The organism is Flavobacterium enshiense (genome assembly GCF_040750275.1).
Classification (GTDB): Bacteria; Bacteroidota; Bacteroidia; order Flavobacteriales; family Flavobacteriaceae; genus Flavobacterium; species Flavobacterium enshiense_B.
On record NZ_JBDOCV010000004.1, the window covers coordinates 346,027 to 403,697 of the forward strand.

Annotated in this window: 56 protein-coding genes (2 of these 56 only partly in view); 6 read left to right on the forward strand and 50 right to left on the reverse strand. The window is 37.8% G+C overall.

What is annotated here, in order from left to right; translation table 11 throughout:
- The 23 genes from ABGT15_RS08240 to ABGT15_RS08350 form a co-directional block, all read right to left on the reverse strand.
- A protein-coding gene (locus tag ABGT15_RS08240) for a glycosyltransferase (protein WP_367230947.1) crosses the window boundary here: on the reverse strand, positions 1-829 show its 5' portion. 293 nt of this gene lie to the left of the window's left edge; 829 of the gene's 1,122 nt are visible here — the first part of the coding sequence; its start codon is at positions 827-829; the stop codon falls past the left edge of the window.
- Positions 829-1,383, reverse strand: coding sequence for a serine O-acetyltransferase (locus ABGT15_RS08245; protein WP_367230948.1), 555 nt, complete (start codon positions 1,381-1,383; stop codon positions 829-831). Before ABGT15_RS08245 ends, ABGT15_RS08240 begins: the two co-directional genes overlap by 1 nt.
- 19 nt (positions 1,384-1,402) lie before the next feature.
- The gene (locus ABGT15_RS08250; protein WP_367230949.1) at positions 1,403-2,212 is read right to left on the reverse strand and encodes a class I SAM-dependent methyltransferase; all 810 of its coding nucleotides are present in this window, start codon (positions 2,210-2,212) and stop codon (positions 1,403-1,405) included.
- Between the two features lie 24 nt (positions 2,213-2,236).
- Positions 2,237-3,391 carry a glycosyltransferase family 4 protein gene (locus ABGT15_RS08255; protein WP_367230950.1) on the reverse strand — a complete coding sequence of 385 codons (1,155 nt, stop codon included), beginning with the start codon at positions 3,389-3,391 and terminating at the stop codon, positions 2,237-2,239.
- Between the two features lie 5 nt (positions 3,392-3,396).
- A complete protein-coding gene (locus ABGT15_RS08260) occupies positions 3,397-4,773 on the reverse strand; it encodes a CDP-glycerol glycerophosphotransferase family protein (RefSeq protein WP_367230951.1) in 1,377 nt (458 codons plus the stop codon).
- A gap of 25 nt (positions 4,774-4,798) precedes the next feature.
- On the reverse strand, positions 4,799-6,031 hold the full coding sequence (locus ABGT15_RS08265; protein ID WP_367230952.1) for a hypothetical protein: 1,233 nt from the start codon (positions 6,029-6,031) through the stop codon (positions 4,799-4,801).
- Entirely contained in the window at positions 6,028-7,137 is a 1,110-nt protein-coding gene (gene rffA / locus ABGT15_RS08270; protein ID WP_367230953.1) for a dTDP-4-amino-4,6-dideoxygalactose transaminase, read from the reverse strand. Before rffA ends, ABGT15_RS08265 begins: the two co-directional genes overlap by 4 nt.
- Before the next feature lie 184 nt (positions 7,138-7,321).
- Positions 7,322-8,215: a hypothetical protein gene (locus ABGT15_RS08275; RefSeq protein WP_367230954.1), complete on the reverse strand. Its 894-nt coding sequence runs from the start codon at positions 8,213-8,215 to the stop codon at positions 7,322-7,324.
- Complete coding sequence (locus ABGT15_RS08280) at positions 8,215-9,642, reverse strand: MBOAT family O-acyltransferase (RefSeq protein WP_367230955.1); 1,428 nt, start codon at positions 9,640-9,642, stop codon at positions 8,215-8,217. Before ABGT15_RS08280 ends, ABGT15_RS08275 begins: the two co-directional genes overlap by 1 nt.
- 18 nt (positions 9,643-9,660) lie before the next feature.
- Entirely contained in the window at positions 9,661-10,362 is a 702-nt protein-coding gene (locus ABGT15_RS08285) for a cytidylyltransferase domain-containing protein (RefSeq protein WP_367230956.1), read from the reverse strand.
- Between the two features lie 3 nt (positions 10,363-10,365).
- Positions 10,366-11,523 (reverse strand): UDP-N-acetylglucosamine 2-epimerase, encoded by a 1,158-nt coding sequence (gene neuC / locus ABGT15_RS08290; RefSeq protein ID WP_367230957.1) that lies wholly within the window; start codon positions 11,521-11,523, stop codon positions 10,366-10,368.
- Between the two features lie 69 nt (positions 11,524-11,592).
- Positions 11,593-12,603 carry an N-acetylneuraminate synthase family protein gene (locus ABGT15_RS08295; RefSeq protein ID WP_367230958.1) on the reverse strand — a complete coding sequence of 337 codons (1,011 nt, stop codon included), beginning with the start codon at positions 12,601-12,603 and terminating at the stop codon, positions 11,593-11,595.
- Between the two features lie 23 nt (positions 12,604-12,626).
- Positions 12,627-13,643: a glycosyltransferase family 2 protein gene (locus ABGT15_RS08300; protein WP_367230959.1), complete on the reverse strand. Its 1,017-nt coding sequence runs from the start codon at positions 13,641-13,643 to the stop codon at positions 12,627-12,629.
- 2 nt (positions 13,644-13,645) lie between these two features.
- Positions 13,646-14,539 (reverse strand): glycosyltransferase family 2 protein, encoded by an 894-nt coding sequence (locus ABGT15_RS08305; RefSeq protein WP_367230960.1) that lies wholly within the window; start codon positions 14,537-14,539, stop codon positions 13,646-13,648.
- Positions 14,524-15,327 (reverse strand): glycosyltransferase family 2 protein, encoded by an 804-nt coding sequence (locus ABGT15_RS08310; protein WP_367230961.1) that lies wholly within the window; start codon positions 15,325-15,327, stop codon positions 14,524-14,526. The genes ABGT15_RS08305 and ABGT15_RS08310 overlap by 16 nt, the downstream gene beginning before the upstream one ends.
- Positions 15,318-15,851, reverse strand: a complete 534-nt coding sequence (locus ABGT15_RS08315; protein WP_367230962.1) for an acyltransferase — start codon at positions 15,849-15,851, stop codon at positions 15,318-15,320. The genes ABGT15_RS08310 and ABGT15_RS08315 overlap by 10 nt, the downstream gene beginning before the upstream one ends.
- 182 nt (positions 15,852-16,033) lie before the next feature.
- Positions 16,034-17,263, reverse strand: a complete 1,230-nt coding sequence (locus tag ABGT15_RS08320) for a glycosyltransferase (protein WP_367230963.1) — start codon at positions 17,261-17,263, stop codon at positions 16,034-16,036.
- Positions 17,264-17,268: 5 nt separating this feature from the next.
- Positions 17,269-18,015: a glycosyltransferase gene (locus tag ABGT15_RS08325; protein WP_367230964.1), complete on the reverse strand. Its 747-nt coding sequence runs from the start codon at positions 18,013-18,015 to the stop codon at positions 17,269-17,271.
- 10 nt (positions 18,016-18,025) lie between these two features.
- Positions 18,026-18,601, reverse strand: a complete 576-nt coding sequence (locus ABGT15_RS08330) for an acyltransferase (protein WP_367230965.1) — start codon at positions 18,599-18,601, stop codon at positions 18,026-18,028.
- A 6-nt stretch (positions 18,602-18,607) separates the two neighbouring features.
- Positions 18,608-19,417 (reverse strand): glycosyltransferase family 2 protein, encoded by an 810-nt coding sequence (locus tag ABGT15_RS08335; RefSeq protein WP_367230966.1) that lies wholly within the window; start codon positions 19,415-19,417, stop codon positions 18,608-18,610.
- The gene (locus ABGT15_RS08340) at positions 19,417-20,289 is read right to left on the reverse strand and encodes an FkbM family methyltransferase (RefSeq protein ID WP_367230967.1); all 873 of its coding nucleotides are present in this window, start codon (positions 20,287-20,289) and stop codon (positions 19,417-19,419) included. The genes ABGT15_RS08335 and ABGT15_RS08340 overlap by 1 nt, the downstream gene beginning before the upstream one ends.
- 1 nt (position 20,290) lies before the next feature.
- Entirely contained in the window at positions 20,291-21,586 is a 1,296-nt protein-coding gene (locus tag ABGT15_RS08345) for an ABC transporter ATP-binding protein (RefSeq protein ID WP_367230968.1), read from the reverse strand.
- A gap of 14 nt (positions 21,587-21,600) precedes the next feature.
- A complete protein-coding gene (locus ABGT15_RS08350) occupies positions 21,601-22,470 on the reverse strand; it encodes an ABC transporter permease (RefSeq protein ID WP_367230969.1) in 870 nt (289 codons plus the stop codon).
- Positions 22,471-22,713: 243 nt separating this feature from the next.
- Between ABGT15_RS08350 and ABGT15_RS08355 the strand changes: the two genes are divergently transcribed.
- From ABGT15_RS08355 to ABGT15_RS08365, 3 genes are all read left to right on the forward strand, one after another.
- The gene (locus tag ABGT15_RS08355; protein WP_367230970.1) at positions 22,714-23,226 is read left to right on the forward strand and encodes a helix-turn-helix domain-containing protein; all 513 of its coding nucleotides are present in this window, start codon (positions 22,714-22,716) and stop codon (positions 23,224-23,226) included.
- Between the two features lie 155 nt (positions 23,227-23,381).
- Complete coding sequence (locus ABGT15_RS08360; RefSeq protein ID WP_367230971.1) at positions 23,382-23,795, forward strand: hypothetical protein; 414 nt, start codon at positions 23,382-23,384, stop codon at positions 23,793-23,795.
- 66 nt (positions 23,796-23,861) lie between these two features.
- A complete protein-coding gene (locus tag ABGT15_RS08365; protein WP_367230972.1) occupies positions 23,862-24,596 on the forward strand; it encodes a tyrosine-protein phosphatase in 735 nt (244 codons plus the stop codon).
- Between the two features lie 13 nt (positions 24,597-24,609).
- Here the strand turns inward: ABGT15_RS08365 and ABGT15_RS08370 are convergent, their stop codons facing one another.
- From ABGT15_RS08370 to recR, 24 genes are all read right to left on the reverse strand, one after another.
- Complete coding sequence (locus ABGT15_RS08370; protein ID WP_367230973.1) at positions 24,610-27,003, reverse strand: GumC family protein; 2,394 nt, start codon at positions 27,001-27,003, stop codon at positions 24,610-24,612.
- A gap of 3 nt (positions 27,004-27,006) precedes the next feature.
- Positions 27,007-27,771, reverse strand: coding sequence for a polysaccharide biosynthesis/export family protein (locus ABGT15_RS08375; protein WP_367230974.1), 765 nt, complete (start codon positions 27,769-27,771; stop codon positions 27,007-27,009).
- Between the two features lie 32 nt (positions 27,772-27,803).
- Positions 27,804-29,771 carry a polysaccharide biosynthesis protein gene (locus tag ABGT15_RS08380; RefSeq protein ID WP_367230975.1) on the reverse strand — a complete coding sequence of 656 codons (1,968 nt, stop codon included), beginning with the start codon at positions 29,769-29,771 and terminating at the stop codon, positions 27,804-27,806.
- A gap of 1 nt (position 29,772) precedes the next feature.
- A complete protein-coding gene (locus tag ABGT15_RS08385) occupies positions 29,773-30,909 on the reverse strand; it encodes a DegT/DnrJ/EryC1/StrS family aminotransferase (protein ID WP_367230976.1) in 1,137 nt (378 codons plus the stop codon).
- 60 nt (positions 30,910-30,969) lie between these two features.
- Complete coding sequence (locus ABGT15_RS08390; RefSeq protein WP_367230977.1) at positions 30,970-31,515, reverse strand: sugar transferase; 546 nt, start codon at positions 31,513-31,515, stop codon at positions 30,970-30,972.
- Positions 31,515-32,117 (reverse strand): acetyltransferase, encoded by a 603-nt coding sequence (locus tag ABGT15_RS08395; RefSeq protein ID WP_367230978.1) that lies wholly within the window; start codon positions 32,115-32,117, stop codon positions 31,515-31,517. The genes ABGT15_RS08390 and ABGT15_RS08395 overlap by 1 nt, the downstream gene beginning before the upstream one ends.
- On the reverse strand, positions 32,118-32,720 hold the full coding sequence (locus tag ABGT15_RS08400; RefSeq protein ID WP_367230979.1) for a sugar transferase: 603 nt from the start codon (positions 32,718-32,720) through the stop codon (positions 32,118-32,120).
- Positions 32,713-33,861 carry a glycosyltransferase family 4 protein gene (locus tag ABGT15_RS08405; RefSeq protein WP_367230980.1) on the reverse strand — a complete coding sequence of 383 codons (1,149 nt, stop codon included), beginning with the start codon at positions 33,859-33,861 and terminating at the stop codon, positions 32,713-32,715. The genes ABGT15_RS08400 and ABGT15_RS08405 overlap by 8 nt, the downstream gene beginning before the upstream one ends.
- Positions 33,858-34,961 carry a hypothetical protein gene (locus ABGT15_RS08410; protein ID WP_367230981.1) on the reverse strand — a complete coding sequence of 368 codons (1,104 nt, stop codon included), beginning with the start codon at positions 34,959-34,961 and terminating at the stop codon, positions 33,858-33,860. Before ABGT15_RS08410 ends, ABGT15_RS08405 begins: the two co-directional genes overlap by 4 nt.
- A gap of 3 nt (positions 34,962-34,964) precedes the next feature.
- Entirely contained in the window at positions 34,965-35,921 is a 957-nt protein-coding gene (locus ABGT15_RS08415; protein WP_367230982.1) for a polysaccharide deacetylase family protein, read from the reverse strand.
- Positions 35,922-35,930: 9 nt separating this feature from the next.
- The gene (locus tag ABGT15_RS08420) at positions 35,931-37,112 is read right to left on the reverse strand and encodes a hypothetical protein (protein WP_367230983.1); all 1,182 of its coding nucleotides are present in this window, start codon (positions 37,110-37,112) and stop codon (positions 35,931-35,933) included.
- A 3-nt stretch (positions 37,113-37,115) separates the two neighbouring features.
- Entirely contained in the window at positions 37,116-38,051 is a 936-nt protein-coding gene (locus ABGT15_RS08425) for a GNAT family N-acetyltransferase (RefSeq protein WP_367230984.1), read from the reverse strand.
- On the reverse strand, positions 38,048-39,163 hold the full coding sequence (locus tag ABGT15_RS08430) for a glycosyltransferase (RefSeq protein WP_367230985.1): 1,116 nt from the start codon (positions 39,161-39,163) through the stop codon (positions 38,048-38,050). Before ABGT15_RS08430 ends, ABGT15_RS08425 begins: the two co-directional genes overlap by 4 nt.
- Position 39,164: 1 nt before the next feature.
- Positions 39,165-40,259 carry a glycosyltransferase gene (locus ABGT15_RS08435; RefSeq protein ID WP_367230986.1) on the reverse strand — a complete coding sequence of 365 codons (1,095 nt, stop codon included), beginning with the start codon at positions 40,257-40,259 and terminating at the stop codon, positions 39,165-39,167.
- Positions 40,256-41,401, reverse strand: coding sequence for a glycosyltransferase (locus tag ABGT15_RS08440; protein ID WP_367230987.1), 1,146 nt, complete (start codon positions 41,399-41,401; stop codon positions 40,256-40,258). Before ABGT15_RS08440 ends, ABGT15_RS08435 begins: the two co-directional genes overlap by 4 nt.
- Before the next feature lie 23 nt (positions 41,402-41,424).
- Entirely contained in the window at positions 41,425-42,423 is a 999-nt protein-coding gene (locus tag ABGT15_RS08445) for an NAD-dependent epimerase/dehydratase family protein (RefSeq protein WP_367230988.1), read from the reverse strand.
- A 1-nt stretch (position 42,424) separates the two neighbouring features.
- A complete protein-coding gene (locus tag ABGT15_RS08450; protein ID WP_367230989.1) occupies positions 42,425-42,961 on the reverse strand; it encodes a serine O-acetyltransferase in 537 nt (178 codons plus the stop codon).
- Positions 42,962-43,000: 39 nt separating this feature from the next.
- A complete protein-coding gene (locus tag ABGT15_RS08455) occupies positions 43,001-44,293 on the reverse strand; it encodes a flippase (RefSeq protein ID WP_367230990.1) in 1,293 nt (430 codons plus the stop codon).
- 37 nt (positions 44,294-44,330) lie between these two features.
- Entirely contained in the window at positions 44,331-45,608 is a 1,278-nt protein-coding gene (locus ABGT15_RS08460) for a nucleotide sugar dehydrogenase (protein ID WP_367230991.1), read from the reverse strand.
- 15 nt (positions 45,609-45,623) lie between these two features.
- Positions 45,624-47,015 (reverse strand): UDP-glucose 6-dehydrogenase, encoded by a 1,392-nt coding sequence (locus ABGT15_RS08465; protein ID WP_367230992.1) that lies wholly within the window; start codon positions 47,013-47,015, stop codon positions 45,624-45,626.
- Between the two features lie 3 nt (positions 47,016-47,018).
- Positions 47,019-47,999 (reverse strand): SDR family oxidoreductase, encoded by a 981-nt coding sequence (locus ABGT15_RS08470; RefSeq protein ID WP_367230993.1) that lies wholly within the window; start codon positions 47,997-47,999, stop codon positions 47,019-47,021.
- Between the two features lie 159 nt (positions 48,000-48,158).
- Entirely contained in the window at positions 48,159-50,612 is a 2,454-nt protein-coding gene (locus ABGT15_RS08475) for an exopolysaccharide transport family protein (protein ID WP_367230994.1), read from the reverse strand.
- A 9-nt stretch (positions 50,613-50,621) separates the two neighbouring features.
- The gene (locus ABGT15_RS08480; protein WP_367230995.1) at positions 50,622-51,416 is read right to left on the reverse strand and encodes a polysaccharide biosynthesis/export family protein; all 795 of its coding nucleotides are present in this window, start codon (positions 51,414-51,416) and stop codon (positions 50,622-50,624) included.
- Between the two features lie 84 nt (positions 51,417-51,500).
- Positions 51,501-52,121, reverse strand: coding sequence for a recombination mediator RecR (gene recR / locus ABGT15_RS08485; protein WP_367230996.1), 621 nt, complete (start codon positions 52,119-52,121; stop codon positions 51,501-51,503).
- An 84-nt stretch (positions 52,122-52,205) separates the two neighbouring features.
- Between recR and ABGT15_RS08490 the strand changes: the two genes are divergently transcribed.
- Positions 52,206-53,702, forward strand: coding sequence for a sodium:solute symporter (locus ABGT15_RS08490; RefSeq protein ID WP_367231110.1), 1,497 nt, complete (start codon positions 52,206-52,208; stop codon positions 53,700-53,702).
- Here ABGT15_RS08490 and ABGT15_RS08495 read toward each other — a convergent pair.
- Positions 53,699-54,055 (reverse strand): CoA-binding protein, encoded by a 357-nt coding sequence (locus ABGT15_RS08495; RefSeq protein WP_367230997.1) that lies wholly within the window; start codon positions 54,053-54,055, stop codon positions 53,699-53,701. The genes ABGT15_RS08490 and ABGT15_RS08495 overlap by 4 nt on opposite strands.
- 146 nt (positions 54,056-54,201) lie before the next feature.
- Here ABGT15_RS08495 and ABGT15_RS08500 point away from each other — a divergent pair, with 146 nt between their 5' ends.
- Positions 54,202-54,825 (forward strand): MarC family protein, encoded by a 624-nt coding sequence (locus ABGT15_RS08500; protein WP_367230998.1) that lies wholly within the window; start codon positions 54,202-54,204, stop codon positions 54,823-54,825.
- Between the two features lie 39 nt (positions 54,826-54,864).
- A complete protein-coding gene (locus ABGT15_RS08505; protein WP_367230999.1) occupies positions 54,865-56,298 on the forward strand; it encodes an SDR family oxidoreductase in 1,434 nt (477 codons plus the stop codon).
- Positions 56,299-56,317: 19 nt separating this feature from the next.
- On the opposite strand, the gene ctlX is transcribed toward ABGT15_RS08505, so the two are convergent.
- Together ctlX and ABGT15_RS08515 are read right to left on the reverse strand one after the other, a co-directional pair.
- Positions 56,318-57,262, reverse strand: a complete 945-nt coding sequence (gene ctlX, locus ABGT15_RS08510) for a citrulline utilization hydrolase CtlX (RefSeq protein WP_367231000.1) — start codon at positions 57,260-57,262, stop codon at positions 56,318-56,320.
- Between the two features lie 3 nt (positions 57,263-57,265).
- A protein-coding gene (locus tag ABGT15_RS08515; RefSeq protein WP_367231001.1) for an arginase crosses the window boundary here: on the reverse strand, positions 57,266-57,671 show its 3' portion. The gene runs 548 nt beyond the window's last position; 406 of the gene's 954 nt are visible here — the last part of the coding sequence; the start codon falls outside the window, past its right edge — the gene reads right to left on this strand; its stop codon occupies positions 57,266-57,268.

The window sequence follows — 57,671 nt, forward strand, 5'->3', positions numbered from 1 at the left end:
AGTGGCTCTCTTTATAGACTGCTTTTATAGTCTGTGAATTTTGATTTCCTTTTAAGCAAACAACTTTCTCCAGCTGGTGTTTCTTAATGTAATCGCTAAGTACTTCCCGCTCGTTTCCTTCACCATACATATCGAGTTTTACGTTATGGCCTTTTTTCCTTAATTCCTCAACCAATTGAACGGCATACAAAGGTCTTTTTCCTTCCGACAATGTTCCGACAAAAATCATTTTTATTTCCTTATCCAACAACCTTCTCTGTATCAATTCCTTATCCGATTCATGATAGGTAGCTGTAAAAAAAGGCTTTATGTTTCTTGAACTTCCTTCCCACTCACCGTAAACAAGAACCTGCATGTTTTTTGTTAAAAAAGTATTGGACAAGATCCATTTCTGAATGCGGTAACTCGAGGGTTGTTTTGCTTTCGGATCCCAATTGCCCGCATATTTTGCCGTTTTAGGCTTATTCGGAAATAATATTTGAACAATACAACCTAACAGGCCTACATTACCGGGACAACGCAGGTGAATGTGATCCGCTTTTTGCATGGCTTTGATCATTATTACCAAATTAACCACAATAGCAAAAACACTTTTCAAAACCTCTGAAAAAGAAGTCATACTGAACTCTTTCAAACGAATTGGCGCTTGGATATCAAAGGGAACTTCTGAAATCAATAATCCTCGATCCGTTTCCCATATTGGGCAACAAAACTGAACGTCATCGGCATATTTTGCCCATAGAGCCATCTCTTTAACATAAGGGCTATACGCTTTCCATCCTTCTGCCGATGGTATTAAAGGGGCTCCTGATATAACTAACAACTTCATTATATATACCCTTCTGAACCTTTATTCGAAACAACAGCAGCCGGAACTCCTAAAACCACATTGTTTTCTTGTACATCACTGGTAACCAGAGAACAGGCACCAACAACAACGTTGTTCCCTATAGTAATTTTACCGGCAACAACTGCATTAGCTCCAATATAAACGTTATTGCCAATTACAGGCACTCCTCTTCTTTCTCCTAAACCGGACACTCCTATGGTTACTCCTTGTGAAACATTACAATTATCCCCTATATGGGTTTTGGCGTTAAAAATTATACCTCCAAAATGTCCAATATAAAAAGAGCGTCCAATAGTTGCTGACGCAGGAATAGATATCCCGGTTATGGTTTCAATCAATTTCTGCCATATCAGGCACAATAAAAGTAAAAATTGCCGAATTACCGGAATTTTCACCTTTCTGTAAATAAAATTGGCTGTCCTGTATTGAAAAATAGCCCAAAAACCTTGGGTAAAAAAAACGATGGAAATAAAATTCCCTCCGTATTTCTTATATTTTTTATAGTCGGATTGCAACAATTGTAAAGAAGTCATTTTCGATATTGTACCTAAACTATTTTTTTTGCATCACCATAGTCAGCTGCATACAGCTAAACAAATGACTGTCGGAAGTAGTCGATGCTTCCCAGTCTTGTTTATGCCATTTCTTACCAATAGCCTGCTTTTTCTCTTCCGATATAGGCAACAGATTAATCAGGAAATACCACTTAGCCTTTCCTAACACCCCATGACGCTCAATCACATGGAAAGTGTTGTGAAATTTATAATAGGTTTTTTTGGTAAACGGCCATTCCCAGTCTTTATCCGACTGAAACGGACGATAAATGGTTCGTATGATTTTTATCGGCAGACTGGTTTCCAAAGGATCATAACTTACGATGATTCCGCCCGGTGCTAATTTTTCATTTAGTTTGGCAATTAAAACATCCGGATTCTGAAAATGGTGCAACACACCATAAGCATAAATCACATCAAAATCTTTATCCGGAAAATCGGTTTCGGAAAGAAAATCGGCAGCTACGGCTTTTGCTGTTGGAATATGTTTCAAACGTTCATTCAGCTTCGCTATCGCAATATCACTCAAATCCAACCCGATAAACTCCTTACTGTTTTCTGCCAGATACATCGTAAGATTGTTTCCGGAAAAACAACCTAAATCGAGTACTTTTTTGTCTTTCAAATCGCCAAACCATTCTTTATGCAAATCATAAGACTGATTCAAAACGCCAATATCCCGGCGAATTTGTTTTAAGGTTTTCTCCCTTACAAACGACCAGATTCGGGTAGGCAGGTTTTTCTTTTTATGGTTGTAAAACTCTTTTTGTTTTTTATTTATTTCAATGATTTCCGCTTCCGTCTTCATAACTGCTTTTATTTGCTGCTAAAGTTATATTTTTTTATTTATCAGTGATGCATAAAATTCAATATTCCGATGTAATAATTCGGTAATTGAAAATTTTGCTTTTACCTCGCTTTCAGCATTCCTCGCTATTTCAGTTGCTTTCAGCCTATTTTCAAAAACCCAGTTAATTTTTTCGGTAATATCATTCGGATCATAAGGATTACACAACAATCCCGTTTCACCATGTCTAATGATTTCAGGCCCTGGCCCCTCTTTGGTAAAGATCACAGGTTTACCCACAGCCATAGCTTCCGGCGCCACCAGCCCTAAAGTTTCCATATGCGACGGAAAAACACAAACCTCTGCCATAGCATATTTTACAGGAATGGTTTCATAAGCCACTACTCCATGGAAGTGTACCGATGCAGCATACCCATTCAGGTTTGGTAATTCTTTTTCCTTGAGCATTTGTATATAGGAACTGCCGTCCGGAAACAACCAGTCCCTCCCGTAAATTTCGAGACTTGCATCGGGAAACTTTTCCTTTACCTTCGGAAAAGCCTGAATTAATTGTCGAATGCCTTTTTTTTCGCAAACTGTTCCCGCAAACGCAATCTGAAAAGGTACGACGGTTACTTCCTTAGGCGAAAAAAGCACCGTATCGATAGGATTTGAGATATAAGCTATCGGTTTATTATGATACGAAAGATATTTTTCGGTATGGGTTTTCACATAATGGGATACTGCAATAAAAGCATCCGCTTTTTTGAATGACCTTTTCTCCTGAAAACCTTTCCAGAAATTAATGCCTCTGTTTTCGGCCTCTGCAAAAAAATGATGTCCTCCATGAAGTCTGATTACATACTTTATCCCTTTTATTTTGGGAATGAAAGCCAATCCTAATTCTGCGGTTTCAACAATATCTATAGGATTTTGGTCGTGAATTACCCTTATCTTTTCAGCTACTGCTTTGGAATTAAACCACCAGGACAATCCTTTTGTCTTATCTTTCTTTAACCGATAAATAGAAACTCCTGACGCTTCTGTTTCTTCATCCAATGCGGTATAATTAATCCCCACTACACTAACTTTTACGCCTTGACTCACCAATGCAGTAGCCATCGTTTTAACAAAACTGCCAAAACCGCCGTGAGGAAATCCTTGTTTAGGGTATTCGTGTGTGATGAAACAGATGTGCATTATATTTATTCTAATTTCAGTTGTTCTCTAATCTTTTTAGAAGCATTCTTGTAATCGGAGAGAATCACATCCTTCCACTGATTCATTGCTATACTGTTAAATGGTGCGCGTATTCTGTCACATATGTCATCCGGACTATTCAACCAGACAACTGCATCTTTTGATGGCATACTTCTAAAATGCTGATATTGGTATATTGTTTCTACCGACCAGTTTTCCTCTTTTTTGGATTTTTGATCATAATTGATAAAAATACAAGGCTTCTCAAACATTGCAAAATCAAAAGCCATAGTAGAACCTACATTCACTACCACGTCTGAATAAAAAGCAGTACTAACCAAGAGAGCAACGTCTTTCTGCGATGGATAAACCATACTCCAATCTTTGGCGTTTTTAAAAAGCCAGAGTGGTGCAGCTTCCTTTATTATTGTTTTATGTTTCTTGAGAACTTCATCAAATCGTCCAGACAAATCAACGGGGCAGCGACGCAACAGAATCTGATAATCATTCTCAAGCCCTGATGCAATTAATGCTTCGGCGATATCATTAAGATATTTAGGATCATCGGGTGACGTTTTTACATCGTCTCCGGAATAGCAAATGATCTTTTTGTTACTATCCAAACCATAGCTTTGAAAGAACACGTCTTTATCGATAATATACTCTTCAGACTGATAACACTGAAACTGTGGAGTACCTGTTACATGAACTTTAGAAGATGGTATTTCGGGATAATACAACTTCATTTCTTCTTTCATATAATCAGACCAAACCAAATAATTATCAGCCCGTAATGCCAATCTTGCTTTTGGAAGATTGTCCCAAGAATAAATGACTGTAGTGGTTTCTATACCTAATTCCTGAGCAGCGGCAAAAACTGTAGCGCATTGCAATCCGCGTTGATGAGAGCAAAATATTTTTTCCGGTTGCTCCTGCTTCAGAATAGTTTTCACTTCCTCATAAAAAGGGTTTTTACGAATGGCTTTCTGATACTTTTTCTCTAATTTTAAAATAGTGTTGTACTTCTTAAAAAACGGAGCAAGTGCTTCAATGCTGCTGTAAAATGCTTTTTTGGAAAACGTTTTGTGCGCTTTTTTCCAACTCGTTAATATACTTTGATTATTGGTTTGACGCACATTATAATGCAACCGGGACAGCGAAATTAATTCTCTCAAAAATTTTTCCTGCAGCGATTCCTGATATTTGGGAACAGCGATGGCTTTCTGTATCTGAACCATCTCTTTTACGGACGCAACTGTTTCGTTATCAAAATTATGAAACAGCACTAAGTCCTGATGATTGGCATTAAAAACATCTGTATAAAGATAATTTCGTATTCCAACCCCATCCGGAAACAAAAGAAAAATTTTATTTTTTGGCATTACAAAGTTTTTAAAATTTCAACTATTACAAAATGTCAATTATTTTCTTTGAAAGGTTAAAACAACCGTAAAAAGAAAAAACAATCAAAATTACATAGTTCAACAAAAGTATTTTATTCGGAATCCGATTATCTCTTTGCAATGTACTGTAATATAAAATATTCAGGACAAAAACAGGTGCCAGCCATCGTAATTCTACAAATGAAATTATAATTAGTGAAAAAACGGCTATCATAACCCACATTGATAATGGGAGAAGCATGCCTTCAACATCGGCTCTTCGTTTCTTAATAATGGCCTTACCAACAAAAAAAAGCGGAACGATTAAAATCAATCCTAATTGTCTGAAACTATAAAAAACAGTAAACGAAAAATCCTTAAAAAATTCAACCACTGTCAATTTAACATCAAACAGCAAACCTTCTAACGTGCTCTTGGGCAATGAATTATTGCCGTTTTTTTTCAGATATTCATCGGTTTGCTCCCATGTAGGGTGATTATAATTAGGCAACTCTCCTTTGTTCACCATCAACTGCGCTAAATATTGTCGTTGCGCCCAAGTTGCATGAATATGAGCCGGAGGTGATTTCAAATCATATGATAATTTTCCATTAACAGTTAGAGAAGGAAAATTTAAAGCTATAAACAGCAAAAGGACACCAAAAGGATATAAATAATTTACCCCTGAAAAACCACGATTGCGACTTATCAGATAAAAGCAAAACATAAGAACCGGAAAATACACAAACACCAACTCTCTGGTGAAAAAAGCAACAAACAATGCTGAGAAGGCAAGCGTACCGTTCCAGCTTTTGTTATTCTGAAGAGTATTCACTTCATTAACAAAGACAATCAAACTGATGAAGAACAAAGTATCATTTGTGCCTGAAAAAAAATAGCCTACGGTACTTACAAAAAAAAGAAGGTAGAGATGAAACGAAAGCTTCTCTTTCTGCTTATAAAAATAAACAAACATCAAGACTGTAAGAACAACATTAGCTATTCGCAAAGCGACATAATCCGGTAAAAAAAAAGAAAACGGATACGAAAAAAGTAGATAGGGAATCGAAATGTTTTTCTCAATGGCCGCTATCCATCCATGATTTTTCACAAAAGCCAAATCATTTATAAACAACAATTCATCACCGGCACCTCCGTTTTTCCCTAAAAAATAAAATGCAGATATCCCGAAATAAACCAATACGGTAAAAAGAAAAACTCTTTCTACCATCTTAACATCTTGCAACCATTTCATCATAATTCAATAATTTTTGAGGCCACCAAATCCACATCTAATTCATAAAACATGGGCAAGCGCACCAATCGATCGGTAAATGCATCACTGTTTAACAAACTCCTACCATCATGTTTCATTTCATAATAAGGACTGGAATGCAGGCTTATGTAATGAAAAACAGAGAGGATACTATTATCTTTTAAATGCTTAATAAGTCTTGTTCTTTGTTCTAAAGATTCACAAACCAGATAAAACATATGCGCATTTTTTGTAGCATACTCCGGAACAATCGGAAGTTTTATACTATTTTTTTTGGCCCAGCGCTGTAAATGCTCATAGTAGTAATGCCAGTGTTCCAGCCTTTTTTTCTGAATATTTTCAAGGTTTTCTATCTGTGCCCATAGAAAAGCCGCAATAATTTCTGAAGGTAAAAAAGAAGATCCGGTATCTACCCATCCGTATTTGTTTACCTCTCCTCTGAAAAACTCGGCTCGGTTTGTTCCTTTTTCCCAAATAATTTCAGCTCTGTTTATAAATTGGTCATCATTTAGAGTTAACATTCCGCCTTCTCCGGCGATAATGTTTTTAGTTTCATGAAAGGAGAAAGCCGCCATATGACCAATAGAACCCAATGGTCTTCCTTTATAGTAGGAATCAATAGCCTGGGCCGCATCTTCAATAACCAGTAAATTATACTTTTCTGCCAAAGCCATTATCACATCCATATCGCAGGCAACACCCGCATAATGTACGGGAACGATAGCTTTCGTTTTAGGCGTAATAAGCGCTTCAAGCTTGGTAACATCAATATTGGGATTATCAGGCTCACTGTCTGCAAATACAATCTTTGCTCCTTGCCGTATAAAAGCTATCGCGGTTGATACGAAAGTATAACTCGGTACAATCACCTCGTCTCCAGGTTGAATGTTTGCCAATATGGCACACATTTCCAATGCATCGGTACAGGATGTGGTTAACAAAACTTTCTTAAAACCATACTTCTCTTCAAAAAAACGCTGGCATTTTTGGGTAAACATACCATTACCAGAAATTTTCCCGGATCGTACGGCTTCTTCTATATACTGGGCTTCTTTACCTGTTAGGTAGGGTTTGTTGAATGGAATCATTACTTAACTCTTAATCTGAATTTTTAAGGTAAAATACTCTGCTTTATATAAAACTCACAAAAGAAATGACCAATTTATCTTTATCCATTTTTTTAACTTCCAGATTATTTATTTGCGTAAATATAAACATTGGTAAACATCATTCATTTGTATAAATCTCCACAAAAAACTACTGTATCTGCTGCTAATTAAACTTTAAAACTAAATCTGTCAGTTCTGATGATGCTTTTTGTCTCCCTTTCTTATTTACATGGATGTTGTCATAAAACTCATCAGCTGCCAACAAACGGGAATGATCAATAAATTTCACTTCTTTCGGAAAGCCAAAATAATGAATTTCGGAATTATACATCGGTGATTGGTATAAAATAAGGGTTATATTTTGAGTTTTACAAAAAGCATATAATTTCTCAAAATAAGGATTCTTTAATTTTGAATGATATACCGTTGCCTGTGAACCGGCTTTTACTCCCGCCCCTGATTCCGGATAAAAATAATTTCCTTTCTCATCAAAGCGGTTTCTTTTTTCCGTTTTAACAACAGTCATTACAGACGGATAAAAAATTTCCGTATTGTAGTAACTCACACCAAACAAAGGAAAATAGCGGGATAAGGTCATCATCTTAAAAGCTCCCTTCTCCATTTCTTTATAGTAATTGTAAACGTAATCTTCCTTTACATTGGTAAGAAAACGGTAATCGTTATCGCTCATGGTGGGCACACTGTCTGCAACATCCCAAGGTGTAATGGTTAACACCAGGTTTTTTGTTTTCTTCCCCTGGGCATAAAAATGCTGCAACATCACATAATGGGTACTCATGGACGTGTCATCAATACTGATGTTAAAGCCTTTCTTGCCTGTCAATGAATCAATTTGTTTGGTATCGAGTGTAGTCAAACCGGTACTGGATCCTAAAACTACATAATCAAAAGCAGTTTCCTTAACACCGTTCTCTACATACTGCGGCTTATACAAACAGGATTTCCCTAAAGAGTAAAGACTTAAAAAAGCAATACCATTTAAGATTGCAAAAGCAATAACTCCCCAAATTCCTATTTTAAATAAAAAACGCTTCATTAAAACTGAAAATAGATAAAACTCATCTGATTTTTAAACGATCCCATAAAGAAAATCATCAACAGCAGCACAAATATTGTAAATTTCGAAAGCTGTATTTCATAACTGCGGCTCTTCAAATTTCGCCATTCCGTTGCCAATAAAAAGAAAATGGAACTAAGGCAAATTGCTGTAAAAAGTGCATATTTCCCGTCTTTAAAAAACAGTTTAAGTGACAAATGACTAACATCAAACATTCCTGAAAGATATGCAAAGGCTTCCGTGACATTATCGGCTCTGAAAAACACCCACGCCAGACACACTACTAGAAAAGTCAAGATAATTTTAGGAATATCACGCAAAGTATAGGTTCCACCGGAAAGATTTTTTCTGTTGTTTTCCGTTAACAATAAAGGAATAAACAATAACGCATGCAGCAAGCCCCAAAGAATGAAAGTCCAGTTGGCTCCGTGCCAGAACCCGCTGACTAAAAAAATGATTAAGGTATTGCGCAAGCGCATGCTTCTTCCTCCCTGACTTCCTCCAAGCGGAATATACAAATAATCGCGAAACCAAGTGGAGAGTGAAATATGCCATCTCCGCCAGAAATCGGCAATATCTTTGGAAAAATAAGGGAAATTGAAATTCTTGAGCAATTCTATCCCAAACAGTTTGGAAGTACCGAGCGCAATATCAGAATAACCACTAAAATCACCATAAATCTGAAAGGCGAAGAAAACAGCGCCCAACCAAAGTTCCGGTGCCGAATAATTTCCGGAATTTTCAAACAGCTGATTGACAAAAAAGGCACAATTGTCTGCAATAACCACTTTTTTGAATAGCCCCCAAACAATCTGCTTAACACCTTGTATTGCCTGACTGTAATTAAACTGTCGCTGCTTTTTTATCTGCGGTAATAAATGCGTGGCACGTTCAATAGGCCCCGCTACCAACAACGGAAAATAACTCACAAATAAGGAATAATCTACGATGTTGCGCTCGGGTTCGATGCGGTTTTTATAAATGTCGATTACATACGACAAGCCGTGAAAAGTATAAAACGAAATCCCTACGGGCAGTATAACCTGCAACGTCCAGAAATTGGCCTGAAAACCAAATACTGACAACAAATCGGCAAACGATTCGACAAAGAAATTATAGTATTTAAAAACACCCAAAAAACCCACATTGATTCCGATACTCAGCCAAAACCAGAATTTCTTCAGCTTAGCACTTTGGGCGTCGTGCATTTTCAATCCGGTATAGTAATCCAAACCGGTGGAAAACATTAATAAAAACAGAAAACGCCAGTCCCAGCAAGCATAGAAGTAATAACTCGCCGCCAGCAACAGGATATTCTGCAACTTTAATGATTTCTTGTTTACCAGCCAGTAGAGGGCAAAAATTAAGGGTAAAAAGAATAAATATTGAATGGAGTTGAACAGCATTGTTAAATTTATAAACTTTTATAGTTTTCTTTTTTGTTTTGCAACAAACGACTCTGCCTTTTCCCAATCATAGGGAGTATCAATATTGATATAATGTTCCGGATTGCTTTCAACATAAGTAAGTGAAGTTCCATACAAAGAACCTTGCAAAATAACCTCAGATTTCGTGATGTACACCGCACCATCCCTATGGTAAGCCAAGGGCAAATCCTGTCTTCTTGAAATTAGTTTTTCATCTCCGGTAGCCACCTTTAAAAAACCGTTGGAATCGCTTTCAAAAGTCCAGTGTGGATTGTATTCATGCGGAACTGGAAGTACACTTACCAAAGCATCAGCTCCGGTGGTGATAAATTTTTCAATAGCCCTGTCAATTAAATCATCCTCACGAAAAGGACTTGTGGGCTGAAGCAGACACACCGCATCGAAATATTCACCTCTTGACTGATAAAATTTCAAGGTATGCTGAATCACCTCTAACGTTGGAGTAGTATCTAAAGCTAGTTCAGAGGGCCTTATAAATGGTATTTTTGCTCCGTATTCCTCGGCTATTGAAGCGATGGATTCACTGTCTGTAGTAACAATAACCTCAAACAATTTGCTACTTTTCTTTGCACTTTCAATAGAATAGGCTAAAAGTGGTTTATTCCCCAATAACTTTATATTTTTTCCAGGCACCCCTTTTGAGCCGCCTCTTGCCGGAATAACACCAAGAATCTTCATTAATTAATACATTATAGTTTTGTGAAACTGTAACGGTAAGGACTCCAATAAATTCGCGATGGCTTCACCGGCTTTTCCGTTACCGTAAATAAAAGAGGGAGCTGCCTTTCCGTTTTGAATAATATTTTGAATCGCCGCTTCTATATCATGCTGATTGTAATCCACATCCACTACATTATTTCCGCGGTCTCTTTTATTTTGTCTGGATCCGATGTTAACAACCGGAACACCTAAAAAAGCGCATTCTCTGATACCCACACTTGAATTCCCGATTAAACCGTTACTGTTTTTAAGTAGTTCCAGAAAATCTTTGCCTTCCATATTTTTAAAGAAATGAACCTGTGGCAGCTGATGTTGCTCCCTAAAAGCTCTTATCCCACTGGAAGTACCGTCGGCACCGGCATCAACATTAGGCCAAAACCATAACGTAGGCTTATTTAATTTGTAAACGGCTTCCAAGGTAGCCTGAATATGCTTTCTTGAATCTTTATATTCATTGGTTACCGGGTGTTGCATCACTACCAGATACCCTTCAGACAAATCGGGCGCAGCTCCTACACCGCCATACTTTTCATACGGATTAAACGAAAGAGCTGTTTTATTTTCAACTTCCAGTGCCAAATCGATGGAAGGACATCCGGTATTAAATACCATTTCGGGGTTTTCCCCTAACTTTAACACTCTTTCTTTAGCGCTTTCGGAAGCCACAAAATGATAATCGGATAATTTGGTAATGGAATGACGGACTTTTTCGTCAATATTTCCGGTAACCTCACCGCCTTGAATATGTGCCAAAGGAATATTCATATACGAAGCCGCAATAGCCGTTGCCATCGTTTCAAATCGATCGGCAACGGTAACGACAATATCCGGTTTAAGGTTATCAAAAACAGTTGACAATTCCAAAATACCTATACCTGTAGTTTTGGCAGCAGCAGTAAGATTTTCACCTTCCAACACATTAAAAACTCGTGCGGCGATTTCAAATCCGTCTTTTTCAATATAGTTTACAGCCGAACCATAACGATCCAACAAAGCTGAAGCAGCAACTACTAGTTGAAGCTCCAGTTCCGGATGCTCTTTGATGGCGGCTAAAACGGTTTTAACTCTACTGTATGAAGGTCTTGCAGTAATAACAACTGCAATTTTTCTTTTCGGCATTTTTTCAGGTTTTCAGTTGCTAAATGTAGCTAAAAAAGTGGAATGTATAAAATCAAACCTCCATTGTCTTTAGTCTGACAAATCCGTTTCGTTAAGAAAATCCCATTGTTGCAGGTCATTTTTCAAAGCCTTCCCTATGACGTTTTCAAAATTACGGGCATCAATCCCGAATCCTTTTGGTTTTTTTGTTTCCAAATCATCAAAACTGATAATATGTCCTTTAGAAAGATTTTTATTAACTGCTAATGATTTTTCAAATATTGACTTCAGTGTGGTGTATTGTTCGTTTTGATTTTTATCTATGGGAGATTGTATTGCTTTATATACATCGTTTACATCTCCTACTAAAGCGTGAACCTCATCAATGGTTAATGATGATTTTGAATCCGGCCCAAACATCTTTCTGTCAAAAACCACATGGAATTCTAAAATTTCTGCTCCCAATGCCACAGCGGCAATATTAGTAGCTGTTTTGGCAGAATGATCGGAAAACCCAACCGGTACCCCGTAACGTTCTTTTAATTCCTTTATAACATTTAACCCGTATTGCTCTGGTTGAGTAGGATACGATGTAGTGCATTGCAGTAGGGAAAAGTCAACATTTCTCGATTTTAAAAATGTAACGGTTTCGTTTAATTCCTTATAACTGCTCATTCCGGAAGACAGGATAACAGGTTTCCCGGTTTTTGCAATTTTCTCAAGCAAGAGCCAATTATTTACTTCTCCGGAACCTATTTTGTAATACGCAACGCCAATTTCTTCCAGCCAGTCCACCGCCAAATTACTGAAAGGTGAACAGATGAAGTCTAATCCAACTTCATCACAATGCTTTTTTATTTCCTTCCATTGTGCCAAAGTAAAGCCCATTCGTTTCCAATAATCATAGCGCGTCGCATCTTCATAAGAAAACTTAATCCGAAACGGTTCATGCTGACTACTTTCCGCTTCAGCGATGTGCATTTGAAATTTTATCGCCTGAACTCCGGTTGTCGCAACGGAATCTATATAGGAATGAAGAATGCCTAAACTGCCTTCGTGGGCCTGGCCTATTTCGGCGATTAGATAGGGGGTGTTATTCATATTGATTTATTCTTAAATCTTGTCTAATACTTCTCTGCCTGCACTTTTGTTAATCCTTTGCCGGCAATAAACCATTTCCAGACGAACTTATTAAAAATTACTTTAGAGAAAAGCTTAACTTTTACGTATGCACTAATATAATTCTCTTTATGATTAACTAAATTTGGCAAATTTACTTTTTGATTACAAACCACTAAATCATTCAACTCGGATATCATCCAGTCTTCCGGAACATTCCCCATATGATAAGTAAAATTATCCTGTGTCGATAATCTCCAATAGCCTTTTTCTGCAATTGGTTTATCCAACAAATTATTTATGCTCTTTCCTCCTAAACTGTGAACAGAAAAACGTGTAGTCCAGTTATCAAAAACACTCCCTTTATAGGTAGCGACAAAATGTCCGGCACCAACCACTGCTTTTTGTTCTCCTTTGGAAAGCGTCAATATTTTTTTAAGATGCTCAACATTAAATAAATCCGGCTTACCTATACTGTGAGCGAAAGCGGATAAGGCTTTTGGATTTTTAACATCCGTAAAAAAAAGTTGCTTCGAAAAGAGATTGTCGAATAAAATACCAGACGTAAGATAACGAACCATTTTTGAATTTGGTGTCGTCGAAACAACCCCAGCCTTTGGAAATGTTTCAAAAACATCATACGTTGATTGCTGCCAATTATTTAAAAACAACACATCGGCATCTGTAATGGTAACCAAAGGAAAATTATGTCCTGTAACTCCTTTTAAAATCGCATTCAGTTTTCCAATTGCAGTTGTATGCATTAACTCCTGAATTTTAGCTTCCTTATAGAGCTGATCCAGATAGTCAGTTACTTCACGACAACTACCGTTATTAATTATTGTAAAATACGTTTGGTGGTGACTCGTTTTAAAAAGTGATTCTATACTATACTTAAAGATTTGGAAACTGTCTTTAAAATACCCCTCAAAATTCGGGATGTAAACAGGAATTATCACCTGATGAAAAAAATCATGTTCGGCTACTTCCTTATTTTTGCTGGGATTAAAACCAATTCTCATAATTACTTCTTAAAAACAACTACATAAACCATCATTTTAAGCAAACCGCTTCGTAAAATCCAGAAAAGATCCAACAAAAAAAGATTTTTTATCGTTAGCGAATAACTCACTTTAATCATGCTGATCTGCTTTCTGCATAATGCCATAATAAAGAAACGATAATCCCGATGATTTATCTGACCTTTCTTTAAATACTGTTCACATACATTCTTCAAATATAAAGGTAATAAAAGATAGTTCCGTTTATTACCTGAAATATTACTAGAATGCACCCTATACTGTACCAAAGGAGAATCTACATAATAAAATTTAGTCTCAAAAGCACATCGTGTCCAAAATTCGGTATCTTCACCGGCAGCAGGCATTTCTTCATTAAAAAAACCTACCTTATCTACAATTTCTTTTCTTATAAATGAGGTTGGCATCATAACCGTCCAATTTCCCATCATTTTAAAAAGAACCGCACCATGCTTCACATCGGATGTTCCGGGACGTCCTATAATTCTGTTTTGCAAAATTCCCTTTTCGTCAATTACTTCGCAACAACCGTGAACCAGACCAAAATCGGGGTTATTTTCCAAAATAGTTACCTGAACTTCTAATTTGTTGGGCAACCACAAATCATCATCGTCTACAAAAGCCAAGTATTTTCCCTTTGCCCTCTTAATTCCTTCATTTCTTGGTTTGGCAGGACCTCCGCTGTTGGCAATCTTAACATACTGAACTTTAGCTATTGAAGCACAAAGCTCTTGGTTAGCATCATTAGGTGTACCGTCGTCTACAACTATTATTTCAAAATCTTGAAAAGTCTGATTTACGACACTTTCTAAAGTAAGCTTCAGATACTCAGTTCTGTTATATGTCGGAATAATAATACTGACTAATGGATACGACATACGTGCTTAATTTTATTCACAATTCGTTTCCCAATTCCGGAAAGTGTCTTTTTTTTAACCTGATTTAACTCGCTTTCAAGAGCAAGCATTTTTTTATAATCTTCATAATAAACGCCATAATATTCCTGAAACATCATCTCATCTTCAGTAATTTTTATTTTTTTGTGCGCTACTGTGTTACTTACCCCTGACAAATCGAAAACAGACAATGCATAATTAATATGCCTGAAAATAAACTGATTGCTTAAAAAACATTTAATATAAAATGCTCTGTCTGAAACTATACGATACTTTTCGTCATACATCCCCATTTTTTCAAAAACGTTTTTATGAAACAGCGTACTTTGATGTGGCAATGAGGTTCGCATAAAAAACAAAGGCGTCAAATGATCGGGATACACTTTTCCTCCCTTTTCAAATTTATAATCGCCATAAATAATATCGCCTTCAAAATCCGGATGGGTTACAAAATCTTCTAAAGCGGTATTGCCATTAAAAACATCGCCGCTGTTCAAGAACAACAAATAATCTCCGGTTGCTGCGTTGATTCCTTTATTCATGGCGTTGTAAATACCGGTATCCTTTTCACTTACCCAATAAGTTAAATCTGACTGATATTTCCGAATAACTTCCCGGCTCTCGTCTGTGGAATATCCATCAATAATTATAAATTCAATTTCTGGATAGGTCTGTGAGACAACAGAAAGAATTGTAGCTTCCAAACCTGCCGCATCATTATAGTTTATAGTTATTACTGATAAATGCACCTTGCTCTTAATCATTTCCATGAAACATCATTTTTAATTACTTTGGCAGGATGGCCTGCAATTAAAACTTTTTGCTCAGTAAAAACTCCCCGTACAACAGAATTGGCGGCAATAACACTTCCATCTGGAATAACACTTCCTTTATATATTTTCACTCCACAACCAATGCAAACATTATTACCAATTACAATTTCATTGCTTTTTTCTTTCATTCCGGCATAAACAATGGCATGAAAATCTTCATCTAGGAATTGACAGTCCCAAGAAATTGCACAATTATCACCTATGGTTAATCCGTGCATAATGATAAATGTAGTATTGGGGTTAACATACCCCCCTTTACCTATCAATACTTTTGCATTGGATCCGATATCGAACCTACACCCTCTACCGATCGAATAATTCCCGGAAAACATAAGTTTTCCTTTAACATTCAACAATGTGGTATCTCGTTTGTCAGAAAATCCGACATAGCGCATTCCTATTTCCAGTTTATCGTTGGTTTCAATATTAGACAATCCTTTAATCAAAACTTTATGATGCACTATTATGTTTTTACCATAAAAACGATACTGAAAATATTTGCAGATAGTTATAAAAAAATTACTTTCTGCTATTTTACATTTCCTGTAAATTGTGGCAATTTTTTTTATCAGCATTTTTTATTGTAAACTAAGTTATTGTAAATTAAAGAATATCTATTTAAAATTAAGAATATGCTTCCAAATCACTTCATGAGTTCCTTGTACAAAGCAGTATAAGCTTTTGCCTGTTTTGCAAAACTAAAATTATCTTCGGCATATTTCCGAATAGCCTCACGTGGGTACTCGCTTCTGTTTGCATATAACTTCTCAATAGCCTCGGCTAAACTTTTACCATTCATTTCTTTAGCCAGCACTCCTGTTAAATGCTCGCGCACATGTTCCTGCATTCCTCCGTGATTGAAGCTAATTACGGGGGTTCCGCAAGCAAAAGCTTCCAACATCACGTTGGGTAAATTATCTTCCCGACTGGGCAATACAAAAGCATCCGCCAAAGCATAAACAGTGGCCATTCTTTCGACTGAATCGATATTACCTAAGGCTACATTTTTCAATTTTGTACCTTCTGCTTTCCCTTTTCCAATAGTAACTATCGTAATAGGCAAATGTTCCAGTAAATGTAAGGCTTCCAACAGCAAATCAAAACCTTTTCGAGGATTTTCCAAAGTATCGGATACAAACAACAAAGTAAATTCATCCTCTCCGATACCCAATTCTTGCCGCAAAGCTGTAGCGTCCTGAACTTTAAAAACAGCTAAATCTATTGCATTTGGAATACTTATACGCAACGATTGTGGAAAAAAATCATGCTGTATAGCCTCTCTCAATAACCATGCAGAGGGAGCAACTGTAACGCCGGTCTTAATATTTTGAATACTTTTCTCTTTTATTTCTTTTATCGCCCGATCAAAATTTCCTGCACTATTTTTATTGCGCACTTCATCTTCCTTATAATGAAAAATCCCCTGAAACGGATTCATATCATGCAGCGTCCATACGATAGGCTTTTGACAGTTTTCAAAAAAACTGGAATAATCCGCAATTCCTGAAATCCAATGAAGATTAATTACATCGGCTTCCAATACTAAGGGATGCTTGTGCAATTCAAAAGAACTGAAAGGCAAAGAAGTAATTTCACACTGCAATTGGGGCACTAACTTGACCAGTGTCGTTTTAGCTTTCTGAGCTGGACTTGGCCAGAACAAAATCTTTATTTTGGTTAACAGTCGCTTTAAAACAGATGGCTTTTTATAGTTAAAAAAAGGATCATCTAATTGTTGATTAGTATAATCTAAAGTTAAGTTCGCAGACAGATATGCTGACGAGACACCGTTGGATGACAAGGCATTATGCAGTCGTAATGCAGCAATACCGGCACCTCCTTTAGCCGATGTTGTGATGTGTAATACTTTCATAACTATTAGTTTCCTATTACGCTGTGGTACAACTTTCTTAGAAATTCCTTAGCGTAACGTCTAAAATACGAATAGGAATAACCATAGCAAACAAAATCGGTAAAAACACTCATTATTTTATTGATAAGCGTAAAAACGTTTTCCTTTTCTGGCGCTCTCCAGGAATGGTCCCAGAGATGAACGGCATAACTGTTTGTCGTGATATATTTTGCATAATCTTCCAATCGGTTTTCGAAAGACAGCGGATAAAAAAAATCTGGAGGGAAGATAATTTCACCCACCTTAACGGTATCTGTATTAATCAGCGGGCTGAACGTATGCGTGATAACCGGTGGTGAAAAAACATTAAACTCGTTGGTATCGTAAAATGTTGCCATTTGCTTTAAAAAAAAATGTTGTGGCGTTGCACCAAACAATCCAAATGCTACCCTCCCTTTTACCTCTTCGGCTGTAAAAAAATCGTACTGCAACAATTCGTTAATGGGTTTGAGTAACAACATATCGGTATCCAGATAAATCCCACCTTCGTTTAAAAGTACTTTGGTTCTTATATAATCCGCAACAAAAGCATATTTTTTCTTTCGTAAGGCATTGCGATAAAAAGCATTGGCATATTTTTTGGAATTGGATTCGTTCCACTCGATAATTTCGAAATCCGGACAAAATTGCTGCCAGGAAACAAGACATTCCTGAAACACTTTTGATTTGGATTTAGGACCAAACCAGCAATAATGTAATTTTTTAGGGATCATAAGTATCGTTTTAGATTACAAAAACAGATCCGTTTACTTTGGCACTATCAATCATTCCTTTCTTCTTTTCAGCACTGATATTGGCTCTCAAAGTATATGTTTCATCAAATGTATTGCTAAGGTTTATTTCCGCTTTTTGCTTTTCAACAAAATCATTTGTCAAACAAATAAACTTGGCAGGATTACCAGCATACACAGAATTTTCAGGTATATCTTTGGTAACTACAGAACCTGCGCCTACAATAACATTATCAGCAATGGAAACACCTGGCATAACAATACTGCCAGTACCAATAAAAACATTATTTCCTATCGTTACATTTTTGACTTTAGTGTAATTAAGATGCATTTTTGTACTCGCATCATGTGCTAAAATATGAACTCTTGGCGCCAAAGTTACATTATCGCCTATAGTGATATGCCAACAGTGTGAAAAATCTATAATGCATTCTGGAAGCATGTTAAAATTCTCACCTACTTTTAACCCGTTTTCTTTAAGCTTATCTAATAATGTTTTAGGAGGAATTTTGGAATTGTTATTTAATCCTAATGCCTTTATTGCTAATCTCTTCAAAAGACTTTTCATGTAATTTTAAACTATTTTAGTTAAAATCCTTAAAATCATCGAACTTATTTTCCTTCCTATATTAGATTGCTCTAGCTGCTGAAGCATTTTAAACCGGTTCATATTAAGCAGGTTTTTGTTTTGCTCTGCGTTAACATAGTCATCATAGAAAAAAGAAAATTCATTACTCAAAACATTTTTTCTTTCCTGATCCCTTATTAAAGAGCCTTCACCTCCAGAACTTATCCCATCTAAATAATAAGTACTTAATACTTCATGTACAGCCAAATAAGACGCTTTGTGAAATATTATGGCATGAATAAAAAATTTCCAATCCGCAACAATTTTGAGCGTTTCATCATACAATCCCACATTATCAAACAATTCTCTCTTAATAAGAACAGACTGATGTGCAAAGGTATCTTCAAATAAAAAAGAAAATTTAGGTTTGTTTGGATGTGCCTTTATCTGATCATACCCTTGTCCATATACATGTATATCAAAAGCAACCAAGTCATAATCCGTAAGATACTGATTATTTTTAACCAATACGTCATTAGTATAAAAATGGTCACCACTGTTGAGAAAAAGCAAATAGTCTCCGGTTGCCATTTTTATCCCTTTGTTCAGGGCATTGTAGATTCCGGTGTCTTTTTCGCTAATCCATTTTGAAATATAAGACTCGTTGTTTTTTATAATTTCTACACTTCTGTCTGTGGAACCTCCATCAATTACTATATATTCCATATCCGTGTAACCTTGGCTTATTACACTTTCGATGGTTCTTTGCAGACCCGATGCATTATTATAATTTATGGTTATAACCGACAACTTCATTAGGCTTTCTTCTTCGCGATTAAATTATCATATGGATAATGTGTTTGCTTTATTTCTTTCACAAGATGCTGCCCATCTATCCTATACCATTCATACCCTAAATTTTCCAGTAATCCGAATATTTCGTTTACAAAATAACCAGCATTCAAGGTGTTTTCCTCGGTAAACTCTACCATAACAATTGGGGAATACTCTGAAAAAAACTGTTTACCCCCCTGTATTACGAATTTTTCCCAACCTTCAACATCTATTTTTACAAATTTCACTTTGCTTTTATCTACACTCTCCAATTCATTATCCAAAGTAGAAACTCCTATACTGATCTCCTTCCTTAAGCGTTTATCATTGGTTGGTGCAAAAGAATTCCAGGCATCAAACCCTGTATCAGAATAATAAAACGTGAGGGAATCCTCTTTATCGGAAAGACCAATATTCCGAGCATCAATATTTTTCAGTTTATTTAGTTCTATGTTGTCTGTCAGCCTCTTAAAAGTATTCGGAAAAGGTTCAAATGAAATTACTTTCCCACTAGCACCAACTTTTTCAGCGGCAAGCAAACTAAACAGCCCAATGTTTGCACCTATATCAATAAAGGTATCTCCTTCATTTATATTAGAAAGCATGCACTTTAACTCTTGCTCTTCAAAATTACCCTTATATATAAATCTGGATAAAATGCTGTCTTTATACAAATAGATTTGAAGAGTTTTATTTATCGGATATAAAATTCGTTCATCTTTTTTAAACAGATGTTTCCACTTTAAATTATCAGACTCATTCTCTTTTTTTTCAAAATATCGTATTACTTTCTGAGAGTTCACATTTAAAAACACCGAAACCCTGTAAAATAAAAATTTAAAAACTTTGTCCATTCTACTTTTTTTGTTCTGTAACCCAAGTAATCTCAGGCATGATTAATCCTGGTCTGTTATCTTTATAAGCCTTGTTAACCCCCTTGGAATTATATACCAAAAAGTTAACGCCTAAATCATTGCTGTTTGCTATCCATCTTACCGCGTGTATTCCAATAGCTATTCTTATCGAATAAAGACCGGATCGTAAAAAATTTGAAGGTATCTTCCCAATTGCTTTATAAACGCCTGAATCCGTATACTGTATATCATCGGAGGTATCATCATGAAAAGTTCTGAATACAACATGATCTGAACTCAAATCAATTAGATCAAATCCTACTCTTAAGCCTTTAATCCTATTCAATACTTCAAACTCATATTCTACCAATACGTCTTCATCACTTACAAAATTTAATTCATCCGCATTTTTTTGATAAACATCACATCTCAGGAGTCTGAAATCTTTATCTTCTGTTGTTTCAATAAACTGTTCGATGTTTACTATCAGGTTAGTTTCATTATCTTTCAAATAATTGGAAACCCCTTGATCTACCTCCCCATTAAAACTTATCATACCATTCTTAACGATAATCAGCTTGGAACATAAACTTTTAATTGCTTCCATATTATGGCTTACAAAAAGTACCGTTCTTCCTTCTCCTCTAGATATATCTTTCATCTTCCCGATAGCTTTTTTTTGAAATTCCACGTCTCCAACTGCTAAAACCTCATCAACTATCAAAATCTCCGGCTCCAAAAAAGCAGCTACAGCAAACGCCAAACGCACGGTCATACCACTGCTGTATCGCTTGGTTGGGGTATCAATATAACGTTCGCATCCTGAAAAAGCGATAATCTCGTCCATTTTGGAGGCTATTTCTTTTTTGGTCATCCCTAGAATGGCACCGTTCAGGTAAACATTTTCACGTCCGGTTAATTCTGGGTTAAATCCTGTTCCTACTTCAAGCAAGGACGCAATACGTCCTCTGGATTTGATGGTTCCGGTAGTAGGTGCAGTCACTTTCGACAATATTTTAAGTAAGGTCGATTTCCCGGCACCGTTTTTCCCGATTACTCCAAGGACTTCACCGCGTTCCACCTCAAAATTAATATCCTGCAAAGCCCAAACATATTCGCTGTCCCCTTTCCGGGTACGGTCATTGGTTTCCCCCACTTTTAAATACGGATCTTCTTTTCCTCTGATAGCATGCCACCAGCGGTTAAGGTCGTGACTTAACGTGCCTGTACCAACAGTCCCCAAACGGTACTGTTTGGAAATATTTTCAACTTTTAAAATTATATCTTTCTCTTCCATTTCTCTAAATCCTGCTACACGGTATCGATAAAGCTCTTCTCGGTTTTATTAAAGGACAATATTCCTATGGTCAAAATCAAAAAAGTAACGCCAATGGTATACAAAATACCAGACAATGATACTGTTCCCATATCCAACAATAAGTATCGTGCAGCCTCAACAATATAGGCTAACGGATTATAGTGAACCAACCAGGCATATTCCGGAATTTTCTCCTGCAATAAAGCCATAGGATACATTACTGCCGAACCGTACATCAACAATTGTACACCGAAAACCACCAGAAAAGACAAATCCCTATACTTTGTTACCATTGATGAAATGAACATTCCTAAACCTAAACCCAGTATCCCCATCAGAATAACCAGAAAAGGATACAGAAACACCATTTTATTAGGAGCTACTATTGTCCCGTTAAGCACATAGTATAAATAGAACGCAATAAAAATCAGGAATTGTATCCCAAACTTTAACAGATTGGAAATTACAATAGACAATGGCATAATGATGCGTGGAAAATACACTTTCCCAAACACATTAGCATTCTTTTTAAAAGTATCGGAGGTTTCGTTTAAACAAGCCGTAAAATAATTCCAAATAGTTATCCCGGCCAGATTAAAAAGAAACGGCGGAACACTTCCGGTAGAAATTCCGGCAACATTATTAAAAATCAGTGTAAAAATAATCGAAGTAAACAAAGGCTGAATAAGATACCACAACGGCCCCAAAACAGTCTGCTTGTAAACTGTAACCACATCACGCTTTACAAAAAGCATGAGCAAATCCCGATAATGCCAAACTTCTTTCAGATTCAGGGAAAAAAAATTGTTTTTCGGCCCAATTTCATAAAGCCACTCCCCTTCAGCAAAACTTTTCTTTTCCATCTATGGTTATGCGTGTTTTTTATAAGTTTCCAAAATTAAACTATTTTACCAACTGACCAAGCCAACTAACGCAAAAATAACCGTTTGGTACTTGTTAGCTTTTTCTTTTTGAAGCATAAGCCTCGTAGCAAAATATTTTCACAAAAACTGATTGCCACAACTTTTGTGGCAAAATATTTGTCTGATAAAAATTTGCCACCGCTTTTGTGGCAAAAAAAACTTTCGCAAAAAAAATGCCTCATTATGAAAAAAAGAGAAACATTAACAAAAAAATTAGGCCTTACCCAAATTGAGATTGCTTCTTTACTGGGCGTAACAAGAACCCAATGGTCTATGTATGAAATTGGCAAACGCAATTTACCCTTAGACGCCAAAAAAACTATTGCAGCACTGTTGCAACAACATAAAAACAGTAAAAAAACAGAAAAAGCCAAACCCTTACTGTCTTATGATGAGGTACAAAAAAATATTGACTATTTAAAAAATGAACTCACCAACACCAAACACCAATTAATAGTAGTTGAAAAGAAAATAACCAATTTGGAAAACAAATACAGGGCTTACACTAATGCAATGGAAACACTTTCCTTTTTAGGAACAAACAAAAATGACAGCCAATTTCACACAGCCTGTATCGAATTAAGGCTTAAAAAAAGCTTAAAAAGAAACCCGCCTTATCGTTTAGAACAGCTTCAGTTTAAAAAAGAATGCCTTGAAATGTTAAAACTCAAAATTGAAGAACAATTAAAAAAGTAGCAAATATCTCTAAAATTCAACCACATAACCTAAATCAAAAACAGCCATAAAATACCTACAAATGTTAAAATTATTTCAATTGATTTTTGTACGATTTTTTTGGCACAGCATTTGAAAAGCGTAAGAGTATTATTAACTTTTAAAAAAATTAAATTATGTATTCATTAAACAAAATCAGTACGATTGCAGATTGTGATGTATTATTAGCCTGGGCCGAAAAAGAAAAATCCGATTTGACTTTTAAACAATTATCCGTTGAACGTGTTACCACTAACTATAGTAATATTTCTGTAGAGATTGATGCCATCCTGCAGGGTGTTGTAGCTGAAATTGCAGCTGTAGAAACGGTTATCGCAGTCTTACCGGAAGGCCCTACAAAAGAAGACGAGATTAAAAGAAAAACCCGACTCGAATACAAACGTTTCTTACTGGAAAACAGAAAAGAAAGTTATGGATCGGTAGCCTTGCTGGAAAAAGAGCTCGATCTGGAACGCATTAACAAGGAGTTGGAAGAGGTAGATTTCTTCATCTCAAACATAACTACTCACAAAACAACGCTTCAAGCGTAGAAGAAAAGGTGCCACAGTGCACCTTTTTTACTGTTTACAAATTGTAAAATTAGCTACCTTTGCCCCATGTTATCGTTTTTAAAATCCAAACCTCTATTAAAAGACCTGATTCCGGAAGGATATACCGACATCCATTCCCATTTGTTATTCGGAATAGACGACGGTGCTAAAGTACTGGACGACACTAATTTCCTGATGCAGTCTTTTTTAGATTTAGGTTTCTGCAATGCCATTACCACCCCGCATACCATTGAGCATGTTTGGGACAATACCCGTGAAGGAATTCTTGAAAAATATGAAGAAGTAAAAAGCCTTTCACCGGAACTGACGACAAAACTTAAGCTAAAAACCGCTTCCGAATACATGATGAACGAAAGTTTTTTTAAACTTTTTCAATCGGAACCTCTATTGACCTTAAAAGACAAACACGTTTTGGTGGAGCTGTCCTACTTAAGTCCTCCAATGAACTTATACGACATGTTATTTGAACTACAGTTGGCTGGCTATACCCCCGTTTTGGCCCATCCGGAACGTTACGGTTTTTTTCATCAGAATTTTTCGGAATACAAAAAACTGAAAAAAGCGGGATGTTTGTTTCAGCTTAATTTATTATCCTCAGTAGGTTATTATGGTCCGGAGGTAACCGAAACCGCTGAAAAACTGCTAAAAAAAGGACTAATTGATTTTACAGGATCTGATGTTCACCATAAAAATCATATTGAAGCGTTCGGTAAAAAAGTAAAATTTAAAGATTCGCAAGCGCTTGTCCAAGCCATGAAACAAAATGAATTTTTCAAATAAAAAAAAAGAGGACTTACTCCTCTTTTTTTATTTTATTCAGCAACTGCTTTATCCAACTTTTCTTTTCTTTGTCCGGCCCATAGCCATAGCCGTAACCGTAAACGCCATAACCATAGCCATATCCTTTATTAATATCAGTATCGTTCAACAACACTGCCATATTTGGCAATTTCTTTTCCTGATACAGCTGATGCGGCACTTTTAAGAATTGCTTATCCAGATAATTAGCCCGGATAACATACACAAAAGCATGGGCAAACTGCGCTATTAAGAGCGTATCCGTTACCAAATGAATCGGTGAGGTATCCACAATGATGTAATCGTATTCTTTTTTAAACTTATCAAATAGCTCGCCTACGCGTTTATTCATTAACAACTCTGCCGGATTAGGCGGAATAACACCTGAAGGCAAAACATAAAACTGATCAAAGTCCGGGATTTTATAAACAAAATTTTCAATATTGGCATTTGGGGTAGACAGATAATTCGTAACACCTTCTTTTGGCAAGTGCATATAGTCTTCAAGCTTCGGATTTCGAATATCCATCCCCATCAGCAGTACTTTTTTTCCGGAAAGCGCAATGGTTCCAGCCAGATTTACCGCGATGAACGTCTTTCCTTCTTTAGGCAAGGTGGAGGTAATGAAAATCGTTTTAGCTTCTCCGTCAGGAACCTGATTGAGCATAAATTCCAAATTGGTTCGAACAATTCGGATGGCTTCCGCTGAGGCTGAACGACTGTTGGAATCAATAATTTCAGTATTTGAAAACGATTTCGGAACGTCACCAACGAAAGGGACGGTAATTTTTCGTTCAATATCTGCCCTGCTTTTAATTTTGGTATCCAATATATTTTTAACGTAGATAATTGAAAAAGGCAACAAGAGCCCAAACAGCAAAGCACCTCCGTAAATAATATCCCTGTTGGGCGTTATAGGACTGTCGTATTTAACGGCACTGTCAACCACTTTAGCGTTAGGTGCTGTTGTAGCCAGCGATATAGCGGTTTCCTCTCTCTTTTGAAGCAGGTATAAATATAACGATTCTTTAATTTGTTGTTGTCTTCCCAAAGCGCGGGTATTTCGCTCCATCGTCGGCACTTTGTTTATACGGCCGGCGGCCAAAGCGTTTTGTCGGGCTAAATCATTTTTTTTGATCGTTAAGGAAGTGAGCAGCCTTTCTAAACTGGACTTAATATTAACTTTTAACGCATCAATTTTTTTATTGATGGTTTGAATTACAACGTTTTTAGGCCCCGCGTTTTTCAGCATCCTGTTACGCTCCAGAATAAGCTGATTGTATTGATCGATTAATCCGGCAGCATTGTCATCTGCTGTTAAAATATTGGCCGGTAACAAATCGTAGGTATTACTTTTGGATACAAAATCCATCATGGTTCTTGCAATCCGGATTTGAGTTTCAGTTTCAATTTCCTGCTTCTCAAACTCGGAAGCATTCTGAAGAAAAAGACCGGACTGAGATACCAAATCGGCCAACTGATTTTCCTTCTTATAATCTTCCGTTTTTCTTTCCACACCCTCCAGTTCTTCGGAAATAATTTTCAGTCGCTCATCTATAAAATCGGAAGTGTTTTTAAAAATCCTGTTTTTATCGTCAACCACATCCTGATTGTAAACCTCCATGAGTGTGTTTAGAATATCTCTTGCTTTTTCACCTATCGGATCTACAAGGGCAAGTTCTATGATACTCACCTTGTCATTCAGTGTTTTAATTCCCAATCTGCCTTTCAAACCATCCGCCAGCCGTGAAGACGGGGTTATATGCACGATAATCGTATAAGCATAACTGTCGAACTTTTTAAAATTTGCGGTTTGAATTACTTTTAAATCACCTTCTTTCAGTTTAATGGTCGTGCCAAAATTATAGCTACCGATTAATTTTTCGCTTAAAGTATACAGATTAAACGATTTATCACTTACAACTTCCACCTTGTAATTATAGCTGTATTCTTTAAAGTTTTCCTCAACATTGGAAAAAAGAAACTGAATAGGACTGGATTTATATAATTCGGCTGATTTTACAACACCTTCATGGATATAAGTAGTTTCAAGACCTAATTCCCTAACGGTGCGTTCAAGTATTGTGCGGGAACGGATAATTTCAATTTCGTTATCGACATTGCTCTTTACTTTGGGGAACAAGCCCATATCGGCAAATGCTTCAGATTCCGTACTGATACTTCCGCCTCGCCATTCGTCCTTAACCAGTAACGTTGCTGCAGATTTATAGTGTGGAACAGAATACCGCAGATAAATAAAGGCAGCCAGTAAAGCCAAGCCTGCACTCAAAACAAACCACTTCCAATACTTCAGGTATAAAAACACCTGTTCACGCAAGGTGATTTCGTTTTCAAATTGTTCGGTATCCTGATCGTTATAATGCTCCATTTCTTATATTCTAGTAATTACCAGTATGGCCGTTAAAGTAGCCGACAATATCGCAATACCCAAACTTAAATTAGGTCCCACCGCAGAAGAATGAATCTTTGTGTTGTTAGGTTCTACATACACCACATCGTTTTGCATCAAATAATAATAAGGGGACTCGATAAATTTTGAATCGGTTAAATCGACCTTGCTTATGGTTTTCACGCCGTCTATCTCCCGAATAATGGTCACATTTTTTCGTTTCCCGTAAATTGTTAAATCACCCGATTTACTTAGCGCTTCCAACAAAGTGATTCTTTCACCTCTGATTGTATGAGTTCCAGGCATATTAACCTCACCTAAAACCGAAATCTTAAAATTGATGATTCGTATATGTACCACGGGCTGCTGGATATAATCGGCTAAAATTTGTTTTATTTTTTCGACAGCCTCCAAACGACTAAGTCCTCCCACTTTTATTTTTCCCACCTGCGGAAAATCAATTTCCCCATTTTTGTCGACCAGATAAGACTCCAAATCATTTTGTGAAGACTCTATAGATCCGGATACGCCGTTAACTGCAACAGCCTTCAAATTGTAAGGTGCTGCAACTTCCGGATTTTCAGCCGATACCGTAATATACAACAAATCATCCGATTGAATTTTAGGCTCTTGGACACTTCCCTGTACGGCTTTGCTATCGACTACATCATTCAGATACACAAAGTTTTTTCTTGAGGCACAGGAGGCCAGAAAAATCAAAAGGAATAAACAGACTATTTTCTTCATTAGTAAAATCTTATCAGACAAAGATACTTGAATTAATTTTTATCCAATACTTCAAAAGTTGAATTCATACTTCGGAATTCCGGAACAATTTTCTTCATCTTCAGTACAATTTCCTCCACTAAAAAGCCCTTGGAAATGTGTATCAGTTCATTGACTTGCTGGTGAATATTTTCATAATCATCGGTAATATCTTCGGCTACCATTATTTTATCATGGTGCGTAGGAAGTGTTTTGGCACTGTCATTAAGCAATTCTTCATACAGCTTCTCACCCGGACGCAACCCGACAATCTGAATCTTAATATCTTTTTCAGGACGTAAACCGGCCAAGCGTATCATCTTGGTAGCCAAATCGATAATTTTCACGGGTTTACCCATATCAAAAATATAAATTTCACCGCCTTTTCCCATTGCACCGGCTTCCAGTACTAACTGACAAGCTTCTGGAATCGTCATAAAATACCGGATGATTTCCGGATGGGTAATGGTTACCGGCCCTCCCTTGGCAATTTGCTCCGTAAACAACGGAACTACCGAGCCGTTAGACCCCAGAACATTCCCAAAACGTGTCGTAATGAATTTTGTGGCGACCACACCGGTTTTATCCAGATACAGAAACAACGACTGGACATATTTTTCAGCAATGCGTTTGCTAGCCCCCATAACATTACTCGGATTTACGGCTTTATCCGTTGAAACCATCACAAAGCGCTGTACGCCGAAAGCCACCGCTAAATCCGCTAAATTTTTAGTTCCCATCACATTCGTAAAGATGGCCTGCGCCGGATTTACCTCCATCAAAGGCACATGTTTATAGGCTGCCGCGTGGTAAACAATATCCGGCTTGTGGGTTTTGAAAATAGATTCCATCACCGAAAAATCCCTGATATCCGCAATTATGGAACGTATCGATACTCTGGACTGCAATTTTTCCAGTTCAATGGTAATATGATGCAATGGCGTCTCGGCCTGATCAATTAAAACGATCTTACTAGGCTCAAAAGCATGAATTTGCCATACAATTTCACTGCCAATGGAACCTGCCGCTCCGGTGATTAAAATGGTTTTTCCTCGTATCTGATCAGCAATCGCTTTATCGTCCAACTCAATCGGTTGTCTTTCAAGTAAATCTAATATCTGAAAACTTTTAATATTTTTAGTAATATCTTCACTGTCAGACCAATCTGTGATTTTAGGAAGGGAAAAGACTTTGAAATCCTGCTCAAGACAATCGTCGATAATCACTAATTTTTCTTCCTTGGTCAAACCTTTATCGGCAATTATCAGACCGTCGGCTTTGTTGGATTTTAACAATACCGGAATTCTTTCGTGCTGGTTCAAAATAGGCAAATCCAAAATCCTCATGGAAGCGTTTTTCTGTTCCTTATCAATAAATCCCAAAACCTTAAATCGCGGTGGTGATTCGAGCTTTAATGCATTGGCCACCGAAATAGCATTGGCATCAGCTCCATAAATCAATACGCCTGTTAATTTAACACTCAAAGCCTGACTGAGATAATTCTCAAAAACCTGTTTAACAATAATTCTGTACAGCAGTAAAAAACAGAACGACAATAAGACCGATATAAAAAGACGCGTGTTCAAAAACAGTTTTTCCCCCTTAAATACCTGAAAAAAAGTATTCAGCAACAGCATGAAAAAGAAGGTTGACGTTTGCGCCATAAAAAGCTTCACGGCATCAATAAAGGTAGAATGGCGAATAATTCCGGAATAGGTTCTAAACAGCCAAAAGAAAAATATGCTGACCGACAAATAGAGTACAATCAGCCCGAAGAAATTGGTATTCAGGAGAATATCAAGCCCTATCCCTTTTAATAAAAAATGAGCAAAAAGACCCGATAACATAACCATAGCCACATCAATGGTTACGATAATCCATCGTGGCAGATAGCTCAGGTTTTTTATCTGAAAACTCAAACTGCTCCCCGAAACGGCATCCTGAATTGATTCTAAAAAACTATGTTTTGAAGGTGTACTCACTTTATTTTTTAAAGAAATTAATCATTGCTTTTTCGATTCGCCCTTTATCATCTTCCGATAAATTAGACCCTGAAGGAACACACAAGCCATTCTCAAACAGTTGCTCACTAACGTTGGTTCCGTAATACGGATAGCGCTCAAAAACAGGCTGTAAGTGCATCGGCTTCCACAAAGGACGGCTTTCTATGTTTTCCTGCTCTAAAGCCAGTCTTAAATCTTCCCGGTTTTTTCCGATCTTGGAAGGATCAATTAAAAGAGCTGTTAACCAATGATTGGAAAAATAATCCGGATTCGGTTCATTCAAGACGGTTACTCCTTCAACATCCGTAAAGAAATCGTTATAAAAATCATGCATCCTTCTTCTTAAACCGATATGTTGCTCTAAAACCTCCATCTGACCTCTTCCAATTCCGGCACAAATATTACTCATTCGGTAATTATACCCAATTTCACTGTGCTGATAATGAGGCGCATGATCTCTGGCTTGTGTGGCAAAAAAAACGGTACGTTCTTTCTGTTCCTTCGAATGGCAAACCAAAGCACCACCACCGGAAGTCGTTATGATTTTATTTCCATTGAAAGACAAAACACCAAAAGCACCAAAAGTACCGCATTTTTGTCCTTTGTATGTACTCCCCAATGCCTCTGCACTATCCTCGATTAACGGAATCTGATATTTTTCGCATACGGCTACAATCGCCTCTACATTAAAAGGCATCCCGTACAAATGCACCGCGATTACCGCTTTGGGTTTATTTCCTTTTGCAACCCTGTCCCGAATGGCATCCTCTAAAGCAACCGGACATATGTTCCAGGTTTCTTTTTCACTATCGATAAAAACCGGAACAGCCCCTTGATAAAGGATTGGATTGGCAGAAGCCGAAAAAGTCATGGATTGACAAATCACCTCATCTCCGGCTTTAACCCCCAAAAGAATCAAAGAAAGATGTAAAGCAGCTGTGCCGGAACTTAAAGCTGCCACATGGGATTGCTGCTGTAAATACGATTCTAAATCCGCTTCAAAACCGACTACATTCGGACCTAATGGGGCAACCCAATTCGTATCGAAGGCTTCTTGTATATATTTCTGTTCCCTTCCGCCCATATGCGGGGAGGATAACCATATTTTATTTTGCATTACTAATAGATCTGGACTGACAAATTTAACTATTCTTTTACAAGAACAATGTTACATTTTTTAAGTATTTTTAAATATTGTTCTAAAAATAATCTTCAGATCGAGCCAAAAACTCTTTTTATAATAATATTCCAGGTTCATTTTTACTTTATCCGGAAACAAAACCTCATCATTGTACTGTAACGGGTTCGGCTGTAACTTTAAAAGCGCTTCTTCATTAAAGTATTTGATAGAAGCTTCGCTGGTAAGTCCCGGCCTGAGGTCCAGCACTTTTCGCTCTTCACCCTGCAACACATCGTAATAGCCTTCCAAATCAGGACGTGGCCCTACTATACTCATATCTCCTTTCAAAACATTAAACAACTGCGGAAGTTCATCAATTTTCATGTTCCTCAAAAAAGCGCCAACAACAGAAATTTCACCGTTGCGCATCGTTCGAAGCTTATAAATGGTAAACAGTTTTCCGTATTGCCCTACCCTCTTCTGGAAAAAGAATCCGTTGGAACAGGTATCCACAGCTGCAACAACCCAAAACAGCAACAACAGCCAGGACAGCAGAACAATACCTGTAAACGAAAAAACTATGTCGAACAATCGTTTTACCATCACATCGTGTTTGTCTTAATAATTTTTCCTGGATTGCCCACTACAACTGAAAAATCAGGAATATCTTTAACAACAACGGTACCGGCTCCTACAATTACATTTTCACCTATTATAATACCCTGAATAACACAGGATCCGATACCTATTTGGGTTCCTTTGCCTACTGTTACATTTCCTGCCAAAGCCGCACCGGGTGATACATGAACGAAGTCGGCAATAACACAATCGTGTTCCACAATCGCTCCTGAATTAATAATGCAGTGTTTCCCGATGCACGAATCGGCGTTTATGACGGCATTGGGCATAACCACACTCCCTTCTCCAACGGTGGCCGACGGCGATATAATAGCTGACGGGTGCACCGCAACAAAATAACGTGCTTGTATCCGATTGGCGATTTTCTCGCGGATGCCGTTATTCCCAATGGTTATAATAACCTCTTCGGTTCCTGAAAAATCAGCTCCGGACGTTTTCTTTACCGGTACGCCATTCAAAGAGGCAACTTTAGGTGCATCATCTAAAATACAACTAACACTTTTCCCTAACCGGCTTAAAATATCCAAAACCACTTTTGCGTGGCCGCTTGCTCCGTATAAATACATTTAATTTCCTTTAAAAACTTCCATAGTGGCCTGCCCCTCCTGTGCAATACCTTCACGGACAAACACTTTCCTGATGGTTAAAAATAAGATTTTAACATCTAAAAGCAAATTATAATTGTTCACATACCAGACATCGTACTCAAATTTCTGCTGCCAGCTGATGGTGTTTCGGCCATTTACCTGTGCCCAACCGGTTATTCCGGGACGTACTTCGTGTCTTCTTCTCTGAGTTGCATTGTATAAAGGCAAATACTGGACTAAAAGGGGCCTCGGTCCTATTAAACTCATGTCGCCTTTTATCACATTTAACAATTGCGGGAGTTCATCTAAAGAAGATTTCCGTACAAAAGCACCAATTTTAGTAAGACGTTCCGAATCGGGCAATAGGTTTCCGTGTACATCCTTCTTATCGTTCATCGTTTTGAACTTGATGATTTTAAACACTTTCTCATTCTTTCCGGGACGCAACTGAAAGAAAAAAGGCCTTCCTTGATTTACGGCAAAAAGTCCGATTGTTACCAACAGAAAAACCGGGCTTAAAAGAACAAAAGCCAAAAATGAAAAGCTAAAATCGAAAAATCGTTTTAAAAAAAGCTTATACATTGTTTTCCAATTGTTTGTATTCTGTTAATAAGGCTTCCCAAACCACGTGTTGCTCAAAACGTTCTTTAATCATCATGCGGGCGTTTGTTTTCACAGTATTGCGCAGGGCATCATCTTCCTGAATCTGCTTCATGGCCTCAAAAAGGGCTTCAGTGTCTTTTACAGGAATTATTATTCCGTTTGCTCCCGGCACAATAATTTCATTACAGCCGTTAATATTGGAAACTATACTGGGCAGTCCCATTGCACCCGCCTGCATCACCACATTAGGAAAACCTTCGCGGTAACTTGGAAAAACGAGTACGTCGGATACGGAAAGATAACGTCTTACATCGGTTTGATAACCTGTGGTTACTATATTCGGGTTGCGGGCAATTTCTTCCAGAGTAGTTTCATGCAAAGGATCCAAATCGGTTTCCAAAGGCCCTACCAACAGTAATTTACTGTTACTGTTATGCAGCCGGAAAAAGGCTTCCACTAATTCGTTTATACCTTTATCAGTCACTAATCTCCCGATAAAAACGTATACAAAATTGTTCTCGGAGATGCCCAATTCCGCTCTCGTCTTGCTTTTTTCTTCTTCGGAAAACAAAGCCGGATCAAAATAACGGGTATCAATTCCGTTGGAACTTCCGTTTCCGATAACGTGTAATTTTTCTGGTTGACAAAAGTCCAGACTTTCTATAATTTGTCTTAAACCCAATGAATTAGGATACACTTTTGTAGCACTGCCATACGTAAGTTTCTCAATACTGTTAAGCAACGAACGTTTCAGACCACGGGCTTCCAGAAGCGGTAATCCGGCTACTGTGTGCAATCGGTTCGGAACACCGGCCAATCGGGCGGCAAGCATTCCTACAATACCAGCTTTTGGGGTATGGGTGTGAACGATAAACGGTTTCTCTTTCTTCAGAAAAACATACATTTCCCACAGCGACAGTAAATCTTTAAAAGGGGTTATTTTTCGAGTCATGCCGATTGAAAAGGTTCGAATCTGCTGATCTTCTCCAAATCGTTGCAACCGTTCTTTTTCGGAAGAAACCGCAATGACTTCGTAATGACTGTTCATAAAACGAAGTTGGTTTTCAAGCAGTTTTTCCAAAGACAGCGGAATCGTAGTTACCCGTATAAGTTTTTTCATGTATCTTTTTTGAACAAAGCACCCCCATTTTGTGAAAAGAGGCTCAACAAAACTACCAAAACAAAAGGTTGAATCATAACTTTTGTGCGTATAAAAATCCCCAGACCGGAATAACGCTGCACGATCAAAATACCGGCTACAAACGCATAAAGCAATACGACTTTAAACATAAAACTGAATTTCAGTGTTTTATACCGATACAATCCATAGGCAAAAGCAAACGCATGAAACACTAAAACAAGTGCATTTTCCAGTCCAACTGCCGCACCCAAAAACGTTGGTATTTCAAAAAACAAAGGCCTGAAATAAAACGTAAAAACCTTGTAAGGATAGGAATACTCAACAATCGGAACATACGTATTGGTATCATCAAAAGACAATAAGGAAGTACTGTTGTACAGCATGAGTTTATCCCATCTGAACGTATCTAATTCCGCTAAAATCAAAAACATTTTAAAAAGTCCTACGAAAATAGCCGTCGCAAAAAGAAGGCTTAACAGCTTTTTTTTCATAGTCCAATTGCCCCATATGAGAAAACCCACATAAACACTAAACAAAAGCATCAGGGCGATATGGGGCCGAATGACAATTAAAAAAAACAGGGCAACAAATAGTTTCCAACTGGTATACTGCTGCTCGGCAATTTTTAAGAAGATGACAGCGATACTCAGAAAACAAAGGGCTTCTTTCCCTAAACCAGCTGTCCAGAAGTGGAGGTTCGGTAAAAAAAGCAACAACAGTCGTAAATCGATATTTTTTAGAAGTACAGGAGTTGGTACAACAACATAAAGAAATTTCCGGAATTGCAGTATTCCTAAAAAACCAACGCAACCGTAAAGCAGAAATCCAAAAATAAAAGGAAGTTCGAGCTTTATAAAAAAATAATTCAGAAACAGTATAAAATCGGTTCCGAAATATAAAAAATCAAACCATACGAACTGATGAATATCAAAAGTTTTACCCCAATAGAAATGCGCATCGGAAATCCCTCTGTCTACCCGAATTTTATACGCCAGAAAAACAAATAGTATGTGATACCAAAACAATACAAGAAGCAGTTTTTCTTTCAAAATGTGCTGATATAGTGTTCTGACAATCATCCGCTACTGTTTTTGCGAAAGCTGCTGCATGGTTTTGCTTTCCATACCGTAGCTTTCTTTGCAATGTATAAAAGTGTCCAATATTGTTTTTAAAGCCTGAAGTGAGCCTTTCGGATCATTCCCAAAATTATGCGGATGCCACCACAAATGATATACTTGGCACGATTTCGCCGCAGCAATGATTTCGTCGGTAATCCGCTTTAACCGAAGATTGTTTAAAAAATCATTCCCGCCCTGAGGACGTAAAAATCGGCTCGCCGGTTGCGCCAAAACATCATGTCCTGAAACCGAAGGTATTGCATACGACTTATCCCCAAGCGGGAGGTACGCATCCAGTGTCCTGAAAATTTTCTTCGGAAGGGTTTCTTTTCCGTCCACATTCCAATACCAACTGGACGGATTGGAACGTACCGTGGTTATACCATTGTTGCTACAGGTTTCCAGATAGGCGGTATTGTATTGATTTCTAGGAAAAACAAGTGAGGTAAGTTTACAATCGAACTTTTGCCCCATTTCCTGCGCTTTTTTACAATCGGCTTCAAATTGTTGAAGGGTCTGACCGCTTTCTAAACAATAATAATGGGAATAGGTATGACTTGCCAGCTCCTGACCTTTAGTCTGTGTGATTAATTTCACCAATTGTGGTGCGAAAAAAAAACGGTCAAAACCTGATTTTCGGTGCGTCTCGCCATACAAATAAGGATTTAACTTCGTATTGGAATAAGTTGGCAGGATTTCCGGTTTGTTATGCTCCCATTCCTCCCAGTTTTCATTAAGTAACATGCCCACCGTTGCCCAGGTAGCCGCAACATTCCGTAAAGAGAACTGTTCTAAAATTTCGGGTATTACAGCAAGGGTATTGTCAAAATAATGCTGCTTCTGGTCGAGGGAAACGTGATCGAAAATCCCCCAGATCAATTCAAAATCCAGCGATATAACTAAAGTACCTCTTGTGCTCATTCCGTAAAATTAAATCGTTTTTTTAATTAATCGCTTTCGGGCCTGCATTTTTCGCCATTTTTCATCTGCTAAGAAATACCCGATTACAAAAAAACCAAAGTACATCACCATGGATTTCTGTCGCATGATAATCCCTAAATTCGACATTACAAAAGTTAAGGCAAAAGAGGATAACAGAAAAACAATTCCAGACATTTTTACCATATAAGGCGCTCTTCGTATAAAAACCAAAAATCGCTTATTCAGAATTTTGGCAAACAGAAGCAGGTAAATAAGATTTTCAAAAGAACTGAAAAAACCTAAAGCTCCCGGTGAATCTACAAACAAAGGCCGAAACCAGAACGTGAAGAATTTTATAGGTAAAGGATAATTACTCATGGCAACCCCGGATCCGGCCGACTGGGAAAGTCCTGTAGAACGTTTTTCGGCAAATTGCTCAAAATCGGCTACTACATTTTCGGATCCTTCCAGTTTAGCCACTCCCAAAATAGACTGACTGGCTGCAGCTAAAAACCCTACGGAAGCAATCACAATTAAAATTTTCATGGGCGTACTCAACTTCCCTCTTCCGGTTAACAACCCAACCATAACGCCCACTAACACAAACAACATAACGTGCGGACGGATCATATAAATAAAAAATCCTCCTATCAATAATCCCAGAATTCGCTTCTGAGGAAATCGTACTGCATGGGTAAATACCATCAGTCCCATAAAAATTACAGCGCCTTTTCCTAAGGAAACGGTCCAGAAATGCATATTCGGCAAGAATAAAATCAGGGTTAAAAAATCGATTTTATTGAAAACCTTTACCGGCATCGGAATATTTTCTTTAAATAAAAGATAGGCATAAACAAACCCGACATACCCCATCCAGGCAAACAAAAGCATTAAAGAGGTATAGCTAAATCCAATTTCCACAAAAGGTCCTGCCAGAAAACTGACGAACTTGGTACCGGTTTCGAAAAATTCCGTCCATTGGCTACCGGCTTCGTAAGCTAGAAGGTAATAATGTTTGGAATCGGACGGATTGTACAGCGCATAGGTGTAATACACCACAAAAAAAAGCATGTGATACCAATACAGTTTATTCATAAGTTTTTTATCAAAAAAGGAATACTTTTTCGACAAAACGCTGTAAAACACCTGATTTACAACCAAAAGAATAATGAATAAAACTAAAACATCCATCGTTTAAAATAATTCCAAATCACCCAAACTGTATTCCCAATTACGGATATCCAAAGCAGTACTTTCAAATTCCGGATCGTTGGCCAGCAAATTAAAAGTAAGTTTCGGGCCGAATTTCCCGTACAACTGAAAAGTAAACATTTTTTTATCAGCCAACGTGATAATCAGGCATTTATTCGCAATTGCTTTTTGAATAATAAGGCTTTTGACTGTTTTTAGTGCCTTTTGGTCTTTGTAAATGGCTTCCACAACGCGAAGTTCCGTAAAATAGCTGTGTTTTTTGCAATACATCGCTACATACCAATCCGCATCAAAAAAAACCATATACTCCTGCAAGGGATTGTGACGATAGCGCCAGGAAAGGTATTCCGGAGATTTAGGTGTAAAAAGACGATTGGTTTTGATCAATTCAGCATTATGCTTTTCACACAGCAGCGCCAGCTCGGCTTCTGTTATACCAGTGTTCTTTACTTTTTTTCCGAAAAGCGAGGAAAACCAAAACAGCGGGACCGGCACTATCGAAAGCGGTAAAGCAGCAACAATTTTCCATCCCATTTTTAAATAACCCGGCCGGCTTTTTTCGTTGGGCGTGTTAAAAATAAAACAAGGACTTATAGCACCAACGGCATCCATGGCTTTTCGGGTAAGTTTGGTAAAAATACCTTTTCCCTGATAATCGGGATGAGTAGCCGTATCCACAGCACGATACGATTGCCAGAGCGTTTCACCAATTTGCCATTTCCATGACATAAAAGCCCTAACACCTGTTAACTTATTATTTTCTTCAGCCAGAATTATATAGGATTTTCCAAACGGATTGGCTCCGTGTTTAAAATCCCAGATATGCTGCGATTTTTTCAGCAATCCTTCGCCCAGACTTTCCTTTAAAAGCTTTATAATCTGAGGCTTATCATTTTCGTGTGAGGCTCTAAGATTCATAGGGCAAATTTTAAATAATACGATTCCAATTCGTTTACCATCGCCTGAATACTGAAATGTTCCTCCACTCTTTTTCGGGCTTGTCTCTGCAACTGCGCCAAAGTGTCCGGTGAATGAGATAAGGCCATCAATGTTTCTCCTAAATCGGGCCAGTTGTCGACTGCAACGGTTTTTCCGTCTACTGTATTTCGAATTACTTCTTTGATACCGCCGGCCTCGGTACTGACTACTGCGCACCCCATACTCATGGCCTCCAGCAGTGCAATCGGCAATCCTTCGAAAGAAGACGCCATCATAAAGACATCCATGGCTTTAAAATAAGGCTTTACATTGGTTTGCAATCCGGCAAAAAACACTTTCCCTTCTAAATTTAAGGCTTTGTGTTTGGCATAGATTTCATTTTCCAATGGCCCGGCGCCCACAATAATTCCTTTGATTTTAGGATTTTGTGTATTCGCCTGTGCTACAATTTCAAGCCATTTGTCCAACCGCTTCTGAAAACGAAAAACGGCAACTGTTCCAACTAAAAAATCGTCGCTTTCTATACCAAACTGACTCCGAACTGTAGTAGTTATTGAAACATCATCTCGTCTAAACACTTCCGTATTCACCCCGTTTAAAATGGTTTTCACAGGAATTTCAGGAGCAATATTTTTCGTAATGGAAGCAGAAACATCATCGGAAACCCCAATAGCCATTGTCTGACTGTTAAAGGACAGTTTATTAATAATTTTTGTAAGAAAGTGGTAACGTTCCTGCATGTTGTGTTCCGTGTAAAGCGTCGGAATTTTAGCAATACCGTGCACCAAACGACTCACAAAACCAGCCCATGGCAAATGAGCATGAATCAGCTGAATCTTATGCTCCCTGCAATATTTTATGATTTTCGGATACTGTAAAATAAGCTGAAAATTATTTTTGGCCGGCAAACACACAACTTTTCCACCCGTTTCCTCTATGGCAGCAACCATCTGATTTTTCCAAGGCAGAAAATAAATATAATGAAACTCAAATTTTGAAGTATCGTGAACCTTCAGGGTTTCGGGCAACAACATTTCGGCTCCCCCACGACCAAGGGATTTGATAATATGGAGTACTTTAATCTTTTCCAAGCTATTGTTTGTTAGTTGACAGGGCTATAGTTTTGTACACAGACACAAATTGCAAAGCTAACGCTTCGTTTACATACTGCTGGGAAACCAAGTCGTATGCTTTTTGTACTTTAACTGTATCAACAGCGTCCAAAACTGTTTTTAGTGCTTCTACAAATATAGCTTCGTCGCCTTTAGGAACCAAATATCCAGTTTGTTCGTTAACAATTTCGGATATACCTCCTACATTGTACGCTATTACGGGGATTTTGGAATACATCGCCTCAAGCAGTACGCCCGGCAATCCTTCAATTATGCTGGGAAGCACCAAGACATCGGCTTTGGCTATATAATCCGTAGGATTGGACACCCAACCGTAGAAAGTTATTTTTTCTGCTAAACCCAATGAAGCGGCTTCTTCTTTTACAGCTGCCTGCAATGGACCTTCCCCAAACAAATGCAAATGAACATTCTCCTGAGTTTCTTCTGTAAGTTGTTTAAAAATGGACAAAAGCCCTTTATGGTTTTTCTCAAAACTGAATCCGCCTACATGAACAATATGTTTCTTTGCGGTATGCCCGCCTTTCCATTCGACTGGATTTATGTTTATGCCTTCAATGCCTACCGGGATAACACTTGCTTTATTCTTGGCAAAAGGAAAAAGCCGTACCAGATCCTTGAGCGTTGCATGAGAAACCGAAACGATATGGTTAGTCTTCCGATAAAGAAAATGATTAATCCATTTCACAAATGGCGATTTTAGATACAAACTCACCATACTCGCATTTCGTGCTACAATTGGCTGTTTCCATCCAAAAAGAATTTTTGAAAGCACGGTGAATTTTAAGGTGTCGCCAGCATTACACTGAATAACATCCGGCTCATACTCCTGAATTAACTCATGCAGCCTTTTCCAACCCTGAAAATCAAACCATCGGTTTTGCACCGGTCGGTTCAGATAACAATACGTTCCAGAGAAGGGAAGCTTACTGTCACCCGGATAAAGCGGCAACATATAAACTTTATGCCCCTTTCTTTCGAGGTGGGCAGAAAGCTGAGCTGCAAATACTTCAGCGCCTCTTAACTGTGATTTTTGTATAAGTTGAAAAATTATCATTTTTTATAATTAGCGACAACATGTTCATACGTTAACGCGTATTGACGAATGACGCTTTCAATGTCAAATTTTAAAAGTGCTTCCTGATATGCTGCTTCAGGCATGGAATAAACGGATGCATTATTTTCAAGGGCAAATTGCATCTTTTCGGCTAAATGATTCACATCGCCTTTTCTGAAAATAAGAGCCGATTTTTCACTAACACATTCTTTATTTTCCGGTATATCTGAACATATTATCTTCTTTCTGGACATCATGGCTTCAATAAGTGCACCGGGCAAACCTTCATAATAGGATGGGAAAACAAAAAAATCCGCTCTTTGCAACAAAACGGGGATGTCGTTTCTATTACCCAATAAAATACAGCTGGATTCCAGATTTAGTTCCCGTATTTTAGCTTCAAGCACATTTTTGTAATTTCCTTCCCCGGCAATTAACAATACCGCCTGAGAATTGTGAGCCTTAATTTTTGCAAAAGCGAGTAACAGATCCAATTGTCCTTTTCTTTCTAAAAGCCTGCTGACATTAAGAAAGACCATTTTGTTTTTCAACCCCAGCGAATGATCCAGTTCGTCTATTTTTTCAGTAGGAACTGATGCAAAAGTTTCAATATTTCTCCCTCTGTAAATTACTTTGATTTTATCAGGATTAACATGCAACGCCTTTGCATTGTTTATTTTTATGGTTTCGGAATTCGATATAAAAAAATCTACGGCACCCGAGGTTATGCTGTCATAACACTGAAACAGATACAGTTTAAGTTTGTTGAAAGCATTCAATTTTGCATAACGATCTTTTACATACGAGTTATTTACAAAACTGTTGATAAGCGGAACCGGGTACTTTTTTTTAATTCTTCTTGAAACGATATCGGCCTTAAACAAGGTCGAATGAATCAGATCTGGCTGCACTTCTTTAAGTATGGGAATAATTTTCTTGACAGCTTCGGCAAAAGCATATTTTCCCGGCAAATTGAGAGCATATACCTTAATGTTGTTCCCTTTTAAAACACTTTCCAGAGTATTACCTTTATACAGTGTGATGAAAACAGCGTCAAAAAGTGAACTTCTTGTAGCAATATCCACCAGACTGCGCTCAGCGCCTCCTATTTCCAAAGTGTCTATCAAATAGACTATTTTCATTTTTTTTTGCATGACTCCGCTAACTATACTTTGTAGTATTCTTTAAACCAGGTCACAAATTTTGGAATGCCGTCCGCAAGGGAAACTTTAGGCTTATACCCTAATTTCTCAAGCTTTTCGGTATTGGCAAAAGTAGTCACCACATCACCTTTTTGTGCGGGCTGAAAATCGTAAACAAACTGAAGTTGAAGCTCTTTTTCGAGAATCGAAATAAAATCCATAAGTACATCAGGATTTCCTTTCCCTATATTCAGAATTTTAAAATTTTCTGTTTCAGCTTTACTCTCCGCCACGATTCTGACCCCTTCTACAATGTCATCTATATAGGTGAAGTCACGGCTTTGTTTTCCGTTATTGAAGATTTTTATAGGTTTTTGCTCTACTCCGGCTTTGGCAAACAACATGGGGGCCATATCAGGTCTTCCCCATGGGCCGTAAACAGTAAAAAAGCGTAATCCGGTCATTCGTATTTTGTACAGATCCGAATAAGCGTAGGCCATTACTTCGTTACTCTTCTTGGTAGCGGCATAAAAGCTTACCGGATGATCTGTTTTCTGGTCTTCCGAAAAGGGAACCTCATCAGAATTTCCGTAAACAGAAGAACTTGAAGCAAATACCAAATGTTTTATGGAAAATTGTCGGCAGACTTCCAGAATATTGAAAAAGCCAACAATGTTATTGTCAATATAATCCCGCGGATTGGTTATCGAATACCGAACGCCTGCCTGAGCAGCCAAGTGGATAATGCAATCGACCTGTTCAAAAGCAAACAACGCACTTAAATTCCCGGCATCCTGAATGTCCAACTCGACAAAGGTAAAATTTGAAATCCCTTGTACTTTCTTGTTGTAGCGGATTTCTTCTTTGTCGATACCCAACTCTTTTAAACGGTCAAACTTAAGTTTGGTTTCATAATAGGAATTGATATTGTCGATACCGATAACCTCATGACCGCTTTGAGCCATTCTTATGGCGGTATGCATCCCTATGAACCCAGCGGCTCCTGTGAGTAACACTTTCATATTATGATGGGTTTTTTATGTAACCGGCACTCGAATTATAACTAACAATCTGTGCTGGGTTTCCAGCTACCACAGCGTTATCCGGCACATCAAAACTAACAAAACTCAGTGGAGCAATTAACACATCGTTCCCGATGGTGATTTTGCCCACCACAACCGAGTTGGCTCCTATCCAAACCCGATCTCCAATTGTTGGAAATCCTTTTGATTTGCCTCTGCTTGTATTTCCTATCGAAACGCCTTGATATACATTACAGTTCTCGCCAATTATTACACGTTGCCCTATCAGAATTCCGCCGTAATGTCCCAAAAGAAAACCGCCTCCGATTTTGGTATAAACAGGAATCTGAATGCTGTATTTTACGGAAAGGTTCTTATACCAGATTCGCAAGGGCACAAACAGCGGATTCCATCTGGAAGCACTTTGATTCAAACGAAAGATAACCGTATAACGAAACATCGGATTCGTTAAAAAGCTAATCAGTTTATTTACCTGACCATATCTTTTTATGTCTCGTCGTAACAATTCTAATTTCATCAAAAAAAACTTATTAAGTAAATATTGCTGTAATAAAAATTACCTTTTTATTTTTTTTAAAAGGGCGAACACTGGCTCAAAATCAGACATTCTGTAAGTGAGTATTTCCCTTACCGAAATTCCTATTTCCCTACTGTACATCCATATAAAAATTACAGAACCGACAGTATAACTTATCAGAGAGGCCATAGCCGCCCCTACTGCACCGTATAAAGGTATTAAATATAAATTGCATACAACATTTAGGATCAAAGGGAATAGCATCGCCTTAATGGCTACCCAAGGCTTTCCTTTACCATCCAAATCGACATTCATAACTTTAAATATGGTTAAGATTACGATACCCGGCATGAGAATTTGCATGACCGCTACCGAATCTAAAAACTTTTCCCCAAACATCAAAAGGATAAAATACTTCGAAAACACAAACAGTACTAACGCCAATCCACCAACAATCAGGATTGACAATCGCATCAACTGCGTTACTTTCTTTGAAAACTCCAATCCGTTTTTGGAAATGGCACTTCTTCCGTACACCAACACGCCCAACAGCATCGGTATCTGCCATAAGTACTGCACGACAGTGGCTCCTTTCGAATAAATTCCCAACTCATAGGATGTACTTAAGTTTTCAAGTAAAAACAAATCTACCCGATAATTTAAATTGATTACCAATAAGGCTAAAGCATAAACCAAACCAAGAGAAAGCATCTCACGAATGATTTTAGTTTCTACCTTAAAAGTACTTAACGTAAGATGGCCTTTTTTTAAAAACAAACCGATAAAAACAGATATATGTCCAAGAAGATAAGCGATAATCACTCCTGTCATTTGAAATTTGAACGCGACAACCAAGAGCACTATGGCAAAAAAGGTTATCATATTAGGAATCCAATTTACCTTGTTGAAATCATTTATTTTACCCTGTCCCAAAAAAATACCCGCACAATACACATTGTGCAAACTAAAAGGAATAGAGCACAAAGTGATAATTATAAGTGCCAGGTCATCAACACTCTTGGAAAAAAAATAAAATAAAAAATAACACCCAATGATGCTGGTTATTGAGGTAAAAATCCATACTTGAAAAACAGCATCCTTTACTTTTTCAAGACTGTAAATCTCTTTACCGACAAAGTAAGTTGCCGCCTGTCGAATCCCTAACGACCCGAAAATCAAAAACAAGGAAGGATAATTCAATAGTGTAGTAATGACCCCGTTCTCTTCAGGAGACAGTAGCCTTGCCGTAAGCACTGAAATACCAAACCCAAAAAGAATAATCTTTACTTTAGAAAACCCAATTCGAACTAAATCTCTTAAAAATGAACTCATAATTACACTTTTGAGCTAAATATTAGCCTCAAAAAATTTACAATTTTGCATCAGCAAGTGTTCCCAAAATTCCTTTTACGTCAAAAATCAGTGAATTTTCCTTTCGAAGGCTATTAAAATCCGTAGTTAAAAATTCTTTATGCCCTACCCCTAAAACAATAGCATCAAATTTTTCATGAGGAAGTTCTGTTTGTGTTTCAAGACCATACTCATGCATAACTTCAGCAGGATTAGCCCAAGGATCATATATGGTTACCGAGGTTTCATAATCTTTAAGGGCCTGCACCACATCGACTACCTTTGTATTTCTGACATCCGGGCAGTTTTCTTTAAACGTGATTCCCAGCATCAGTATTCGGGAACCGTTTACTTTGATACTCTTTTTAATCATGAGTTTTACAACCTGCGACGCAACATATTCGCCCATACTGTCATTTAAACGACGGCCTGCAAGAATAATTTCCGGATGATACCCGTGTTCCTGCGCTTTTTGAGCCAAATAATACGGATCAACACCAATACAATGTCCTCCGACGAGACCCGGCTTAAAAGGAAGGAAATTCCACTTGGTTCCGGCAGCTTCAAGAACCGCATGAGTATCAATATTCAGAATGTTGAAAATTTTCGCCAGCTCGTTTACAAAAGCAATGTTAATATCCCGCTGCGAGTTTTCAATTACTTTGGCCGCTTCAGCAACTTTAATAGTGGGTGCTAAATGCGTACCGGCAGTAATGACACTTTTATAAAGAGCGTCAACTTGTTGACCAATTTCCGGCGTAGAGCCAGAGGTTACTTTCAATATTTTTTCAACCGTATGCTCCTTATCGCCCGGATTGATTCTTTCGGGAGAATAACCTGCAAAAAAATCTTCGTTAAATCTTAATCCTGATACTTTCTCCAGCACCGGGATACATTCTTCTTCGGTTACTCCGGGATATACCGTCGATTCATAAATAACAATATCACCCTTCTTTAATACTTTCCCTACCGTTTCACTGGCTTTGTAGAGCGGGGTCAAATCCGGTCTGTTGTTTTTGTCTACCGGGGTCGGAACGGTAATAATATAAAAATTACAGGCTTTGATAGTGTCAAGAGCAAACGAACAGTAAAGTCCGACAGCATCCGAAGGCTGATCGATCAAAACGGCCTGAAGTACTTCATCTTCAACCTCTAATGTAGTATCGGTACCACTATTAAGTTCTGCTATTCTCTTCTGATTGATATCAAAACCAACCACAGGATACTTTGTAGCGAATAATCTCGCCAATGGCAATCCTACATACCCAAGTCCTATAACTGCAATTTTTATATTCATGTATTTTAAATCTCCTTATGAACCAATGGATTGATAAATAAATCCAATTTTTTCAAGTTGGGTTTTGTCTAATAAATTTCTTCCGTCGAAAACAAAGGCTGGCTTTAACATACTGTCGTAGATTTGTTGCCAATCGTAGGTTTTAAATTCATCCCATTCTGTTAATACAGCAATGGCATGAGCATTTTCACAGGCGCTGTATGCATTTTTATCAACAACAACATTTTTGGTATTTTCAGTATCAGAACGGGTTTCCAGATAATTTAAATCAAAATAAATCTGTTCACTTTCCACTTTGGGGTCATAAACGGAAATAAGAGCTTGTTCGCTCAATAAATCATCTGCCACATATATCGCTGCAGATTCTCTTGTGTCGTTGGTGTCTTTTTTGAAAGCCCAGCCTAAAAATGCTATTTTTTTACCGGAAACCGTATTGTATAAAGTACTGATAATATTCTTGGCAAAACGTCTTTTCTGGTGATCATTCATGATGATTACCTGTTCCCAATAATCGGCTACTTCATTTAACCCGTATGATTTGGCAATATAAACAAGGTTTAGGATGTCCTTTTGAAAACAAGACCCTCCAAAACCAACAGATGATTTAAGAAATTTTGATCCGATACGACTGTCCATCCCAATAGCCCGTGCTACCTCATTAACGTCGGCACCTGTTTTTTCACACAATTCAGACATCGCATTAATAGAAGAAACTCTTTGGGCCAAAAAAGCATTCGCAGTAAGTTTCGAAAGTTCAGACGACCATACGTTAGTGGTCAAAATTCTTTCCTGAGGTACCCAATTGGCATAAACATTCACCAAAGACTGAATCGCTTTTTTACCTTCCGGTGTGGTATCGCCTCCAATCAAAACCCTGTCCGGAGCGTGTAAATCGGCAACTGCAGTTCCCTCCGCCAAAAATTCCGGATTGGAAAGTATCTGAAAATTAACGCCGTTACCGGTATGATCCAATATATCTTTAATGGCACTGGCAGTTCGCACCGGCAAAGTGGATTTTTCCACTACTATTTTGTCCGTTTTGGAAACACGGGCAATTTGTCGGGCACACAATTCGATGTATTTCAAGTCGGCCGCCATTCCTTTTCCGACCCCATAGGTTTTAGTAGGCGTGTTGACAGAAATGAAAATCATATCTGCCGCATCAATAGCTTTGTCTACTTCCGTGGAAAAGAAAAGATTTCTTCCGCGCGCTTCCTTAACAACCTCAGCCAATCCCGGTTCATAAACAGGTATGTTTTCAACATTTTCATCATTCCAAGCAGCAATTCGCCTTTCATTCAAATCAACTACCGTAACCCTGATATGAGGGCATTTCTGCGCAATGACAGCCATAGTAGGCCCTCCAACATATCCAGCTCCGATACAACAAATATTCTTAACTTCCATACTTTATCGTAAATGTTCCCAATACCATTTGACCGCTTCTTTCAGTCCTTGTGAAATGGAAAATTGAGGATTGTAATTTAATAATTCTTTTGCTTTGTCCACACTGGCCAGGGAATGCGGAATATCTCCAACACGATTAGGCCCATGAACAACTTTTATATTTTTAATTTCGGAATCAAACTCCGATAAATATTCTTTCAGATAGTCTACCAGTTCATTCAGCGTAGTTCTGTCTCCATAAGCCGTATTGTAAACTGTGTTTACGGCATTTTTATCCGAAGTGGTTAAGGCCAGTTCGTTCATATGGATCACATTATCAATATAGGTAAAATCTCTGGAGTAATTTCCGTCTCCATTGATAACGGGGCTTTCATGCTGCATCAACTGCATTACAAATTTCGGAATAACCGCTGCATAGGCTCCGTTAGGATTTTGCTTGCGTCCGAAAACATTAAAATAGCGCAACCCTATCGTTTCAATTCCGTAAGTCTTACTGAAAACATCGGCGTAAAGCTCATTAACATATTTTGTAACGGCATATGGAGAAAGCGGTTTTCCAATCTGGTCTTCAACTTTAGGGAGGGATTCGGAATCGCCATAAGTAGACGAACTTGCCGCATAAATAAAACGTTTTATTCCGGTTTCCTTAGCCGCCTGCAACATGTTTAAAAAACCCGTAACATTCACTTCATTCGACGTAACAGGATCATTAACAGACCGGGGGACCGACCCTAAAGCCGCTTGATGCAATACGTAATCCACTCCATTCAAAGCCTTTAAACACGTGTCATAATCGCGAATATCGCCTTCAATCAAAGTAAAATTTTCATGATCCAAAAACGGCTCAATATTATGCCGAAAACCTGTGGAAAAATTATCCAGACAAATAACAAGATGCCCTTTCGCGAGAAAATATTCACACAAATTAGAACCAATAAAACCGGCACCACCTGTTATAAGAATTGAAAAATTACTACTGGACATCTTTAAAAATTTGCTTGCAAAGATAGTTCAAATTTAAATAAGGCCTTTATCTGGGTACTTATTAATTGCGTTTATATCGCCAATACATCTTCATTAAAAATCGGTTTTAATCGAAAACCAATATTCATGTGTTTTTAAGTGAAATATTTACTGAAAGCACTACTTTTTAGTAAAAAAATCTTTCAGTTTTTCAAGAAATGTTTTAGCCTTTTCCGCTTCCATATATCCGCTTCCGTATGCACCATAGCCATAACCGTAACCATAACCGTAGCCATAACCGTATTTCGCTTTGTTTTCAAATCCATTCAAGACTATACTGATGTTGTGTAATTCCCCTCTTTTGTGTTTCTCATTCACAATTGACAACATGGCTTTTTTAGTAAAGTTCTGACGGGCCACATACAAGGTTGCATCACAATATTGCGCTAATTCAAGTGCATCCGCAACTAAACCTACCGGCGGTGTATCCAAAATAATATATTCATACTGTTCCTTGAGTTCTTCTATCATTTCCTTCATGGAATCCCCAAGAATTAATTCGGAAGGATTGGGAGGTATAGGCCCCGATGTAATTACATCCAAATGAGGAATATGAGTATTCTGAATAACCTCATTGATGGTTTTCTGCCCAATAAGGTAATTTACAGCTCCTATATTATTTTGAATGTTAAAATCTCCAAAAATTCTCGGCTTTCTTAAATCTAGCCCCACGATTACAGTTTTTTTCTCACTCAAAGCAAATACCGTAGCCATATTGATGGAGCAAAACGTCTTCCCTTCTCCGCCGACAGACGAGGTTAGCATCAATATTTTGGTATCAGACACCTTTTGCTTCTTGTACATGTACTGCAATGACGAACGTATAGCTCGGAACGATTCCGCCAAAGGTGATTTAGGTTTCTCAAAAACAGACAAATTGTTCTCCGTATTTTTCTTCCCGACTACACCTATTATTGGAATTTTAGTAAGTTTTTCGATATCATCGGTAGTATGAATACTGTTATCCAAAATTGTAATCACCAAGACTACAGACAACGGAATCAAAATCCCCAACAATAAAGCCAAAATATAATTAACACTGGTTTTAGGTCCTAAAAGCCCGCCGCCGGTATCTTTGGCTGTATCAACAAATTCAATATCTGATATATTTGCCGCTTTTACGATATTCGCTTCGCTTCTTTTTTGCAAAAAGGTATTGTAGATGTTCTCTCCTAAATCGTACTTACGGGTAATCTTCAAAAGGTCCTGCTGATCTTCCGGCAATGTTTTAATGGTACTTTCGGTTTGGCCAATATTACGATTGATTAAAGACAAATCATATTGCAAAACTCCTTTCGCCGTATTAATATTTTCCAGTAAAACCCGCTTCACAGCATCCATTTCGCGGTCAAATTCCTTAAAGATTTTTTCACTTTTTACGGAATAAGCCATTTCGGAACGCTCCGTGGAAAGCAATATCAATTTACCTACATTATTAATAATGTTCGGATCTTCAATACCGGCAACCGTAGGCGCAGGCAATTTGGAATAATCAGTACTGCTTCTCAAGTAACTCGCCAAGGAATTATAATAGTTTATCTTTCTTAAAATCCCATCTCTTTCCACATCAAAACCGGTAAGTTTCTCTGTAAGTCGCTCTCCCCCAGCTTCCAGCTCAAATACATTTTTATTTTTTCGAAAATCTTTTAATTCATCTTCCGTATTTTTCAATTGCCCTTCCATAGCCAATAAAGTGCTGTCAATAAAGGCAATGGTATTAATCGCAAATTGGTTTTTAGCATCCAATTGCTTCTTCTTTAAAACCGTTATTGTAGTGTTTAAATAATCTACCAAACGTTTCTTATTGGTTCCCTGTAAAGCTATTCGAATAATGGACCCGGCTTTAGGGTCGGCATCTACACCAATCCCCTTATATCGGGCAACGGTTCCGTCAAAATCATTAAAGCGGATAAAATATTCGCTCCCTTTATAAAAACCGGCCTCTGGCAAAACAAACAGTTTCAGATTCAAAAAAGGCAGATCCACCTTTTCACCCACTTTATATTTTTTTACAAATTCCCCTGTCTGAACATTTGCTTTATCGCTTGTATTCTGCGCATATAAAAAGGTACCGACAGATGAATTCTCAAAATTTATTTTAACCTGATATTCAGATTCCGATAGAAATTTAATACTGATGGGAATACCGGCAAGCTGTTCTCTAGTTTTATCTATTTCGATATAAAAAGGCACTTCTCCGTAGGCGTCTACCAAATTGTATTTCCCTTGTTTCAGATAATCGATATAGAAATTGAGGCGTTCCACTACAGCTTCATTATGCGATCTGGATCGTAAAGCTGTAATGATGGTTTGTACCTTATCAGATGTACCTCCCCAGTTAAAGGTTAAACTGGTGTTTGACGTAAAAAAAGGATTATTTTCATCTTTCACCACAATAGAGGCATCCATCCCAAAGATTCTCTCTTTTCGTATATTTACCTGATAAGCTATGGTAAAAGTAATGATAAGCGACACCAAAAACCATTTCCAATAGCTCATTATTTTGACAAAAAAGCCTTTAAAATCAAAGCTGTTCTGATTCTCAAAAAAGGTAAAATCTTTAACGTCTAACATGCTGTTGTTTTATAAGTTTTTAAGTAACAGAAAAGTTGTGGAAACCAACGACAATGCGGTAATAATTGTAGCGATTGACTGCATCCCTGTAGTTCCGGTCCCCCATGATTTCTGCTTAAGTGGCTTAATGTAAATATAATCATTGGGTTGAATAAAATACTGTGGCGACTGCATAGCTTTAGCATCGGTCAAATCTATGGTATGCGTTTCCGTACCGTGTGGATACTGACGGATAATCACTACTTCTTTTCGGTTTCCGGTCATGGTAATGTCTCCGGAATTAGCAATCGCTTCCATAATGGTCGCCTTATCCTGAAAAAGGGTTTTCGTACCTGGACTTGCAATTTCTCCATTCACGGTATAACGCAAACCGGCCAGTTTTACAGTCACAAAAATATTTGCTTCACTTTTAAAGTGCTCTTCCAACAGTTGCTTTTCTATTTTAATTCTGATTTCATCCAAAGTATACCCCAAAACATTAACCTCCCCTAAAACAGGAATGCGTATGTTTCCGTGATCGTCCACTGTAAACCCATTAAAATAGAGGCTTTGTTCGGATTGCGTCTGGGCTCCCTGTTGTTCTGAAGGATTAAACATCCCTACTAATTTCTGATCCAGTGCCTTAATACTCAGTGTCAAGATATCATTCACCTGAACCCTGTATGGTTTATGCAAAACAGGAGCAACAGCTACAGAAAGACTATCCTGCTGCTTATTTTGAAGATATACCAATTCTTTATTTGAAATACAGGAAACGGATGTAAAAGCAACCAGTATATACAGAAGAAAAACAACTTTTCTCATTAACATTTTATTAGAAAAAAAACAAATATAGTTTTTCAATTGAAATTATTAAACTTTTCAGCGATAATAAACCAAAAAGTAACATCACTTGCTATTCAAAGAGTTCTCAAAAGGAATGCGCTGAATCAAACTTCTTCCCAAAGTAACTTCATCGGCATACTCCAATTCATCACCAATTGCAATACCACGCGCGATTGCTGAAGTAGTAACATTGAAATCTTTAATTTGTTTATAAATGTAAAAATTGGTAGTATCACCTTCCATTGTTGAACTTAACGCAAAAATAACTTCTCTCACTGTTCCTGATTTTACTTTCTCGACCAGAGTTACAATATTCAGCTGACTGGGGCCGACGCCATCAATGGGAGAAATTTTGCCACCCAAAACATGGTACAATCCTTTAAAAATACCGGTATTTTCCAGAGCCATTACATCACGGACATCTTCCACTACACAAATTACCGACTGATCTCTGGAAGAATTAGCGCATATCTCACAAATATCGATATCCGAAATATTATGGCAGCTTTTACAGAATTTTATCGAATCACACATGTTCAGCAAAGCCGAAGTAAGCAACTCTGTCTGCTCTTTTGGCTGTTTAAGCAGGTGTAATACCAAGCGTAAAGCCGTCCTTTTACCAATACCTGGTAACTGCGACATTTCGTTAACCGCTTTCTCTAATAGTTTTGAAGAAAATTCCATCTCACAAAAGTAGTTATTTTGAAAATTACCCAATTTGAAAATATGAAGATTATTTATGTAAATTGGCTTCCTAAATTTTACGCAATGACATCGGCAACCATACTTACCATTATTATTATTTATTTTGGGCTTTTAATCCTGATTTCCAACATCGTAAGTAAAAAAGACCATAGTAACGACACCTTTTTTAAAGCAAACAAAAATTCAAAATGGTATTTGGTAGCCTTTGGAATGATCGGTACAGCGCTATCCGGCGTGACTTTTATATCCGTTCCCGGTGAAGTAGGAAATCCGGATTTACAATTCAAGTATTTTCAGTTTATTTTGGGAAATGCCATCGGATTCATCATCATTGCCAAAGTATTGCTGCCGCTGTATTATCGCATGAATCTGACTTCCATTTACGGGTACATCGAACAACGACTGGGTACCATCAGCTACAAAACATCAGCCATAATCTTCTTAATCAGCAGAACCATCGGCTCCGCTTTTCGCTTATATTTAGTAGTGATTGTTTTGCAGCGTTATGTTTTTGACGATTTTAACATCCCTTTTGCGGCAACTTCACTGATTTCTCTTGGTTTGATTTTCGCTTACACTTACCGAGGCGGATTAAAAACCATCATCATTACCGATACTTTGCAAACATTCTTTTTGGTGTTATCGGTTTTCTTAACCATCATTTTTGTGTGTCAAAGTTTGGATTTTAGTGCAGTAGAAGCGTTCGAAGCGGTGAAAAACAGTCAGTATTCCAAAATATTTTTTTATGAAGATTACCTGCAAGGCAATTATGTCGTGAAGCAAATTTTGGGAGGAATCTTTGTAACCATCGCCATGGTAGGATTGGATCAGGATTTGATGCAGAAGAATTTAAGCTGTAAAAACATCGGGGAAGCCCAGAAAAACATGTTCACCTTTACGGGAATCTTTGTGCTTATCAACATCTTCTTTTTAAGTGTTGGGGCATTACTCTATATGTATGCGGAGAAAAACGGCATCAGTATTCCAATGGTAGACGGAGTAGCCCGTACCGATTATCTTTTCCCGGAAATTGCCTTCAAGCATTTAAGTATCGTCCCGGCTGTAATTTTCCTATTGGGTTTAACCGCTGCCACATTCGCTACAACAGATAGTGCCTTAACCGCTTTAACTACATCATTTTGCGTGGATTTTTTAGGTATGGATAAAGCCGAAAATGCCAACAACCTGAAAACCGTTAAAACCAGACACATGGTACATCTTGCCTTTTCGTTTTTGATGTTTTTAGTAATTTTGGTGTTCAACTCACTGAATGACAAGTCTGTGGTAACCATGATTTTCACCGTTGCCGGATATACTTATGGTCCACTTTTAGGATTGTACGGTTTCGGATTGTTTGTAAAATCGAAAACCGTTAATGACAAATTGGTTCCTTTAGTTTGTATTTTGTCTCCAATGGTTACTTATTTTATCAATGCAAATTCCAAAGAATGGTTTGGCGGATATGCCTTTTCATTTGAACTGATTATTGTAAACGGATTGATCACCCTACTTGGTTTATTCCTGATCAGTAAACCTGCAACGGGACAAACTCGTTTTTAAAACTGATTGGTACTCAGTAAAACCAAAGTACAAGCCGCTTCAAAAGGAATGTTGTTTTGAATTAAGATTTCAAAAAACTCAGGGTTTTCCGTTCCGGGGTTGAACAATACACGCTTTGGTTTTAAACCGATAACATAATCGTAATATTCTTTTTGCCGCAAGGGATTAAGATACAGAGATACCGTATGAATATCTTCAAAAAGACGCTTTTCCGTTTCGATGTTTACATTTCCAATAGTTCCTTGATGCCCACCAATAGCTACCACTTCATGATTATTACGCAGTAAACTATTAACTGCCAGAAAGGAATATCGTTCAGGATGATCAGAAGCTCCGATGACCAATGTTTTCATAGCAAATATTTTTTTTAAAGTTACAGTTTTTATCCTTTTTTTCCTATTTTAGTCAAAACAAGACTTTCACCTATTAAGGTAATCTTTCCTTAAACATAAATTTACCCTAATAGGAAGACCTAAAAATTAATTTTGCAATAAAAACCATGGAATTATTTGTTTACATTTTTGCCGCCTTATTTTCAGTATTAAACCCACTTGGAGCCATTCCTATTTACGTAGGATTAACAGAACACGATTCTCAATCGGAACGTTTTAGAACTTCACTCTGGACTGCAATTAATGTTTTTATTATTTTAATTATTTCCTTTTTTGTAGGTGAGTATGTAATTAAGTTTTTCGGAATCAGTATTGACGCATTGCGTATTGCGGGAGGGCTAGTTATTGCCAGTTCCGGTTTTGCGCTATTGAGCGGGAAATTCAGCAAAAAAAGAGGGGTAAACAAAAAAGTAACCCACGATGCCCAAACCCGAAATGACATTGCTTTAACTCCTTTAGCCATGCCAATTCTTGCAGGGCCGGGTTCAATATCCTTATTAATTGCTTTCTATCAGGATTATCCGGATTATCTAGACAAAGGAATTATCTGTTTATCAATACTTGCCGTTGCTTTTGCAATTTTCGTCATTCTAAGAAGTGGTCACTATCTGTCTAAATTATTGGGAGCTTCCGGAATTGTAGCCATTTCAAGAATCATTGGTTTTTTTGTGATCGCTATAGGCGTACAGTACATCAGCAGTGCAATCGTAAATATTTTCAAAACGATTTAAGAAACATAACTTTTTGTACCTTTAAGTAATTTTGACGCAATGAAAATTTTACTTACGGGTGCAAACGGCTACATTGGCCAAAGACTTCTCCCTGAACTGTTGGCTCAGGGACACGATGTTGTTTGCGCAGTAAGAGACCGCAATCGTTTAGGACTGAATCCCGAAACACTAAAAAAAATCAGTATATGGGAGGTTGATTTTCTGAAAAACCCCACTTTTGAAAACATCCCCGACAACCTAGACATTGCTTACTATCTGATTCACTCCATGTCTTCCTCCACCCATTTTTTTGATCGTATGGAAGCCGAGGCAGCGCAAAATTTCAACAGCTACATGAGGGCAATTGGGACAACTCAGGTAATCTACCTAAGCGGTATTTCCAACAGTAAGACATTATCCAAACACTTACAATCGAGGCATAATGTTGAAAAGATTCTTAGTTCGGAACCTTACAAGATAACGGTTTTAAAAGCCGGTATTGTTGTTGGTTCCGGAAGTTCGTCATTTGAAATCATCCGTGATTTATGCGAGAAACTTCCCGTTATGATTACCCCTAAATGGGTACTTACCAAAACACAACCCATTGCTGTCCGAAATGTAATCGAGTATCTTATTGGCGTTCAATTACGTGAAGACTGCTACAATCAATCGTTTGACATTGGCGGTCCAGAAGTACTTACTTATAAAGACATGATACAGCAATACGCTAAAAATCGCGGTTTGAAAAATTGGATTTTTACGGTACCTGTCATGACTCCAAAACTATCTTCTTATTGGCTGTATTTTGTCACTTCCACATCTTACAAATTAGCCTGCAATCTTGTTGACAGCATGAAGGTTGAAGTTGTTAGCGAAGACAACCGTTTAGAAAACATTCTTAACATAAAGCCCATTTCTTATAATGACGCCATCAGTTTGGCCTTTCATAAAATTGAACAGAATCTGGTACTTTCCAGTTGGAAGGATAGTTTGGCGAGTAGTCGCTTCAAAAAAAATCTAACTGAATTTATACAAGTCCCTACTTACGGCTGCCTAAAAGACCACCAGAGTATTAAAGTACAGGATCTTGAATCAACACTACAGAACATCTGGTCCATAGGAGGCGAAAAAGGCTGGTATTACGGAAACTGGATGTGGGAACTGCGCGGGATTCTTGACAAAATCTTTGGCGGTGTAGGACTTAGACGCGGGCGCACCCATCCCCACCATTTGGACAATGGTGATGCCCTTGATTTTTGGCGCGTTTTATTAGCCGACAAAGAAAACAAACGCCTTTTATTATTTGCAGAAATGCGCCTACCCGGAGAAGCCTGGCTGGAATTCCGAATTGATAAAAACAACATTTTACACCAAACTGCTACCTTCAGACCAAAGGGACTTAAGGGCAGACTTTATTGGTATACCATGCTTCCTTTCCACTTTTTTATCTTTGAAGGTATGATCCGAAATATCGCTACTCGAAAAGACAAATAAAATGACCTTCTAAAAAACATTACTCTTCTTCCTGAAGCGGTAAAAACACTTCCACCATCATGCAACGGGCACTTCCGCCACCGTGGGTTTCAATCGTGGTCAAATCGGAGTTTATAATTTCACCATGCTTTTCCAAAACCTTAAGCTGGACTGGTGTAAAGCTTTTAAAGGCTGATTCACTCATTACAATAAATCGTTTGTCATCGTCGCCTCTAACCTGAAGTATATTTGCTGCAAAACAATTCACTTGTTCTTCGGTTATCAAAACGATTTCTTTCCCATCAGACCTCAAACAGTCTAAAACCATTTTACGCTCTTTGGCATCGTCAATACTGTCTGCACAAATTACGGCAAATTTCTCCCCAACAGACATCATCACATTGGTGTGATAAATCGGCTTGCGTTCACCGTTTACAGTTTGGAAGGCATCAAAAATTACAGGGTCCATTTCGAAATCCTCGCAAAATTCAATCATTAATTCTTCATCAGAACGCGGTGAAACAGCACAATAGGCTTTTCCGTTTTCACGGTCTAACACCAAACTTCCGGTTCCTTCCAGAAAAACATTATCATTTTCTGCAGCGGAATAATCCACTAATTGTTCTATATAAAAACCATTCTCCTCTAAAATATCCAGCAGATCATCGCGACGTTCCATACGCCTGTTTTCGGCAAACATCGGATAAAGAGTCACCTCGGCACTTTCATGAAAAGAAATCCAGTTGTTAGGAAAAATACTGTCCGGTGTATCCGGCGTGGCCGTATCGTCAACCACAATAACATTTACACCTGCTTCTTCCAACTTTAACACCAATCTGTCAAATTCAGCTTGCGCTTTTGCGTTAACCGAAGCTGGCAAAAGCCCGCTTTCACTCTTTTGATAATAATTATTTACCGCAGTTTGCTCATTTCTTCGAAAGGCAACCGGACGAATCATTACAATGGTATTAGTGGTTTGTCGCATAAATTACTTTTTTAATTCTTCTGCAATGGATTCTACAATATCCAATGTTATTTCCGCCATCACATTGATCTTCTCATCCAAACACGGGTTCACTTCAACGACTTCTATACAAACGGTTTTATCATTCTTGGCAAAATGCAACAATATAGCCTTTGCTTCTTCTGGAGATAATCCGTTGTCAACCGGAGTTCCTGTTCCATGTGAGGTCATATCAGGATCCATCGAATCCACATCAAAAGATACATAAATAATATCGCAATCTCTAAGTTTTTCCTCAATTTCTGTTACAACCACTTCAACACCTTTGGCGCGTACTTCAGCTACTTCATAATTTTTAACCGCCAAACGGTTTAAAACAGCATCTTCCTGTTCTTCGGTATCTCTTACTGCAATATAGACTAAATCTTCA

What these genes read in the sequence shown, in the direction of transcription:
- ABGT15_RS08245 (WP_367230948.1), bottom strand. Translation starts at nt 1,383, where the DNA reads ATGACTTCTTTACAATTGTTGCAATCCGACTATAAAAAATATAAGAAA.
- ABGT15_RS08250 (WP_367230949.1), bottom strand. Translation starts at nt 2,212, where the DNA reads ATGAAGACGGAAGCGGAAATCATTGAAATAAATAAAAAACAAAAAGAG.
- ABGT15_RS08255 (WP_367230950.1), bottom strand. Translation starts at nt 3,391, where the DNA reads ATGCACATCTGTTTCATCACACACGAATACCCTAAACAAGGATTTCCT.
- ABGT15_RS08260 (WP_367230951.1), bottom strand. Translation starts at nt 4,773, where the DNA reads ATGCCAAAAAATAAAATTTTTCTTTTGTTTCCGGATGGGGTTGGAATA.
- ABGT15_RS08265 (WP_367230952.1), bottom strand. Translation starts at nt 6,031, where the DNA reads ATGATGAAATGGTTGCAAGATGTTAAGATGGTAGAAAGAGTTTTTCTT.
- rffA (WP_367230953.1), bottom strand. Translation starts at nt 7,137, where the DNA reads ATGATTCCATTCAACAAACCCTACCTAACAGGTAAAGAAGCCCAGTAT.
- ABGT15_RS08275 (WP_367230954.1), bottom strand. Translation starts at nt 8,215, where the DNA reads ATGAAGCGTTTTTTATTTAAAATAGGAATTTGGGGAGTTATTGCTTTT.
- ABGT15_RS08280 (WP_367230955.1), bottom strand. Translation starts at nt 9,642, where the DNA reads ATGCTGTTCAACTCCATTCAATATTTATTCTTTTTACCCTTAATTTTT.
- ABGT15_RS08285 (WP_367230956.1), bottom strand. Translation starts at nt 10,362, where the DNA reads ATGAAGATTCTTGGTGTTATTCCGGCAAGAGGCGGCTCAAAAGGGGTG.
- neuC (WP_367230957.1), bottom strand. Translation starts at nt 11,523, where the DNA reads ATGCCGAAAAGAAAAATTGCAGTTGTTATTACTGCAAGACCTTCATAC.
- ABGT15_RS08295 (WP_367230958.1), bottom strand. Translation starts at nt 12,603, where the DNA reads ATGAATAACACCCCCTATCTAATCGCCGAAATAGGCCAGGCCCACGAA.
- ABGT15_RS08300 (WP_367230959.1), bottom strand. Translation starts at nt 13,643, where the DNA reads ATGAGAATTGGTTTTAATCCCAGCAAAAATAAGGAAGTAGCCGAACAT.
- ABGT15_RS08305 (WP_367230960.1), bottom strand. Translation starts at nt 14,539, where the DNA reads ATGTCGTATCCATTAGTCAGTATTATTATTCCGACATATAACAGAACT.
- ABGT15_RS08310 (WP_367230961.1), bottom strand. Translation starts at nt 15,327, where the DNA reads ATGGAAATGATTAAGAGCAAGGTGCATTTATCAGTAATAACTATAAAC.
- ABGT15_RS08320 (WP_367230963.1), bottom strand. Translation starts at nt 17,263, where the DNA reads ATGAAAGTATTACACATCACAACATCGGCTAAAGGAGGTGCCGGTATT.
- ABGT15_RS08325 (WP_367230964.1), bottom strand. Translation starts at nt 18,015, where the DNA reads ATGATCCCTAAAAAATTACATTATTGCTGGTTTGGTCCTAAATCCAAA.
- ABGT15_RS08330 (WP_367230965.1), bottom strand. Translation starts at nt 18,601, where the DNA reads ATGAAAAGTCTTTTGAAGAGATTAGCAATAAAGGCATTAGGATTAAAT.
- ABGT15_RS08335 (WP_367230966.1), bottom strand. Translation starts at nt 19,417, where the DNA reads ATGAAGTTGTCGGTTATAACCATAAATTATAATAATGCATCGGGTCTG.
- ABGT15_RS08340 (WP_367230967.1), bottom strand. Translation starts at nt 20,289, where the DNA reads ATGGACAAAGTTTTTAAATTTTTATTTTACAGGGTTTCGGTGTTTTTA.
- ABGT15_RS08345 (WP_367230968.1), bottom strand. Translation starts at nt 21,586, where the DNA reads ATGGAAGAGAAAGATATAATTTTAAAAGTTGAAAATATTTCCAAACAG.
- ABGT15_RS08350 (WP_367230969.1), bottom strand. Translation starts at nt 22,470, where the DNA reads ATGGAAAAGAAAAGTTTTGCTGAAGGGGAGTGGCTTTATGAAATTGGG.
- ABGT15_RS08355 (WP_367230970.1), top strand. Translation starts at nt 22,714, where the DNA reads ATGAAAAAAAGAGAAACATTAACAAAAAAATTAGGCCTTACCCAAATT.
- ABGT15_RS08360 (WP_367230971.1), top strand. Translation starts at nt 23,382, where the DNA reads ATGTATTCATTAAACAAAATCAGTACGATTGCAGATTGTGATGTATTA.
- ABGT15_RS08365 (WP_367230972.1), top strand. Translation starts at nt 23,862, where the DNA reads ATGTTATCGTTTTTAAAATCCAAACCTCTATTAAAAGACCTGATTCCG.
- ABGT15_RS08370 (WP_367230973.1), bottom strand. Translation starts at nt 27,003, where the DNA reads ATGGAGCATTATAACGATCAGGATACCGAACAATTTGAAAACGAAATC.
- ABGT15_RS08375 (WP_367230974.1), bottom strand. Translation starts at nt 27,771, where the DNA reads ATGAAGAAAATAGTCTGTTTATTCCTTTTGATTTTTCTGGCCTCCTGT.
- ABGT15_RS08385 (WP_367230976.1), bottom strand. Translation starts at nt 30,909, where the DNA reads ATGCAAAATAAAATATGGTTATCCTCCCCGCATATGGGCGGAAGGGAA.
- ABGT15_RS08390 (WP_367230977.1), bottom strand. Translation starts at nt 31,515, where the DNA reads ATGGTAAAACGATTGTTCGACATAGTTTTTTCGTTTACAGGTATTGTT.
- ABGT15_RS08395 (WP_367230978.1), bottom strand. Translation starts at nt 32,117, where the DNA reads ATGTATTTATACGGAGCAAGCGGCCACGCAAAAGTGGTTTTGGATATT.
- ABGT15_RS08400 (WP_367230979.1), bottom strand. Translation starts at nt 32,720, where the DNA reads ATGTATAAGCTTTTTTTAAAACGATTTTTCGATTTTAGCTTTTCATTT.
- ABGT15_RS08405 (WP_367230980.1), bottom strand. Translation starts at nt 33,861, where the DNA reads ATGAAAAAACTTATACGGGTAACTACGATTCCGCTGTCTTTGGAAAAA.
- ABGT15_RS08410 (WP_367230981.1), bottom strand. Translation starts at nt 34,961, where the DNA reads ATGATTGTCAGAACACTATATCAGCACATTTTGAAAGAAAAACTGCTT.
- ABGT15_RS08415 (WP_367230982.1), bottom strand. Translation starts at nt 35,921, where the DNA reads ATGAGCACAAGAGGTACTTTAGTTATATCGCTGGATTTTGAATTGATC.
- ABGT15_RS08420 (WP_367230983.1), bottom strand. Translation starts at nt 37,112, where the DNA reads ATGGATGTTTTAGTTTTATTCATTATTCTTTTGGTTGTAAATCAGGTG.
- ABGT15_RS08425 (WP_367230984.1), bottom strand. Translation starts at nt 38,051, where the DNA reads ATGAATCTTAGAGCCTCACACGAAAATGATAAGCCTCAGATTATAAAG.
- ABGT15_RS08435 (WP_367230986.1), bottom strand. Translation starts at nt 40,259, where the DNA reads ATGATAATTTTTCAACTTATACAAAAATCACAGTTAAGAGGCGCTGAA.
- ABGT15_RS08440 (WP_367230987.1), bottom strand. Translation starts at nt 41,401, where the DNA reads ATGAAAATAGTCTATTTGATAGACACTTTGGAAATAGGAGGCGCTGAG.
- ABGT15_RS08445 (WP_367230988.1), bottom strand. Translation starts at nt 42,423, where the DNA reads ATGAAAGTGTTACTCACAGGAGCCGCTGGGTTCATAGGGATGCATACC.
- ABGT15_RS08450 (WP_367230989.1), bottom strand. Translation starts at nt 42,961, where the DNA reads ATGAAATTAGAATTGTTACGACGAGACATAAAAAGATATGGTCAGGTA.
- ABGT15_RS08455 (WP_367230990.1), bottom strand. Translation starts at nt 44,293, where the DNA reads ATGAGTTCATTTTTAAGAGATTTAGTTCGAATTGGGTTTTCTAAAGTA.
- ABGT15_RS08460 (WP_367230991.1), bottom strand. Translation starts at nt 45,608, where the DNA reads ATGAATATAAAAATTGCAGTTATAGGACTTGGGTATGTAGGATTGCCA.
- ABGT15_RS08465 (WP_367230992.1), bottom strand. Translation starts at nt 47,015, where the DNA reads ATGGAAGTTAAGAATATTTGTTGTATCGGAGCTGGATATGTTGGAGGG.
- ABGT15_RS08470 (WP_367230993.1), bottom strand. Translation starts at nt 47,999, where the DNA reads ATGTCCAGTAGTAATTTTTCAATTCTTATAACAGGTGGTGCCGGTTTT.
- ABGT15_RS08475 (WP_367230994.1), bottom strand. Translation starts at nt 50,612, where the DNA reads ATGTTAGACGTTAAAGATTTTACCTTTTTTGAGAATCAGAACAGCTTT.
- ABGT15_RS08480 (WP_367230995.1), bottom strand. Translation starts at nt 51,416, where the DNA reads ATGAGAAAAGTTGTTTTTCTTCTGTATATACTGGTTGCTTTTACATCC.
- recR (WP_367230996.1), bottom strand. Translation starts at nt 52,121, where the DNA reads ATGGAATTTTCTTCAAAACTATTAGAGAAAGCGGTTAACGAAATGTCG.
- ABGT15_RS08490 (WP_367231110.1), top strand. Translation starts at nt 52,206, where the DNA reads ATGACATCGGCAACCATACTTACCATTATTATTATTTATTTTGGGCTT.
- ABGT15_RS08495 (WP_367230997.1), bottom strand. Translation starts at nt 54,055, where the DNA reads ATGAAAACATTGGTCATCGGAGCTTCTGATCATCCTGAACGATATTCC.
- ABGT15_RS08500 (WP_367230998.1), top strand. Translation starts at nt 54,202, where the DNA reads ATGGAATTATTTGTTTACATTTTTGCCGCCTTATTTTCAGTATTAAAC.
- ABGT15_RS08505 (WP_367230999.1), top strand. Translation starts at nt 54,865, where the DNA reads ATGAAAATTTTACTTACGGGTGCAAACGGCTACATTGGCCAAAGACTT.
- ctlX (WP_367231000.1), bottom strand. Translation starts at nt 57,262, where the DNA reads ATGCGACAAACCACTAATACCATTGTAATGATTCGTCCGGTTGCCTTT.